Origin of the sequence: Caulobacter radicis (assembly GCF_003094615.1) — a bacterium.
Taxonomy (GTDB): domain Bacteria; phylum Pseudomonadota; class Alphaproteobacteria; order Caulobacterales; family Caulobacteraceae; genus Caulobacter; species Caulobacter radicis.
The window spans coordinates 55829-111669 of record NZ_QDKO01000021.1; the positions used below are offsets into that span (position 1 = coordinate 55829).

The 55841-nt window shown below is 68.6% G+C and carries 55 protein-coding genes (1 of these 55 cut by a window edge); 45 read left to right on the forward strand and 10 right to left on the reverse strand.

The genetic code is table 11. From position 1 onward, the window contains the following. The 13 genes from nuoK to DDF62_RS13400 all read left to right on the forward strand — a co-directional run. Nucleotides 1-46 carry the end of an NADH-quinone oxidoreductase subunit NuoK gene (nuoK, locus tag DDF62_RS13340; protein WP_101719841.1) on the forward strand. It extends 260 nt beyond the left edge of the window, so only the last 46 of its 306 coding nucleotides appear in the window; the start codon falls outside the window, past its left edge; the stop codon is at nucleotides 44-46. Nucleotides 47-50: 4 nt separating this feature from the next. Beyond that, nucleotides 51-2114 (forward strand): NADH-quinone oxidoreductase subunit L, encoded by a 2064-nt coding sequence (nuoL, locus tag DDF62_RS13345; RefSeq protein ID WP_116489559.1) that lies wholly within the window; start codon nucleotides 51-53, stop codon nucleotides 2112-2114. 10 nt (nucleotides 2115-2124) lie between these two features. Then, the gene (locus DDF62_RS13350) at nucleotides 2125-3609 is read left to right on the forward strand and encodes an NADH-quinone oxidoreductase subunit M (RefSeq protein ID WP_116489560.1); all 1485 of its coding nucleotides are present in this window, start codon (nucleotides 2125-2127) and stop codon (nucleotides 3607-3609) included. Between the two features lie 8 nt (nucleotides 3610-3617). Then, complete coding sequence (gene nuoN / locus DDF62_RS13355) at nucleotides 3618-5057, forward strand: NADH-quinone oxidoreductase subunit NuoN (RefSeq protein WP_116489561.1); 1440 nt, start codon at nucleotides 3618-3620, stop codon at nucleotides 5055-5057. 1 nt (nucleotide 5058) lies between these two features. Further along, complete coding sequence (locus DDF62_RS13360; RefSeq protein ID WP_116489562.1) at nucleotides 5059-5829, forward strand: biotin--[acetyl-CoA-carboxylase] ligase; 771 nt, start codon at nucleotides 5059-5061, stop codon at nucleotides 5827-5829. Then, entirely contained in the window at nucleotides 5826-6614 is a 789-nt protein-coding gene (locus DDF62_RS13365) for a type III pantothenate kinase (RefSeq protein WP_116489563.1), read from the forward strand. The genes DDF62_RS13360 and DDF62_RS13365 overlap by 4 nt, the downstream gene beginning before the upstream one ends. Then, the gene (locus tag DDF62_RS13370) at nucleotides 6611-8290 is read left to right on the forward strand and encodes a ribonuclease J (RefSeq protein ID WP_116489564.1); all 1680 of its coding nucleotides are present in this window, start codon (nucleotides 6611-6613) and stop codon (nucleotides 8288-8290) included. Before DDF62_RS13365 ends, DDF62_RS13370 begins: the two co-directional genes overlap by 4 nt. Before the next feature lie 7 nt (nucleotides 8291-8297). Then, nucleotides 8298-9032: a rhomboid family intramembrane serine protease gene (locus DDF62_RS13375; RefSeq protein WP_116489565.1), complete on the forward strand. Its 735-nt coding sequence runs from the start codon at nucleotides 8298-8300 to the stop codon at nucleotides 9030-9032. A gap of 61 nt (nucleotides 9033-9093) precedes the next feature. Further along, complete coding sequence (gene mce / locus DDF62_RS13380) at nucleotides 9094-9513, forward strand: methylmalonyl-CoA epimerase (protein WP_101719833.1); 420 nt, start codon at nucleotides 9094-9096, stop codon at nucleotides 9511-9513. After that, a complete protein-coding gene (locus tag DDF62_RS13385) occupies nucleotides 9513-9773 on the forward strand; it encodes a DUF1467 family protein (RefSeq protein WP_116489566.1) in 261 nt (86 codons plus the stop codon). The genes mce and DDF62_RS13385 overlap by 1 nt, the downstream gene beginning before the upstream one ends. A gap of 413 nt (nucleotides 9774-10186) precedes the next feature. Next, nucleotides 10187-11515 (forward strand): proline--tRNA ligase, encoded by a 1329-nt coding sequence (gene proS, locus DDF62_RS13390; protein WP_116489567.1) that lies wholly within the window; start codon nucleotides 10187-10189, stop codon nucleotides 11513-11515. Further along, nucleotides 11515-12789: a lipoprotein-releasing ABC transporter permease subunit gene (locus DDF62_RS13395; protein ID WP_116489568.1), complete on the forward strand. Its 1275-nt coding sequence runs from the start codon at nucleotides 11515-11517 to the stop codon at nucleotides 12787-12789. Before proS ends, DDF62_RS13395 begins: the two co-directional genes overlap by 1 nt. Continuing rightward, on the forward strand, nucleotides 12782-13468 hold the full coding sequence (locus DDF62_RS13400; protein WP_116489569.1) for an ABC transporter ATP-binding protein: 687 nt from the start codon (nucleotides 12782-12784) through the stop codon (nucleotides 13466-13468). The genes DDF62_RS13395 and DDF62_RS13400 overlap by 8 nt, the downstream gene beginning before the upstream one ends. A gap of 16 nt (nucleotides 13469-13484) precedes the next feature. Here the strand turns inward: DDF62_RS13400 and DDF62_RS13405 are convergent, their stop codons facing one another. Next, complete coding sequence (locus tag DDF62_RS13405) at nucleotides 13485-14441, reverse strand: nucleoside hydrolase (protein WP_116489570.1); 957 nt, start codon at nucleotides 14439-14441, stop codon at nucleotides 13485-13487. 172 nt (nucleotides 14442-14613) lie between these two features. On the opposite strand from DDF62_RS13405, the gene sidA reads away from it, so the two are divergent. The 22 genes from sidA to DDF62_RS13520 all read left to right on the forward strand — a co-directional run bounded on the left by sidA (nucleotide 14614) and on the right by DDF62_RS13520 (nucleotide 37909). Continuing rightward, nucleotides 14614-14703 (forward strand): cell division inhibitor SidA, encoded by a 90-nt coding sequence (gene sidA / locus DDF62_RS13410; protein ID WP_101719827.1) that lies wholly within the window; start codon nucleotides 14614-14616, stop codon nucleotides 14701-14703. Nucleotides 14704-14728: 25 nt separating this feature from the next. Then, nucleotides 14729-18160, forward strand: a complete 3432-nt coding sequence (dnaE, locus tag DDF62_RS13415; RefSeq protein WP_116489571.1) for a DNA polymerase III subunit alpha — start codon at nucleotides 14729-14731, stop codon at nucleotides 18158-18160. A gap of 279 nt (nucleotides 18161-18439) precedes the next feature. Next, entirely contained in the window at nucleotides 18440-18790 is a 351-nt protein-coding gene (locus DDF62_RS13420) for a GFA family protein (RefSeq protein WP_116489572.1), read from the forward strand. Between the two features lie 679 nt (nucleotides 18791-19469). Beyond that, nucleotides 19470-20315: a 30S ribosomal protein S2 gene (gene rpsB / locus DDF62_RS13430; protein ID WP_116489573.1), complete on the forward strand. Its 846-nt coding sequence runs from the start codon at nucleotides 19470-19472 to the stop codon at nucleotides 20313-20315. 109 nt (nucleotides 20316-20424) lie between these two features. Further along, a complete protein-coding gene (gene tsf, locus DDF62_RS13435; RefSeq protein WP_116489574.1) occupies nucleotides 20425-21363 on the forward strand; it encodes a translation elongation factor Ts in 939 nt (312 codons plus the stop codon). Nucleotides 21364-21563: 200 nt separating this feature from the next. Beyond that, the gene (gene pyrH, locus DDF62_RS13440; protein ID WP_101712968.1) at nucleotides 21564-22295 is read left to right on the forward strand and encodes a UMP kinase; all 732 of its coding nucleotides are present in this window, start codon (nucleotides 21564-21566) and stop codon (nucleotides 22293-22295) included. Nucleotides 22296-22322: 27 nt separating this feature from the next. Next, a complete protein-coding gene (gene frr, locus DDF62_RS13445) occupies nucleotides 22323-22889 on the forward strand; it encodes a ribosome recycling factor (RefSeq protein WP_101720275.1) in 567 nt (188 codons plus the stop codon). 65 nt (nucleotides 22890-22954) lie between these two features. Next, complete coding sequence (uppS, locus tag DDF62_RS13450; RefSeq protein WP_116489575.1) at nucleotides 22955-23731, forward strand: polyprenyl diphosphate synthase; 777 nt, start codon at nucleotides 22955-22957, stop codon at nucleotides 23729-23731. After that, entirely contained in the window at nucleotides 23709-24557 is an 849-nt protein-coding gene (locus tag DDF62_RS13455) for a phosphatidate cytidylyltransferase (RefSeq protein ID WP_116489576.1), read from the forward strand. The genes uppS and DDF62_RS13455 overlap by 23 nt, the downstream gene beginning before the upstream one ends. Next, nucleotides 24545-25735: a 1-deoxy-D-xylulose-5-phosphate reductoisomerase gene (dxr, locus tag DDF62_RS13460; RefSeq protein WP_116489577.1), complete on the forward strand. Its 1191-nt coding sequence runs from the start codon at nucleotides 24545-24547 to the stop codon at nucleotides 25733-25735. Before DDF62_RS13455 ends, dxr begins: the two co-directional genes overlap by 13 nt. A gap of 32 nt (nucleotides 25736-25767) precedes the next feature. Then, complete coding sequence (locus DDF62_RS13465; protein WP_116489578.1) at nucleotides 25768-26964, forward strand: M50 family metallopeptidase; 1197 nt, start codon at nucleotides 25768-25770, stop codon at nucleotides 26962-26964. 17 nt (nucleotides 26965-26981) lie between these two features. Continuing rightward, a complete protein-coding gene (bamA, locus tag DDF62_RS13470; RefSeq protein ID WP_116489579.1) occupies nucleotides 26982-29342 on the forward strand; it encodes an outer membrane protein assembly factor BamA in 2361 nt (786 codons plus the stop codon). Between the two features lie 22 nt (nucleotides 29343-29364). Further along, entirely contained in the window at nucleotides 29365-30033 is a 669-nt protein-coding gene (locus DDF62_RS13475) for an OmpH family outer membrane protein (RefSeq protein ID WP_116489580.1), read from the forward strand. 136 nt (nucleotides 30034-30169) lie between these two features. After that, nucleotides 30170-31195: a UDP-3-O-(3-hydroxymyristoyl)glucosamine N-acyltransferase gene (gene lpxD / locus DDF62_RS13480; RefSeq protein WP_116489581.1), complete on the forward strand. Its 1026-nt coding sequence runs from the start codon at nucleotides 30170-30172 to the stop codon at nucleotides 31193-31195. Beyond that, complete coding sequence (fabZ, locus tag DDF62_RS13485; protein WP_109101924.1) at nucleotides 31192-31668, forward strand: 3-hydroxyacyl-ACP dehydratase FabZ; 477 nt, start codon at nucleotides 31192-31194, stop codon at nucleotides 31666-31668. The genes lpxD and fabZ overlap by 4 nt, the downstream gene beginning before the upstream one ends. Then, nucleotides 31665-32459 (forward strand): acyl-ACP--UDP-N-acetylglucosamine O-acyltransferase, encoded by a 795-nt coding sequence (gene lpxA / locus DDF62_RS13490; protein ID WP_116489582.1) that lies wholly within the window; start codon nucleotides 31665-31667, stop codon nucleotides 32457-32459. The genes fabZ and lpxA overlap by 4 nt, the downstream gene beginning before the upstream one ends. Nucleotides 32460-32461: 2 nt before the next feature. Further along, a complete protein-coding gene (lpxI, locus tag DDF62_RS13495; protein ID WP_116489583.1) occupies nucleotides 32462-33295 on the forward strand; it encodes a UDP-2,3-diacylglucosamine diphosphatase in 834 nt (277 codons plus the stop codon). Further along, nucleotides 33295-34479 (forward strand): lipid-A-disaccharide synthase, encoded by a 1185-nt coding sequence (lpxB, locus tag DDF62_RS13500; RefSeq protein WP_116489584.1) that lies wholly within the window; start codon nucleotides 33295-33297, stop codon nucleotides 34477-34479. Before lpxI ends, lpxB begins: the two co-directional genes overlap by 1 nt. Nucleotides 34480-34550: 71 nt before the next feature. Then, the gene (fliK, locus tag DDF62_RS13505) at nucleotides 34551-36215 is read left to right on the forward strand and encodes a flagellar hook-length control protein FliK (protein WP_116489585.1); all 1665 of its coding nucleotides are present in this window, start codon (nucleotides 34551-34553) and stop codon (nucleotides 36213-36215) included. Beyond that, a complete protein-coding gene (locus tag DDF62_RS13510; protein WP_101720286.1) occupies nucleotides 36212-36475 on the forward strand; it encodes an EscU/YscU/HrcU family type III secretion system export apparatus switch protein in 264 nt (87 codons plus the stop codon). The genes fliK and DDF62_RS13510 overlap by 4 nt, the downstream gene beginning before the upstream one ends. An 80-nt stretch (nucleotides 36476-36555) precedes the next feature. Continuing rightward, a complete protein-coding gene (locus DDF62_RS13515) occupies nucleotides 36556-37260 on the forward strand; it encodes a glutathione S-transferase N-terminal domain-containing protein (protein ID WP_116489586.1) in 705 nt (234 codons plus the stop codon). A gap of 79 nt (nucleotides 37261-37339) precedes the next feature. After that, the gene (locus DDF62_RS13520) at nucleotides 37340-37909 is read left to right on the forward strand and encodes a 2'-5' RNA ligase family protein (protein ID WP_116489587.1); all 570 of its coding nucleotides are present in this window, start codon (nucleotides 37340-37342) and stop codon (nucleotides 37907-37909) included. A gap of 10 nt (nucleotides 37910-37919) precedes the next feature. On the opposite strand, the gene DDF62_RS13525 is transcribed toward DDF62_RS13520, so the two are convergent. The 3 genes from DDF62_RS13525 to DDF62_RS13535 all read right to left on the reverse strand — a co-directional run bounded on the left by DDF62_RS13525 (nucleotide 37920) and on the right by DDF62_RS13535 (nucleotide 39210). After that, nucleotides 37920-38114 (reverse strand): hypothetical protein, encoded by a 195-nt coding sequence (locus DDF62_RS13525; RefSeq protein WP_058346397.1) that lies wholly within the window; start codon nucleotides 38112-38114, stop codon nucleotides 37920-37922. A 72-nt stretch (nucleotides 38115-38186) separates the two neighbouring features. Beyond that, nucleotides 38187-38633, reverse strand: coding sequence for a YbaN family protein (locus DDF62_RS13530; RefSeq protein ID WP_116489588.1), 447 nt, complete (start codon nucleotides 38631-38633; stop codon nucleotides 38187-38189). Further along, nucleotides 38611-39210 carry a biliverdin-producing heme oxygenase gene (locus DDF62_RS13535; RefSeq protein ID WP_116489589.1) on the reverse strand — a complete coding sequence of 200 codons (600 nt, stop codon included), beginning with the start codon at nucleotides 39208-39210 and terminating at the stop codon, nucleotides 38611-38613. The genes DDF62_RS13530 and DDF62_RS13535 overlap by 23 nt, the downstream gene beginning before the upstream one ends. 128 nt (nucleotides 39211-39338) lie before the next feature. Between DDF62_RS13535 and DDF62_RS13540 the strand changes: the two genes are divergently transcribed. The 9 genes from DDF62_RS13540 (at nucleotide 39339) to der (ending at nucleotide 47266) form a co-directional block, all read left to right on the forward strand. Further along, nucleotides 39339-39686, forward strand: coding sequence for an ArsC family reductase (locus DDF62_RS13540; protein WP_116489590.1), 348 nt, complete (start codon nucleotides 39339-39341; stop codon nucleotides 39684-39686). A 123-nt stretch (nucleotides 39687-39809) separates the two neighbouring features. Continuing rightward, nucleotides 39810-40481 carry an HAD hydrolase-like protein gene (locus DDF62_RS13545; protein ID WP_244286811.1) on the forward strand — a complete coding sequence of 224 codons (672 nt, stop codon included), beginning with the start codon at nucleotides 39810-39812 and terminating at the stop codon, nucleotides 40479-40481. A 117-nt stretch (nucleotides 40482-40598) separates the two neighbouring features. Beyond that, entirely contained in the window at nucleotides 40599-40997 is a 399-nt protein-coding gene (locus DDF62_RS13550; RefSeq protein WP_116489591.1) for a DUF6249 domain-containing protein, read from the forward strand. A 33-nt stretch (nucleotides 40998-41030) separates the two neighbouring features. Then, a complete protein-coding gene (locus tag DDF62_RS13555; protein ID WP_116489592.1) occupies nucleotides 41031-41606 on the forward strand; it encodes an RNA polymerase sigma factor in 576 nt (191 codons plus the stop codon). Continuing rightward, a complete protein-coding gene (locus DDF62_RS13560; RefSeq protein WP_116489593.1) occupies nucleotides 41599-41979 on the forward strand; it encodes a hypothetical protein in 381 nt (126 codons plus the stop codon). The genes DDF62_RS13555 and DDF62_RS13560 overlap by 8 nt, the downstream gene beginning before the upstream one ends. 54 nt (nucleotides 41980-42033) lie before the next feature. After that, nucleotides 42034-42861 (forward strand): 3-methyl-2-oxobutanoate hydroxymethyltransferase, encoded by an 828-nt coding sequence (gene panB / locus DDF62_RS13565; RefSeq protein ID WP_116489594.1) that lies wholly within the window; start codon nucleotides 42034-42036, stop codon nucleotides 42859-42861. Between the two features lie 323 nt (nucleotides 42862-43184). Next, entirely contained in the window at nucleotides 43185-43934 is a 750-nt protein-coding gene (locus DDF62_RS13570; protein ID WP_116489595.1) for a tetratricopeptide repeat protein, read from the forward strand. A gap of 11 nt (nucleotides 43935-43945) precedes the next feature. Further along, the gene (locus DDF62_RS13575; RefSeq protein ID WP_244286812.1) at nucleotides 43946-45358 is read left to right on the forward strand and encodes a PQQ-like beta-propeller repeat protein; all 1413 of its coding nucleotides are present in this window, start codon (nucleotides 43946-43948) and stop codon (nucleotides 45356-45358) included. A gap of 120 nt (nucleotides 45359-45478) precedes the next feature. Continuing rightward, nucleotides 45479-47266: a ribosome biogenesis GTPase Der gene (der, locus tag DDF62_RS13580; protein WP_116489597.1), complete on the forward strand. Its 1788-nt coding sequence runs from the start codon at nucleotides 45479-45481 to the stop codon at nucleotides 47264-47266. 18 nt (nucleotides 47267-47284) lie between these two features. On the opposite strand, the gene DDF62_RS13585 is transcribed toward der, so the two are convergent. From DDF62_RS13585 to radA, 6 genes are all read right to left on the reverse strand, one after another. Continuing rightward, complete coding sequence (locus DDF62_RS13585; RefSeq protein WP_116489598.1) at nucleotides 47285-48781, reverse strand: methyl-accepting chemotaxis protein; 1497 nt, start codon at nucleotides 48779-48781, stop codon at nucleotides 47285-47287. A 267-nt stretch (nucleotides 48782-49048) separates the two neighbouring features. Continuing rightward, complete coding sequence (locus DDF62_RS13590) at nucleotides 49049-49801, reverse strand: SDR family NAD(P)-dependent oxidoreductase (RefSeq protein ID WP_116489599.1); 753 nt, start codon at nucleotides 49799-49801, stop codon at nucleotides 49049-49051. A gap of 44 nt (nucleotides 49802-49845) precedes the next feature. After that, the gene (locus tag DDF62_RS13595; protein WP_116489600.1) at nucleotides 49846-50832 is read right to left on the reverse strand and encodes a bile acid:sodium symporter family protein; all 987 of its coding nucleotides are present in this window, start codon (nucleotides 50830-50832) and stop codon (nucleotides 49846-49848) included. Between the two features lie 139 nt (nucleotides 50833-50971). Next, nucleotides 50972-52474 carry an amidophosphoribosyltransferase gene (gene purF, locus DDF62_RS13600; protein ID WP_116489601.1) on the reverse strand — a complete coding sequence of 501 codons (1503 nt, stop codon included), beginning with the start codon at nucleotides 52472-52474 and terminating at the stop codon, nucleotides 50972-50974. Then, on the reverse strand, nucleotides 52471-53094 hold the full coding sequence (locus DDF62_RS13605; RefSeq protein ID WP_116489602.1) for a CvpA family protein: 624 nt from the start codon (nucleotides 53092-53094) through the stop codon (nucleotides 52471-52473). Before DDF62_RS13605 ends, purF begins: the two co-directional genes overlap by 4 nt. Then, on the reverse strand, nucleotides 53091-54473 hold the full coding sequence (gene radA, locus DDF62_RS13610; protein WP_116489603.1) for a DNA repair protein RadA: 1383 nt from the start codon (nucleotides 54471-54473) through the stop codon (nucleotides 53091-53093). The genes DDF62_RS13605 and radA overlap by 4 nt, the downstream gene beginning before the upstream one ends. Before the next feature lie 172 nt (nucleotides 54474-54645). Here radA and DDF62_RS13615 point away from each other — a divergent pair, with 172 nt between their 5' ends. Next, nucleotides 54646-55839 (forward strand): Yip1 family protein, encoded by a 1194-nt coding sequence (locus tag DDF62_RS13615; RefSeq protein WP_116489604.1) that lies wholly within the window; start codon nucleotides 54646-54648, stop codon nucleotides 55837-55839. Nucleotides 55840-55841: the final 2 nt, after the last annotated feature.

Below are 55841 nucleotides of genomic sequence, written 5' to 3' on the forward strand. Positions count from 1 at the left end.
CCGCGGCGACATCGCGGTCGACGACGCCAGCATGATGAAGGGCTGACCCAGTGCAATCGCTCGTCACCATTCTCGTCTTCGCCCCGCTGGTGGGCGCGATCATCGCTGGCCTGTTCGGCCGGCGGATCGGCAACGTCGCTTCGCAAGCCGTCACCACGGGCCTGCTGATCCTGGCCTGCGCGCTGTCGTGGGTCACCTTCAGCCAGTGGACCTGGGGTCACATGGAGGCCTTCACGGTCTCGCTGCTGCCCTTCATCCACGTGGGCGATTTCATCGCCAACTGGTCGATCCGCATCGACGCCCTGTCGGCGACCATGCTGATCGTGGTCACGACCGTCTCGGCGCTCGTGCACATCTATTCCTGGGGCTACATGGCCGAGGACGACAGCAAGCCGCGCTTCTTCGCGTACCTGTCGCTCTTCACCTTCGCCATGCTGTCGCTGGTCACCGCCGCCGACTTCATGCAGCTGTTCTTCGGCTGGGAAGGCGTGGGTCTGGCCTCGTACCTGCTGATCGGCTTCTGGTTCAAGAAGCCGTCGGCCAGCGCGGCCGCCATCAAGGCCTTCGTCGTCAACCGCGTCGGCGACTTCGGCTTCGCGCTCGGCATCATGACCGTCTACTGGGCGTTCGGCACGATCAACTTCGCCGAGCTGTTCCCGATGATCCAGTCGGGCGCCGCCCGCAGCTGGCAGTTCGCCGGCCATAGCTGGCCGCTGGTCGACATCGCCTGCTTCCTGCTGTTCATCGGCGCGATGGGCAAGTCGGCCCAGTTCTTCCTTCACACCTGGCTTCCGGACGCCATGGAAGGCCCGACCCCGGTGTCGGCGCTGATCCACGCGGCCACCATGGTGACCGCCGGCGTCTACATGCTGTGCCTGCTGTCGCCGATGTTCGAGTACGCCCCGGTGGCCAAGAACATCGTCACGGTCATCGGCGCGGTGACGGCCCTGTTCGCCGCCACGGTCGGTCTGACCCAGAACGACATCAAGCGCGTGATCGCCTACTCGACCTGTTCGCAGCTGGGCTACATGTTCTTCGCGGCCGGCGTGGGCGCCTACCAGGCGGCCATGTTCCACCTGTTCACGCACGCCTTCTTCAAGGCCCTGCTGTTCCTGGGCGCCGGTTCGGTGATCCACGGCATGCACCACGAGCAGGACATGCGCCGCTACGGCGCCCTGGCCAAGATGCTGCCGGTGACCTTCATCGCCATGACGATCGGCACGATCGCCATCACGGGCCTCGGCTTCCCGCCGCTGCACCTGGGCTTCGCCGGCTTCTACTCGAAGGACACCATCATCGAAGCCGCGTTCGCCGCGGGCGGCCACAACCAGATCGCCATGTTCGCATGGGTGATCGGCGTCCTCGTCGCGGGCCTGACCTCGTTCTACTCGTGGCGCCTGGCGTTCTTCACCTTCAACGGCAAGGCCCGCTGGGGTCATGACGACCACGGCCATGACGCGCACGCCGCTCACGGCCATGACGACCACGCCCACGGCGCGCACGACGATCACGGTCATGACGACCATGGCCACGGCCATGATCACAAGCCGCACGAGAGCCCGTGGGTGATGTTGTTCCCGCTGATCGTGCTGTCGATCGGCGCGGTCGCCGCCGGCTTCGTCTTCACCGGCTACTTCGTGGGTCACCACGAGGCCGAGTTCTGGCGCGGCGCGATCTACAACGCCCCGACCAACCACGTGCTGCACGACGCGCACAACGTTGCGACCTGGGTGAAGTGGAGCCCGCTGGTCGCCTCGCTGCTCGGCCTGGCCATCGCCGTCTACGTCTACCTGATCAAGGGCAACGAGCGGCTGGGTCTCAAGCTCGCCGAGCGCAAGGGTCCGCTGTACGTGTTCTTCTACAACAAGTGGTTCTTCGACGAGCTGTACGACGCCACCTTCGTGCGCGCCGCCAAGTTCCTCGGCGACCTGTTCTGGAAGGGCGGGGACCAGAAGATCATCGATCGCCTGGGTCCCGACGGCGTCAGCGCCGTCTCCTACGCCGTCGGCCGCAAGACGGGCAAAGCCCAGACCGGCTACGTCTACCACTACGCTTTCGTCATGCTGCTCGGCGTCGCCGGCCTGCTGACGTTCGCCCTTTACGCATTCCGTTGAGGACGGATCGATGACTGGTCTGCTCAGCCTTACGACCTTCGCTCCGCTCGTCGGCGTGGCCCTGATCCTGGCGGCTCGCGCCGCCAAGGGCGCGGGCGCCGCCACCGACACCCTGGCCAAGTGGATCGCGCTCGCGACCACTCTGGTGACCTTCGCCCTGGCGCTGGTGCTGACGCTCCAGTTCGACGCCAAGAACCCGGGCTTCCAGTTCGTGGAAGACTTCGCCTGGTTCGCCGGCCTGCATTACCGCATGGGCATCGACGGCATTTCGGTGCTGCTGGTCCTGCTCACCGCCTTCCTGCTGCCGATCTGTATCGTGGCCAGCTGGAAGTCGGTCGAGAAGCGCGTCGTCGAGTACCTGATCGCCTTCCTGGTCCTCGAGACCCTGGTGATCGGCGTGTTCTGCGCGCTGGATCTCGTGCTGTTCTACCTCTTCTTCGAAGGGGGCCTGGTGCCGATGTTCCTGATCATCGGCATCTGGGGCGGCAAGCGCCGGATCTACGCGGCCTACAAGTTCTTCCTCTACACGCTGCTCGGCTCGGTGCTGATGCTGGCGGCCATCCTGGCCATGATCTCGATCGCCGGCACCTCGTCGATCCCCGAACTCATGACCTACAAGTTCGCGCCGTGGCTCCAGACCTGGCTGTGGCTGGCCTTCTTCGCCTCGTTCGCGGTGAAGATGCCGATGTGGCCGGTGCACACCTGGCTGCCTGACGCCCACGTGGAAGCCCCGACGGCGGGTTCGGTCATCCTGGCCGGCATTCTGCTGAAGATGGGCGGCTACGGCTTCATGCGCTTCAGCATCCCGATGTTCCCGAACGCCTCGGAGATGTTCCAGCCGCTGGTGTTCGCGATGTCGGGCATCGCCATCGTCTACACCTCGCTGGTCGCCTTCCGTCAGACCGACATCAAGAAGCTGATCGCCTATTCGTCGGTCGCCCACATGGGCTTCGTGACCATGGGCATCTTCTCGGGCAACGCCGCCGGCGAGCAGGGCGCCCTGTTCCAGATGATCAGCCACGGGGTGATCTCCGGCGCGCTCTTCCTCTGCGTCGGCGTCGTCTACGACCGCATGCACACCCGCGAGATCGCCTTCTACGGCGGCCTGACCAACCGCATGCCGCACTACGCCTTCGTGTTCCTGCTGTTCACGATGGGCAATGTCGGCCTGCCGGGCACCTCGGGCTTCGTCGGCGAAATCCTGACGATGACCGGCGTCTACCAGGCCTCGACCTGGACGGCGATCGTGTCGGCGACCGGCGTGATCCTGTCGGCGATGTACGCCCTGACGCTGTACCGCCGCGTCATGTACGGCGAGATCGTCAACCCGGAACTGAAGACGATCACCGACCTCGACGCGCGCGAGATCCTGCTGTTCGTGCCGCTGATCATCATGACCCTGGTGCTCGGCATCTATCCTAATCTTGTGTTCAACCTGACCGCGTCGTCCGTCGACGGGCTCGTCGGCGCCTGGCGCGCCGCCGTGGGCGGGTGAGGGATCCCATGACGTTCTCCGCCAACATCTCCCTCGTCCTTCCCGAGCTGGTCCTGGGCGTCTCGGCCCTGGTCCTGCTGGTCTGGGGCGCCTTCTCCAAGAAGACCACGCCGGTCTTCACGGGCGCTTCGGTGCTGGCGCTGCTGGCCGCCGCCGTCCTGGCGGCGATCGGCCCGCACGGCCACGCCTTCAACGGCGTCTACTCGGCCGACGCCGCGGCCAGCTACGCCAAGGTCGCGATCTTCGTGTTCAGCGCCCTGGCCGTCGTGCTCGGCGACCGCTGGCTCGCCGCCCGCGGCGACCAGAAGTTCGAGTTCCCGGTCCTGGTGGTGCTGTCGGCCGTCGGCATGGGCATCACCGCCTCGGCGGGCGACCTGATCAGCCTCTATATCGGCGTCGAGCTGCAATCGCTGGCCCTGTACGTCCTGGCGGCCTTCCGCCGCGACGACGCCAAGGCCTCGGAAGCGGGTCTGAAGTATTTCGTGCTGGGCGCGCTGTCGTCGGGCATCCTGCTGTACGGCGCCTCGCTGATCTACGGCTTCGCCGGCTCGACCCGCTTCGCCGACATCGCCGCCGCCTCGCACGGCGCTCACGGCCTGGGTCTGCTGTTCGGCCTGATCTTCGTGATCTGCGGTCTGGCGTTCAAGGTTTCGGCCGCGCCGTTCCACATGTGGACCCCGGACGTCTACGAAGGCGCCCCGACCCCGGTCGTCGGCTTCTTCGCCGCCGCGCCGAAGCTGGCGGCCATGATGATGTTCGCCCGCGTGCTGGGCGACGCCTTCCCCGACGCCGTGTCGCAATGGCGCCAGGTGCTGATCATCGCGGCCCTGCTGTCGGTGTTCGTCGGCGCCTTCGCCGGCCTGGCCCAGACCAACCTCAAGCGCCTTTGGGCCTATTCCTCGATCGCCAACGTCGGTTACGCCCTGCTGGGCGTCGCCACCGGCGGCGAGATCGGCCTGCACTCGATGCTGGTCTTCATGGTGCTCTACATGGTGGACGTCACCGGCTTCTTCGCCTGCCTGCAGGCGCTGAGCCGCGACGGCAAGCCGATGGAGACCATCGAGGACATGGCCGGCCTGGTGAAGGAACGTCCCGGCATCGCCCTGGCCATGACCGCGTTCTCGCTGTCGGCCCTCGGCCTGCCGCCGTTCTCGGGCTTCTGGGCCAAGTTCTACGTCTTCAAGGCCGCCATGGGCTCGGGCGACGTGCCGCTGCAGTGGGCCGCCGTGCTCGGCCTGGTGGGCAGCGTCGTGGCCGCGTTCTACTACCTGCGCCTGATCAAGGCGATGTGGTTCGACGCGCCCGCGGGCTCGGTGGACAAGCCGCAACCGACCGCTCGCGCGATCGGCTTCGCCGCGGCCCTGTTCTCGTTCCCGATCGTCCTGGCCGCCCTGGTCTGGCTCGACCCCGCCGCCAAGGCGGCGGCGGCCGCCTTCGGCCACCTCTGACGTGACGGGCGGCCCCCCGTTCGATAACGGGGCGGGCAAGGGGCCGCCCGTCGTCGTTCTCGACGAGATCGACTCGACCAATGCCGAGGTCCGCCGCCGCGCAGAAGCGGGGCGGACCGAGCCCGTCTGGATCGTCGGCCTGCGCCAGACCGCGGGTCGAGGCCGCCGGGGTCGCGCCTGGGAAACCGGCGACGGCAACCTGGCCGCCACGCTTCTGCTGACCCTCGACAAGCCGCCCGCCGAAGCCGCCCAGGTTTCCTTCGTCGCCGCCCTGGCGGTGGCCGACCTGCTGGCGGCCTACGTGCCCGAGCGCCTGGTCAGCCTGAAATGGCCCAACGACCCGATGGTCGGCGGCCTCAAGATCAGCGGCATTCTCATCGAGTCCGGCAAGTCGCCGGACGGCGGCCTGTGGCTGGCCGTGGGCATCGGGGTGAACCTGGCCCGCAAGCCCATCGACAGCGAACGCCCGACCACGGCCTTGCCGACCTGGCGCGCCGAGCCGCCGCCGACGCCGGTCGAGGCGATCGGCGTGCTGGCCGCCTCGTTCGACCGCTGGCTGGATGTCTGGCTGCGCCTGGGCTTTCCCGCCATCGCCGACGCCTGGACCGCCAAGGCCCACGGCCTGGGCGAGCCCTGCGTCGCCCGCCTGGGGACCGAGACGGTCGAGGGCATAGCCGAGGGCCTCGACGGCGATGGGGCCTTGCGCCTGCGCCTGGCCGACGGCCAACTGCGCCGGATCACCGCCGGCGACGTCTTCTTCGGAGCTTCGTGATGCTGCTGGCCATCGAACAGGGCAACACCAACACCATGTTCGCCATCCACGACGGCCAGTCGTGGATCGCCCAGTGGCGGGCCGCCACCGAGAGCACCCGCACCGCCGACGAATACGTCGTCTGGCTGTCGCAGCTGATGTCGATGCAGGGGCTGGGCTTCCGCTCGCTGGACGCCTGCATCATCTCCAGCGTCGTGCCCCAATCGCTGTTCAACCTGCGCAACCTGTCGCGCCGCTACCTGAACGTCGAGCCGCTGGTGATCGGCGAGAACGCCAAGCTGGGCGTCGATATCCGCATCGACAAGCCGTCGGAGGCCGGCGCCGACCGCCTGGTCAACGCCGTGGGCGCCAGCATGCTCTACAAAGGGCCGCTGATCGTCATCGACAGCGGCACGGCCACCACCTTCGACGTCGTGGCCGCCGACGGCGCCTTCGAGGGCGGCATCATCGCCCCCGGCATCAACCTCTCCATGCAGGCGCTGCACGAAGCGGCCGCCAAGCTGCCCCGCATCGCCATCCAGCGTCCCGCGCGCAACCGCGTCGTCGGCACCGACACCGTCAGCGCCATGCAGTCGGGCGTGTTCTGGGGCTACATCTCACTCATCGAAGGACTGGTCGCGCGCATCAAGAAAGAGCGCGGCGAGGCCCTGACCGTGGTCGCCACCGGCGGCGTCGCCTCGCTGTTCGAGGGCGCCACCGACAGCATCGACCACTTCGACCCTGATCTGACCATCCGTGGTCTCCTCGAAATTCACCGCCGCAATACCCATCTAGGGACCGAATGAAAAAGCAAACCAACGACGAGCTCGTCTTCCTGCCGCTGGGCGGGTCGAACGAGATCGGCATGAACTTCAATCTGTACGGCTACGGGCCCGCCGACGACCGCAAGTGGATCGTCGTCGACCTCGGCGTCACCTTCGGCGACCAGACGACGCCGGGCGTCGAGATCATCCTGCCCGACCCCGAATATATCGTCCCCTATGCCGACGATATCCTCGGCATCGTCCTGACCCACGCGCACGAAGACCACCTGGGCGCCGTCGCCTGGCTGTGGCCGCAGCTGAAGGCGCCGGTCTACGCCACGCCCTTCACCGCCTTCCTGCTGCGCGAGAAGCTGCGGGACGCCAATCTGCTGGACGAGGTCGAGATCATCGAGGTGCCGCTGAGCGGCAGCTTCGACCTGGGCCCGTTCCACCTGGAAATGGTCACGCTCACGCACTCGATCCCCGAGCCGAACGGCCTGGCGATCAAGACGCCGCTGGGCACCATCCTGCACACCGGCGACTGGAAGATCGATCCCGATCCCCAGCTGGGCGCGGCCACCGACGTCGACGCCCTGCGCCGACTGGGCGACGAGGGCGTGCTGGCCATGGTCTGCGACAGCACCAACGTCTTCGTCGAGGGCGAGTCGGGCTCGGAAGCCGACGTCCGCGTCGAGATGAACAAGCTGATCGCAGGCCTGACGGGCAAGATCGCCGTGGCCTGCTTCGCCTCGAACGTGGCGCGCATGGACACCGTGATCCGCGCCGCCCAGGCCGCCGGCCGCAAGGTCTGCCTCGCCGGCCGCTCGATGCACCGCATGGCCGCCGCCGCCCGCTCGGTCGGACTGCTGGACGGGCTGGAGCCGTTCCTCACCGACGATCAGGCCAAGCACATGCCGGAGAACGAGATCCTCTATCTCTGCACCGGCAGCCAGGGCGAGGCGAGGGCGGCTCTCGCCCGCATCGCCGAGGGCAACCACCCGCACGTCAAGCTTTCGCAGGGCGACCACGTGGTGTTCAGCTCGCGCGTGATCCCGGGCAACGAGATTCCGATCCGCAACCTGCAGAACAAGCTGGCCGATCGCGGCGTGCGCCTGCACACCGAGCGCGACACCCCCGGCATTCACGTCAGCGGCCACCCGTGCCGTGACGAGCTTAAGCAGATGTACCAGTGGGCCCGTCCGCAGATCGCGGTGCCGACCCACGGTGAGCGCCGCCACCTGCTCGAGCACGCCGCCTTCGCCAAGGACCTGCAGGTTCCGCACGCCGTCAGCCCGCGCAACGGCGACATGGTGCGTCTGGCGCCTGGTCATCCGGAGATCATCGACGAGGTTCCGGCCGGTCGCCTGTACGTCGACGGCGGCGTCGTGACGCCCGAGAACGGCGAGGCCCTGCGCGAGCGTCGCCACGCGGCGTTCAACGGCGTGCTGGCCGTGTCGATCGTGCTGGACGGCCGCAACAAGGTCGTTTCGGGCCCGCAGGTCCGGGGCCTGGGCCTGGCCGGCGACGAGGAATACCCGCTCGACGAGGCCCTGGACGACCTGGCCGAAGAGGCCGAAGAGGCCTTCAAGCGCCTGTCGGGCGACGACCGCGAGATCGACGAAACGATCGAGAACGCCATCTCGCGCGCGGTGAAGAAGGCCGCCTTCCGCATCTGGGAACGCAAGCCGGTCGTCGAGACGACCGTCCTGCGCCTCTGACGCCCGCATGAGCATCGACGACCAGGTCCCGACCGAGCCCCCCGAGCCGCCGCCTGCGCGGCGCGAGGGGATCTTCGGCCAGGGGCCTGCCGTCATCTGGTTCGAGGCCTGGCCGGTCCTGGTGACCCTGGGCTTGATCTGGATCGTCTTCGCCGCCCAGTTGGCCAGCGCGCCGCTGGGGCTGGAGGAGCGGATGCTCAGCTACGGCGCCTTCCATCCCGGCAACTTCCGGGACGGTCTGTGGTGGACGCCGCTGACCTCGATGTTCCTGCATGCCGGCTGGCTGCACGTGGTCATGAACTCGGCGGCCTTGGTCGCCCTGGGGCCGGGCATCGCCCAGCGCCTGGGGCGCGACGCGTTCGGCGGCCTGCTGTTCGGCGGTCTCTATGTCGGCTGCGGCCTGGCCGGCGTGGCGCTGGCCGGGCTGCTGATGCCCGACGCCTGGCTGCTGGGCGCGTCCGGCGCCATCTGCGGCCTGTGGGGCGCGGGCGCGCGCCTGGTCGGGCCGGGCAGGGAAGAGCTGCATCCGATCTTCTCCAAGGCCGTCGGCCGTTCGGCGCTGTCGTTCCTGGTCATGAACCTCGTCGTCGTGGTCGCCGCCGGCGCCTACGGCCTGGCCAGTCAGCAGGACCTGATCCTCGTCTCGTGGCAGGCGCACTTGGGCGGCTTCGTGCTCGGCCTGCTGCTGGTCGGCGTGCTGCCGGTGCGCTTCCACTGGCTGAAGGGCCTTCGCGGCGCTTGACTGCCGTGACCGGAGGCGCGGTTAGTTGGTCTCCAACTCCGCACCAACCGGGACAGGATCAATGATCGGCAGGCTCAACCACATCGGCGTCGCCACGCCCTCCATCGACGAGTCGGTGAAGATGTACCGCGAGCTGCTGGGCGCCACCTCGGTCACCGAAAAGTGGGCCATGCCCGAGCAGGGCGTCTGGGTCTGCTTCGTCAACCTGCCCAACAGCCAGATCGAACTGATCGAGCCCTACGGCGAGAAATCCCCGATCCACGCCTTCCTGGCCAAGAACCCCAAGGGCGGCCAGCATCACGTCTGCTTCGAGGTCGAGAACATCTACGAGGCCCGCGACGCTCTGGTCGCAAAGGGCGCGACCGTGCTAGGCGAACCCAGGATCGGCGCCCATGGAACGCTGATCATCTTCGTTCACCCCAAGGACATGGGCGGCATGCTCGTGGAATTGATGGAAAGCCCCAAGGACGCGCATCACTGATGGGACCGATCACCAGCGTCGCGATCTTCCTGACCATCTGGTGGACGGTGCTGTTCGCCGTGCTGCCGCTGGGCGTGCGCAGCTATCACGAGATGGGAATCGAGCCGCCGCCGGGCGCCGATCCCGGCGCGCCGGTGAACCCGAACCTGAAGCGCAAGTTCCTCACCACCACCTGGGTGACCGCGGTGCTGTTCACGATTCTCTGGCTGGTGGTGAAGTTTCAGCTGGTGACCCTGCCGGACCTGCCCTCGACCTACTGAAAACTTTTGCAGCCCGGGGCTGGGCGCCCAAGACATGGGCGACCTGCGATCTCCTGCCCGTCAAACGCCCATGTCTTGGGCGAAACGCGCGGACCTCGCATCTGGGCGGCAATCGCATGCCCCAACAGCCGTTCGACGGTCGTAGATTGTCATGACGAGGCCGGGTTCGGCCTTGCTCTGTGGCGTCTTCCCCGACGATGAACTTGAACGGCCGCGCGATTGAACCGCGCGGCCTTCTTTTCGTTATGGCTCCGCTCGGGGTGTCGGGTCGAAGAGAGCGCGGCCTCGCCCAACTCTTTCGACAGTCAGGCGCCCTCGACACTCAAAACGTCATCTTTTCGCCGCGCGCGTTGCCAAGCTGAACGGCGACCGGCTATCTCAACGCCTCGAATACTCCCGGAGACGTCTCGTCCATGCGCCTGTCGCGCTACTTCCTGCCCGTCCTGAAAGAAGCTCCCTCCGACGCCCAGATCGTGTCGCACCAGCTGATGCTGCGCGCGGGCATGATCCGCCAGGAGGCGGCCGGCATCTACGCCTGGCTGCCACTGGGCCTGCGGGTGCTCAACAAGGTCGAGCAGATCGTCCGTGAGGAAATGGATCGCGCCGGCGCCGTCGAGCTCCTGATGCCGACCCTGCAACTGGCCGACCTGTGGCGCGAGTCGGGCCGTTACGACGCCTACGGCCCGGAGATGCTGCGCATCACCGACCGCCACGAGCGCGAGCTGCTCTACGGGCCCACCAACGAGGAGATGGTCACCGAGATCTTCCGCGCCTCTGTGCGGAGCTACAAGGACCTGCCCAAGAACCTCTACCACGTGCAGTGGAAGTTCCGCGACGAGCGCCGCCCGCGCTTCGGCGTGATGCGCGGCCGCGAGTTCCTGATGAAGGACGCCTACAGCTTCGACCTCGACGCCGAGGGCGCGCGCAAGTCGTACAACCGCATGTTCGTGGCCTACCTGAACCTCTATGCCCGCATGGGCCTGAAGGCCGTGCCGATGCGCGCCGACACCGGCCCGATCGGCGGCGACCTCTCCCACGAGTTCATCGTCCTGGCCGAGACGGGCGAAAGCGCCGTCTTCTGCCACAAGGACCTGGTCGAGATGGATCCGCCCGGCGCCGACGTCGACTGGTACGGCGACCTGCAGCCGCTGGTCGACCAGCGCACGGCGCTGTACGCCGCGACCGAGGAGATGCACGACGAAGCCGCCTTCGACGCGATCCCCGAGGGCGACCGCCTGTCGGCCCGCGGCATCGAGGTCGGGCACATCTTCTCGTTCGGCACCAAGTATTCCGAGCCGATGAAGGCCTATGTCATGGGTCCGGACGGCAAGGAAGTACCGGCCCAGATGGGCAGCTACGGCGTCGGCGTCTCGCGCCTGCTGGGCGCGATCATCGAGGCCAGCCACGACGAAGGCGGCATCATCTGGCCGGAAAGCGTCGCGCCCTTCCACGTCGGCATCGTCAACATGCGCCAGGGCGACGGCGCCTGCGACGCGGCTTGCGACAGCGCCTACAAGGCCCTGCAGGCCGCCGGCGTCGACGTGCTCTATGACGACACCGATGCTCGCGGCGGCGCCAAGTTCGCCACCATGGACCTGATCGGCCTGCCCTGGCAGCTGATCGTCGGTCCCAAGGGCATCGCCGACGGCGTGGTCGAGCTGAAGAACCGCAAGACCGGCGAGCGCGTGTCCGAGCCGCTCGACGCGGTCATCGCCCGCCTGACCGGCAAGGCCGCCGCCTGATGGCGTTCGGCGCGGGGCCCTTCGGGATCTGGGAACGGACGGTCGCCTGGCGTTACCTGCGCACCAAGCGCAAGAACGGCGGCGTCGCCCTGATCTCGGTGATCTCGTTCAGCGCGGTTATGCTGGCGGTGTTCGCCCTCATCACCGTGATGAGCGTCATGAACGGCTTCCGCGCCGAACTCCTCGGCCGGCTGCTCGGCTTCAACGGCCACATCTACGCGCAGGGGCCGCTGGTCAACGGCCCGGACCGCGAGGGCGTCATCGCCCGCATCAAGGCCACCCCCGGCGTGATCCAGGCCGCGCCGCTGGTCGAGGCCCAGGCCATGGTCATCGGTCCCAACCAGGTGACCGGCGCCATCGTGCGGGGCGTGAACCCCGCCGACCTGCGCGGCATGAAGCTGATCTCCGGCAACATCAAGCAGGGCTCGCTCGACGGCTATGGCGAGGGCGAGTACGGCGGCGACATGGTGCTGATCGGCGACCGCATGGCCCGCAACCTGGGGCTTTCGGTCGGCGATCCGATCACGCTGATCTCGCCGTCCGGCCCGGCAACGGCCTTCGGGACCTCCACCCGCGAGAAGGACTATGTCGTCGGCGGCGTGTTCAGCGTCGGCATGAGCCAGTTCGACGAGAGCTACGTGATGATGCCGCTGGCCCAGGCGCAGCTGTTCTTCGGGCGCGACACGGCCATCGACTATGTCGAGGTCAAGCTGACCGATCCCGACAACGCCAAGCAGGCCAAGGCCGCCATCGAGCAGGCCGTCGGCCCCGGCGCCTTCATCACCGACTGGATGGACAAGAACAGCAGCTACTTCAACGCGCTGCAGGTCGAGCGCAAGGTCATGCGCCTGATCCTGTTCTTCATCGTCGCCATCGCCACCCTCAACATCATCTCCGGCCTCGTCATGCTGGTGAAGAACAAGGGCCGCGACATCGCCATCCTGCGCACCATGGGCGCCAGCCAGTCGTCGATCCTGCGCATCTTCATCATGGCCGGCGCCTCGATCGGCCTGGCCGGCACCCTGATGGGCCTGCTGCTGGGCGTCTTGTTCTGCGCCAACATCACCGCCATCCAGAACTTCGTCGAATGGGCCACCGGCACGGCGGTGTTCAGCGCCGACATCTATTTCCTGGCCCATATCCCGGCCAAGATCGACTGGGTCGAGGTGGGCGGCGTCGTCTCGATCTCCACCCTGATGAGCGTGCTGGCGACCTTGCCGCCGGCGCTGCGGGCCTCGCGCCTCGATCCCGTAGAGGCCCTTCGCTATGAGTAGCCCCGTCCTGTCGCTGCGCGGCGTCGAGCGCACCTACGTCACCGAGGCCGGCAAGCTGACGGTACTGCGCGGCGCCGATCTCGACGTCTATCCGGGCGAGGTCGTGGGCCTGATCGGCCCGTCGGGCTCGGGCAAGTCGTCGCTACTGCATGCGGCGGGCCTGCTGGAGCGCCCCGACGCCGGCATCATCGCTGTCGACGGCAAGGACTGCTCCAAGCTCTCCGAGCGCCAGCGCACCAAGGTGCGGCTGTCGACCGTGGGCTTCGTCTATCAGTTCCATCACCTGCTGCCGGAGTTCACGGCCGCCGAGAACGTGGAGCTGCCGCAGATGATCGCCGGCCGTCGCCGGGCCGAGGCCCGCGAGCGGGCCGTGGGGCTTCTGAGCCAACTGGGTCTTGCCGCCCGCGTGGATCACCAGCCCGGCCAGATGTCGGGCGGCGAGCAGCAGCGCGTGGCCATCGCCCGCGCCCTGGCCAATTCGCCCAAGCTCCTGCTGGCCGACGAGCCGACCGGCAACCTCGATCCGGCGACCTCGGCCGCCACCTTCCAGGCGCTGTACGACCTGGCGCGCGGGCAGGGCGTCGCCGCCCTGATCGCCACCCACAACATGGAACTGGCCCGCTACATGGACCGGGTCTTCGCCCTGCGCGACGGCCACCTGGAGCCGCAGACGTTCTAGGACGTCGAGGCGCTTCCTAGAGAAGCGCCTGCCGCATCGCCGCGAAGAACCCGGCCTGGTCGATCTTCTTGATGACCCGGGCGTTGGGCTCGCGGCGCTTCAGGGCCGGGTCGGCGATCTCGATGTCCGGCAGGATCGAGTGCGAGACGCTGAGATAGCCGCGCGTCAGCTCGCCCATGGTCTCGACGTCGATCACGCAGCGCTCGGCTTCCAGCACGAGGGTCTCGTCGAGCATGGCCGCGCAGGTCAGGGCGTCGGGGTGCAGGCTGCCGTCCAGGCCCTCGGTGTCGCGGGCGAAGGCCAGCGAGGCCTCGTTGACCTTGGTGAAGAACTTGGCGCGCGGGGTGCCCAGGGCGTCGAGCTCGCCCAGTTGCGCGGTCGTCAGCAGGCCGTCGCGCAGGGTTTCGGTCCAGGTCACCACGTGCAGGTCGAAGCCGGCGTTGACGACGATCTTGGCCGCCTCGGGATCGACATAGAAGTTGTATTCGGCCGCCGGCGTGACGTTGCCCACGCCGTTGTCGGCGCCGCCCATGACCCACAGGGCCTTGGCGGCCTTGGCGATCGCCGGCTCGCGCAGCACGGCCAGGGCGATGTTGGTCAGCGGCGCCTGGGCCAGCAGGGTGATCTCGCCCGGCGCTTCCATCACCCGCCGCACGATCTCGTCGGCCGCGTGGCCGGGGGAGGGGCGCTGGGCGGTCTTGGGAAAGCCCGCGTCGCTCATGCCGTCCTCGCCGAACACGTAGGCGGCGTCCAGCGGGACACGGCTGAATGGCTTGCCCGCGCCCAGATAGACCGGAACGCCGGCAGCCTCGCAGGCCTCCAGCGTCACCAGGGCGTTCTCTGCGTGCTGCGTAAAGCCGACATTGCCGTGGCTGATGGTGATGGCCTCGACGCTGACGCCCGGGCGGCGCAGGGCGAGCATCAGGGAGAAGACGTCGTCTCCGGCGGTGTCGGTGTCGATGATCAGGCGCATGGCGGGCTTCTGCCGCGTTCCGCGCGGGAAGGCCAGAGCCGCCCGGTTGATCCGCGGCGATCGGCCCCGCGCGACAAAAAAGCTCGCAACGTGCCTGTGGACTATTGTGGTAAGAACGAAAGGGGAATATAGAACAAAACGGCAACTGGCCAACGAGCTGTGGAGGGATGTTATGGTCCGGATCGCGCGTGAGTCTTTGGCGCTTGTATCTGTCGCCGGCTTCGTCTGGATGATGTGTTCGGTCGCCCAGTTGGTGACCTGAGTCGAATAGCAGCGAGGGTCTGGTCATGTCGGGTGTGGAAGGTCAGGGTTTTGTCCACCTCCGCGTCCGGTCGGCCTATTCGCTGCTGGAGGGGGCTATCAAGGCCGACAAGATCCCGGGCATGGCCGCCGCCGGCGGCATGCCCGCCGCGGGGATCACCGACCGGGCCAACCTGTTCGGCGCCCTGGAGTTCTCCGTCTATTCCAAGGACAACGGCGTCCAGCCGATCATCGGCTGCGCCCTGCCGGTGAAGGGCATCGGCGCCAAGCCGGCCGAGCGCTGGGCGCGCGAACCGACGATCACCCTGCTGGTGCAGAACGAGCGGGGCTATCTGAACCTCTCTGAGCTGTCGTCGCTGGCCTATCTGGAAAGCGGCGAACTGGCCGAGCCGGTCGTGCCCTGGGCCAAGGTGGTCGAGTATTCCGAAGGCCTGATCCTGCTGTCGGGCGGAACCGACGGTCCTGTCGACAGTCTGTTCGCCGCCGGCAAGACCGCCGAGGGCAATGCGGCCCTGGCCGAGATGCAGAGGGTGTTCGGCGACCGCTTCTATGTGGAGCTGCAGCGCCATGGCCTGCCGCAGCAGGCGGCGGCCGAGCCGGGTCTGGTCGACTGGGCCTACGACCACGACGCGCCGCTGGTCGCCACCAACGACTGCTACTACGCCAAGCCCAATCTCTACGACGCCCACGATGCGCTGCTGTGCATCGCCGACGGCTCGTTCGTCGGCCAGGACGAGCGTCGCCGGGTGACGCCCGAGCACTGGTTCAAGCCGGCCGAGGACATGCGCAAGCTGTTCGCCGACCTGCCGGAGGCCTGCGACAACACCCTCGACATCGCCCGCCGCTGCGCCTTCATGGTCAAGAAGCGCGATCCCATTCTGCCCAGCTTCCCCACCGGCGACGGCCGCAACGAGGCCGAGGAGCTGGCTCACCAGGCCCGTGAAGGCCTGCGGATGCGCCTCGAGGGCCTGACCCTGGCGATGGAGGAGCACGTCTACTGGGAGCGGCTCGACTTCGAGCTGGGCATCATCGTCAAGATGGGCTTCCCCGGCTACTTCCTGATCGTTTCCGACTTCATCAAGTGGGGCAAGGATCACGGCATCCCGGTCGGGCCCGGGCGGGGTTCGGGCGCCGGTTCTCTGGTCGCCTGGGTGCTGACCATCACCGACCTCGACCCGCTGCGCTTTGGCCTGCTGTTCGAGCGTTTCCTCAATCCCGAGCGGGTCTCCATGCCCGACTTCGACGTCGACTTCTGCCAGGAGCGACGCGAAGAGGTGATCGCCTACGTGCAGGACAAGTATGGGCGCGACCGCGTAGCCCAGATCATCACCTTCGGTTCGTTGCAGGCCCGCGCCGTGCTGCGCGACGTCGGCCGGGTGATGCAGCTGCCGCTGGGCCTGGTCGACCGTCTCTGCAAGATGGTGCCCAACAATCCGGCCGCCCCGGTGACCCTGGCCCAGGCCATCGACATCGAGCCGCGCCTGAAACAGGCCAAGAACGAGGACGCCAACGTCTCCAACTGCCTGGACGTGGCCCTGCAGCTGGAAGGCCTGTTCCGCAACGCCTCGACCCACGCCGCCGGCGTGGTGATCGGCGATCGGCCGCTGACCCAGCTGACCCCGCTCTACAAGGATCCGCGCTCGGATTTCCCGGCCACCCAGTTCAACATGAAGTGGGTCGAGAGCGCGGGGCTTGTGAAGTTCGACTTCCTGGGCCTGAAGACCCTGACCGTGCTCGACCGCGCGGTGAAGCACCTGCGCAAGCGCGGCATGGAAGTGGACCTGGGCCGCCTGCCGTTCGACGACACCAAGAGCTACGAACTGCTGGCCTCGGGTCAGACGGTCGGCGTGTTCCAGCTCGAAAGCCAGGGCATGCGCGACACCCTGCGCAAGATGCGCTGCGGTTCGATCGAGGAGATCACGGCGCTGATCTCGCTCTATCGCCCGGGCCCGATGGACAACATCGACACCTTCGTCGACTGCAAGTTCGGCCGAAAGCCCGTCGACACCCTGCACCCGTCGCTTGAGGGCGTGCTGCGCGAGACCTATGGGGTCATCGTCTACCAGGAGCAGGTGATGCAGATCGCCCAGATCCTGGCCGGCTACAGCCTGGGCGAGGCCGACCTGCTGCGTCGCGCCATGGGTAAGAAGAAGAAGGAGGAGATGGATCTCCAGAAGATCCGTTTCGTCTCCGGCGCCAAGGAGAAGGGCGTACCCGAGGAGCAGTCGGGCTCGATCTTCGAACTGGTGGCCAAGTTCGCCGGTTACGGCTTCAACAAGAGCCACGCGGCCGCCTACGCCCTGATCGCCTACCAGACGGCCTGGCTGAAGGCCAATACGCCAGTCGAGTTCCTCGCCGCGTCGATGAGCCTGGATATCTCCAACACCGACAAGCTGGCGGTCTTCCACCAGGACGCGCGCCGCTTCAACATCACGGTGCGGGCGCCTGACGTGAACCGGTCGGGCGCCGACTTCGAGGTCGAGAACGGCGAGGTTCTCTACGCGCTGGGCGCGGTGCGCAACGTCGGCCTGGAAGCCATGAAGCACCTCGTGGCCGTGCGCGACGAGGGCGGTCCGTTCCGCGACATCTTCGACTTCGTCGAGCGTGTGGACCCCAAGCAGGTCAACAAGCGCGCCATCGAAAACCTGGCGCGGGCCGGGGCCTTCGACTCGTTCAACAAGAACCGCGCCCAGGTGTTCGCCAACGCCGACGTGCTGATCGCCCACGGCCAGAGCGTCGCGGCCGACCGCCAGGGCGGCCAGCATGCGCTGTTCGGCGGCGACGCGGCCGCCAGCCGCCCGCGCCTGAAGAAGGTCGAGCCCTGGACGCAGGTCGATCTTCTGGACGAGGAACTGTCGGCCGTCGGCTTCTACCTGACCGGCCACCCGCTGGAGGACATGGTCGGCATGCTGCGCCGCCGGCGCACCGTGATGCTGACCGAGGCCATGGCCCAGGCCGAGGCCGGGGCGGAAGCCCTGCGCATGTGCGGCATCGTCCGCCGCCGCCAGGAACGCGCCTCGCAGAGCGGCGAGCGCTTCGCCTTCGTGTCGCTGTCGGATCCGTCCGGCGAGTACGAGGTGCTGTTCCCGCCGGAATCCCTGCGCAAGTGCCGCGACGTGCTCGAGCCGGGCAAGGGCGTGGTCATCAAGGTCCGTTCCAAGGCCCGTGACGGCGAGGTGCGGTTCTTCGGCGACGACGCCGAGCCGATCGAGAAGGCCATCGAGAACGTCGTGGCCGGCCTGCGGGTGCACCTGTCGCCGGCGGCCACCGAGATCGAGGCCCTCAAGCGCCGCATCGAGCCGGCGGCGACCCAGAAAGGCGGGGAGATCAGCTTCGTCGCGGCCCTGGGCGGCGGGCGCGAGATCGAGCTGAAGCTGCCGGGCCGCTATACGTTGGACGCCTCGTTGCGCGGGGCGCTGAAGACCGCGCCGGGCGTGGCGCTGCTGGAAGATATCTAACGGCCTCGCACCTTGAGGCCTCGCGGTTGGCTTTCGCGGGTCTTGGGCCCGGCGATCAGGCGAGGCGGCTGGGAGAAGCCGGGGCCGAGTCGTCCGGCGCGGTGCGTCCGCTCAGGGGCGTGGCGCTGCTGATCGACCGTAAGTTCGTCTGGGTGGCGCTGGCGTCCCGGCAGGCTCGCGGTCGGTGCATTGGATGCGGCGGGGAGGGGCGTTCGACCCCTTCCGGTCGGTATGGTCGAAGGCGCCTGCCTCCTTGGCCGGCGCCCTTGGGAGGAAACCATGAGCAAGCACACTGGCGGCTGCCAATGCGGCAGGGTCCGCTTCGAGGTCGAGGCCGACCTGTCGCAGACCATCACCTGCAACTGCTCGCGTTGCGGCAAGCTGGGCTCGGTCCTGGCCTTCGCGCCGATCGATGATTTCACCCTGCTGTCGGGCGAGGACGCCCTGACCGAGTACCGGTTCAACACCGGCAAGATCCAGCATCTGTTCTGCGCCGATTGCGGTATCGAATCCTTCGCTCGGGGCGAGGCCCCGAACGGCGCGAAGATGGCGGCGATCAATGTCCGCTGCATCGACGGCGTCGACGTCTTCGGGCTCGAACCGCAGCAGGTCGATGGCAAGTCGTTCTGACGGCTGGTTCTGACGGCTGGAAGGCGGAGGCCTCGCCAGGCCCTTCGCTCAAAGGGGGCGACGCCGGCCATGAGCTGGACGGGCGGTCTGGCGGTCCCGCGGGGCCTCCTGTCTCCCGCTTCCGCGGCGGCGAGGTGACGGGGCGGCCTGTCGGACCAGCGTCCGACTTCGCGCCAGCATTCTGGCCGCCTGTAGGTAGATCCATGGATGGACGGGGGGAGGCTGCGGCGGGCTGGTCGAATTAAGGACCGCTTCGGGCTGGGGTGGGCGGAGTTCGAAGAGGGGGCGTCATTCCGGGCTAAGCGCATCGGCGCGCCAGGATCTCGAATGGCTGTCGGGGTTTTCCGCGACACCGGGCCGATGGGCGTTGGGCGCCCTCGCGGGTGTCCTCGCCGGGCTCCAACCCCGGCTCGCTGCCTCGGTCCGGCCTCTCGCGCGGGCGCCGGGGCCAGGACGTGCGCCGGGCCGTGAATGTTCGGGAAGGACGGCCCTCGCGACCGGTCCGCGTCGGGAAAGGCTTGCATTCTCCGCGTTTCACGACTATCTGCGCGCCATTCCACACGTGGACGTTCGGCAGCGCCGGGGAGACATCCCGTCGTCGCCGTTCCGGTCCCGTCTCCAGAATGGTCTGGAGCGGGGGTGTCCACGGAGGTTCAACCGGAAAAAGGATAAAGGCCCGATGGCTCTTCCCGAATTCTCCATGCGTCAGCTCCTGGAAGCCGGCGCCCACTTCGGTCACCAGACGCACCGCTGGAACCCGAAGATGGACCGCTACATCTTCGGTTCGCGCTCGAACATCCACATCATCGACCTGTCGCAGACCATCCCGCTGCTGCACCAGGCCCTGGTGAAGGTCCGTGAAGTCGCCGCCGCCGGCGGCCGCGTGCTGTTCGTCGGCACCAAGCGCCAGGCTTCGGATCCGGTCGCCACGGCCGCCAAGCGCTGCGCCCAATACTACGTCAACCACCGCTGGCTCGGCGGCACCCTGACCAACTGGCGCACCGTCTCGGGCTCGATCGCTCGCCTGCGTGAGCTGGAAGGCATCATGGGCGGCGAAGGCGCCGGCCGTTCCAAGAAGGAACTGCTGCAGCTGACCCGCGAGCGCGACAAGCTGGAACTGTCGCTGGGCGGCATCAAGGACATGGGCGGCATCCCCGACATCATGTTCGTGATCGACACCAACAAGGAAGCGATCGCGATCCTCGAAGCCCGCAAGCTGAACATCCCAGTCGTCGCCATCCTCGACACCAACTGCGATCCGGACGGCATCACCTACCCGATCCCGGGTAACGACGACGCCGCCCGCGCCCTGCAGCTGTACTGCGACCTGGTCGCCGACGCCGTCCTGGACGGCCTGGCCGCCGGTCAAGCCGCCTCGGGCGTCGACCTGGGCGCTTCGGTCGCTCCGATCGAGCCGGCCCTGGCCCGCGAACTGACCCCGGAAGTCGCTCCCGAAGCGGCCGCCCCGGAAGCTGCTGCTGAAGAAGTCGCTGCTCCCGCCGCCGACGAATCGGCCGCCGGCTGATTTCTCTTCGACTGCCGGCTCTCCCTGAGGGGCTGGCGGTCGTCGCGCTACCGACACGCGACCGGGCTATCAAGCCCGGTCGCTAAACGTTTGAATCTGGAGATTTTCCATGGCTGAGATCACGGCTGCGCTGGTCAAGGAACTGCGCGAGAAGTCCGGCGTCGGCATGATGGACTGCAAGAAGGCCCTGGCCGAGAACAACGGCGACATCGAGGCCTCCATCGACTGGCTGCGCGCCAAGGGCCTGTCCAAGGCCGCCAAGAAGGCCGATCGCGCCGCCGCCGAAGGCCTGGTGGCCATCGCCGTGTCGGAAAACGGCGCTGGTGAAACCGCGACCGCCGTCGAAGTGAACGCCGAAACCGACTTCGTGTCGCGCAACGACCTGTTCCAGGTCGCCGCCCGTCAGATCGCCGGCGCCGCCCTGGGCACCGACGGCTCGATCGACGCCATCACCGGCGCCAAGCTGGCCGGCGGCGAGACCGTGCAGGACCACCTGACCAACCTGATCGCCACGATCGGCGAGAACATGATGGTCCGTCGCGCCGCCAAGCACAGCGTCGAGAACGGCGTCGTCGCCTCGTACGTCCACAACGCCACCGCGCCGGACCTCGGCCGCATCGGCGTGCTGGTCGCGCTCGAGTCGACCGGCGACAAGGCCGCCCTGCGCGAGCTGGGCCGCAAGATCGCCATGCACGTGGCCGCGACCGCCCCGCTGTCGCTGTCGCCGGACGATCTGGACCCGGCCGCCATCGAGCGTGAAAAGGCCGTGTTCACCGAGCAAGCTCTGGAGTCGGGCAAGCCGGCTTCGGTCATCGAGAAGATGATCGAAGGCCGCATCCGCAAGTTCCTGGAAGAAGTCGTGCTGCTGAAGCAAGCCTTCGTCATGAACCCGGACCAGACCGTCGAGCAGCTGGTGGCCGAAGCCGGCAAGACCCTCGGCGCGCCGATCACCGTGAAGGGCTTCACCCGTCTCGCCCTGGGCGAAGGCGTGGAAAAGAAGCAGGACGACTTCGCCGCCGAAGTCGCCTCGATGACCGGCCAGGCCTAAGGCCAGCTAAGACAATGAAGGCGACGGGCCTCCGGTCCGTCGTCTGCAAGGTCGACAAAGCAAGGGCGCGGCGCGTTTGACGCGCGCCGCGCCCTTTTTTTGCGCTTGAACGGCGACGCGCCGGTATGGCGCAAAACCGATCCCACTTTTGTGTAACGCGCACTATGGTGCGTGCCGACGACTCAGGAAGAGCCCGGTTCATGTCCGATCCCACCCCCGCCAAGCCGTATCGTCGCCTTCTGCTCAAGGTTTCCGGCGAAGTGCTGATGGGCGACACGCCCTACGGGATCGACACCAACACCGTCCAATCCGTCGCCCTGGACATCGCCGAGATCGTCAAGTCCGGCGTCGAGCTGTGCCTGGTGATCGGCGGCGGCAACATCTTCCGCGGCATGGCCGGCGCGGCCAAGGGCATGGAGCGCTCCAGCGCCGACTACATGGGCATGCTGGCCACCGTCATGAACGCCCTGGCCATGCAGGACGCCCTCGAGCGCATCGGCGTCGAGACGCGCGTGCAGTCGGCCATTCCGATGGCCACGGTCTGCGAGCCCTACATCCGTCGCCGAGCCCAGCGCCACCTGGAGAAGGGCCGCGTGGTGATCTTCGCCGCCGGCACCGGCAACCCGTTCTTCACCACCGACACCGCCGCCGCCCTGCGCGCCGCCGAAATGCAGTGCGACGCCCTGTTCAAGGGCACCAGCGTCGACGGCGTCTACACCGCCGATCCCAAGAAGGATCCGACCGCTCAGCGCTATGACCGCCTGACCTACATGGACGTGCTGGCCAAGGACCTGCGCGTCATGGACGCCTCGGCGGTCGCGTTGATGCGCGACAGCAACATCCCGATCGTGGTGTTCTCGATCAAGGGGCGGGGCAACCTGCTCAGCGTGCTGCGTGGCGAAGGCACGCACACCGTCGTCGCGAACGCCTGATCATTCAAAGCGAAGAGAGCCCAAGCCATGGCCGCCGCCGAAAAGCCCGTCCTTTCCCGCTATAAAGACCGCATGGACAAAGCCGTGCTCGCCCTCAAGGACGAGTTCGGTTCCCTGCGCACCGGCCGCGCCTCGGCCAGCCTGCTCGACCAGGTGATGGTCGAAGCCTACGGTTCGAGCACGCCGCTGAACGCCGTGGCTTCGGTCAGCGTGCCCGAGCCGCGCCAGATCAACGTCAGCGTCTGGGATCGGGGCGTTGTCGTCTCGGTCGAGAAGGCCATCCGCGCTTCGGGCCTGGGCCTGAACCCGGTCGTTGAAGGCCAGAACCTGCGTATTCCGATCCCGCCGCTGACCGAGGAGCGCCGCAAGGATCTCTCCAAGATCGCCGGCAAGTACGCCGAGCAGCAGAAGATCGCCGTGCGCAACATTCGCCGCGACGCCAACGACGACCTGAAGAAGGCCGAGAAGGACAACGCGGTCAACGAGGATGAGCGCAAGAAGATGGAGGCCGAGGTCCAGAAGCTGACCGACGAAGCCATCAAGCGCATCGACGAGGCCTTGAAAACCAAGGAACAAGAGATCATGCAGGTCTGACCGTCCTCTCTGGTCAGACCCGATTAGCGGGCTCCTGGGGGATGAGAAGGGAAGGCTAAGAGCGCATGTCGCCGAAGACCGGCCTGCAGACCAAGACCGCGCGCCCCGGGGGCGAGGCCGGCGCGGGACTGCATGCGGCCATCATCATGGACGGCAACGGCCGGTGGGCGAAGCGTCGCGGCATGCCGCGCGCGCTGGGTCACCGGGCCGGCGTCAATGCGCTGAAGCGCACGGTCGAGGGTGCGCCCGCGGCCGGCGTCGGCGTGCTGACGGTGTTCGGCTTCTCGACCGAGAACTGGCGTCGTCCGGCCCAGGAGGTCTCCGAACTGATGGGCCTGCTCAAGGCCTATGTCGAATCGGACCTCGACCGGCTGAGCCGCGAAGGCGTCCGCGTGCGGATCATCGGCCGGCGCACGGGCCTGTCGCCCGACGTGCTGGAAGTGATCGAGCGCGCCGAGCGTCGCACCGCCCATAACGACAGCTTCCTGCTGCAGGTGGCCTTCAACTATGGCGGCCAGGCCGACATCGCCGACGCCGCGCGCCGGTTCGCCGAGCGCGTCGAGCGAGGCGAGGCGAGGGCGGCCGACCTGGACGAGGCGATGTTCGGCTCGTTGCTGTCGACCTCTGCCGCGCCTGCGCCGGACCTGATCGTTCGCACCAGCGGCGAGCACCGGATCTCGAACTTCCTGCTTTGGGAATGCGCCTACGCCGAACTGGTGTTCCAGGACGTGCTGTGGCCCGACTACGGCCCCGAGCACCTGGCCGCCGCCGTCGCGGAATATCGTAGCCGTGACCGGCGCTATGGAGGCATTGCGGCCGATGACGTCGCCGTCGCCGGCTAAGCGCTTCAACTGGAGCAATCTGGGTACGCGCGTGGCATCGGCCACGGTGCTCGTGCCCACGGTCGTGGCCGCCGTCTGGTTCGGCGGCGTGTGGTTCCTGCTGCTGCTGGCTGTCTGCACCGCGCTGCTGGCGCGCGAATGGGGCATGATGAGCGCTCCCAAGGCCCCGGTCGGCGTCGCCGTCGCCGTCGGCGTGGCGGTGCTGATCTCGCTGGTGGCGGCCTTCCGCGGCCACTACATCCTCACTTGGCCGCTGGCCGCCGCCGGCGCGGTCGCCGCTGCCCTGCTGGCCCGCGGCGCGGTGGAGCGCCGGGCCGACGCGGCCTATGGCGTGATCTACATCGCGCCGGCCTGCATCACGCTGCTGTGGCTGCGCCTCAGCCCCGCGGGCCTGTCGTGGACGCTGCTGCTGTTCGCGGTGACCTGGTTCGCCGACATCTTCGCCTACGTCACCGGCAGCATCTTCAAGGGGCCCAAGCTGTGGCCCCGGTTCTCGCCCAACAAGACCTGGTCGGGCTTCTTCGGCGGCCTGGCGGCCGCGGCCCTGGCGGCGATCGGCGTCGACCTGCTGGCCGAGGCCCTGCCGCGCCTGCCCGACATGGACCTGACCTGGCCGGTCGCGGCCGTCATCGGCTTCCTCGGCGGCCTGGCGACCATGACCGGCGACCTCTGGGAATCGATGCTCAAGCGCCGTTTCGGCGTGAAGGATTCGGGCGACCTGATCCCCGGCCATGGCGGCCTGCTCGACCGGGTCGACGGCCTGATGTTCGCCGCCATCGTCGTCGCCGCCGTGCGCCTGTTCGACCAGTGGGGATGGCTGCCTTGACCATGCGTAAGGTGGTGGTGCTCGGCTCGACCGGCTCCATCGGCGTTTCCACCCTCGATCTCTTCGAGCAGTCCAAGGTCCCGGTCGAGATCCTGGCCCTGGCGGCCGGTCGCAACGTCGAGCGCCTGGCGCAGCAGGCGCTGCGCTGGCGTCCGAAGCTGGCGGTGATCGAGGACGAGGCCCTGCTGGGCGACCTGCGCGAGCGGCTGGCCGGTTCCGGCGTCGAGGCCGCGGCCGGTTCGGCCGCCGTCGCGGAGGCCGCGGCCATGGGCGCCGACTGGGTGATGTCGGCGATCGTCGGGGCGGCGGGCCTGGCGCCCACCCTGGCGGCCGCCCGCACCGGCGCCGTGGTCGCCCTGGCCAACAAGGAAAGCCTGGTCTGCGCCGGCCCCGAACTGTTGCGCATCGCGCGCGAGGCGGGCGGGACGGTGATTCCGGTCGACTCCGAGCACTCGGCGATCTTCCAGGTGTTGCAGCCGGCGTGTCTGGATCGCGTCGCGCGCCTGATCCTGACGGCCTCGGGCGGTCCGTTCCGCACCTGGAGCCGCGAGCAGATGGCCCTGGCCACGCCCGAGCAGGCCATCGCCCATCCCAACTGGTCGATGGGCGCCAAGATCTCGGTCGATTCCGCGTCGATGATGAACAAGGGGCTCGAGATGATCGAGGCCTCCTACCTGTTCGACACGCCGGAAGACCGCATCGGCGTCGTCATCCACCCGCAGTCGGTGATTCACAGCCTGGTGGAATACACCGACGGCTCGACCCTGGCGCAGCTGGGCCCGCCCGACATGCGCAGCCCGATCTCCTACGCCTATTCCTGGCCCGAGCGCCTGTCCTGGCCGGCCAAGCCCCTGGATCTGGGCGCTTACGGCCAGCTGACCTTCGAGGATCCGGACCTTGCCCGCTTCCCGCTGCTGGGCGTCGCGCGCGAGGCCCTGCGCCTGGGCGGCGGCGCGCCGACGGCGATGAACGCGGCGAATGAAGTCGCGGTCGCGGCTTTCCTTGACCGACAGATCGGCTTTCTCGATATTGCCGCGTCGGTTGAGGGGACGCTGGAACGCATGAACGGGGTAGGGGACCTCGCCGTAACGGCAGGTGACGTTCTTGATACAGCCGTCATGATCGACGGTTCCGCTCGCCGTATTGCGGCCGAGGTTGTCGCTCACAAGCGGCATTAGGAAAGTGACCGGGGAGCTCTGATTCCAAGCCGATGATCGGTCTTCTGATCGCGATCGTGTCCATGGTCATCGTGCTGTCCGTCGTCGTGACGGTGCACGAGCTGGGGCACTATTGGGCCGCGCGGGCCTGCGGGGTGGCGATCGATCGCTTCTCCATCGGCTTTGGCGCGCCCCTGGTTTCCTGGCGCGACAAGCGCGGCGTGGAGTGGCGGATCGCCTCGATCCCGCTCGGCGGCTACGTGCGCTTCGCCGGCGACGAGAACGCCGCCAGCGTGCCCGACCAGAGCGACCTGGACGCGATGAAGCGCGAGATCGCCGATCGCGAGGGCGCCGCGGCGCTGAAGCAGTATTTCCATTTCAAGCCGGTCTGGCAGCGTGCGATCATCGCCGCCGCCGGTCCGATCGCCAATTTCATCCTGGCCATCCTGGTCTTCGCCGTGATGCAGGTAGCCATCGGCGACCTGAAGACCCAGGTCATCGTGCAGGGCGTCGAGGCCAATAGCGCCGCGGCGGCCGCCGGCTTCAAGCCCGCCGACGTGATCGTGAAGATGGACGGCAAGGCGGTCGAAAGCTATCGCGACGTCGCCGCCTATGTGAGCCTGCGCGCCAAGCTGCCGGTGCAGTTCACCGTGCAGCGCGCCCAGCAGACGCTCGAGCTCACCGCCACGCCGACCCTGGTCGAGCAGAAGGACGAGATCGCCGGCCGCGTGAAGGTCGGCCGTCTGGGTGTTTCGCTCGGCGGCCGCGGCTATTTCGAACGGTCCTCGGTCTGGATGGCGATCCCCCGCGCCACGGTGCAGGTCTGGGACATGCTCAAGACCATCGGCTTCTATCTCGGGCGCCTGGTGACCGGCCAGCTGCCGGCCGACCAGATCAGCGGCATCATCGGCATCGGCAAGACCGCCGGCGCGGTGACCCAGACCAGCGTCGAGGGCGCGCCCGACCTGAAGACCATGATCGTCCGCACGGTCGCCAGCCAGGCGATCCTGATCGCCAGCCTGTCGGTCAGCATCGGCTTCATGAACCTGCTGCCGATCCCGGTTCTGGATGGCGGGCATCTGCTGCTCTACGCCTACGAGGCCGTCTTCCGGCGTCCTCTGCGGGCCGACTTCCAGGCCGCCGGGTTCCGCGCCGGCCTTGCCTTGATCCTCTGTTTCATGCTGTTCGCGGCCTGGAACGATCTCAACCGCTACGACGTGTTCAAATTCATCGGCGGCCTGTTCACGTGAACGACCGCCGCCCGTCCATGATTGGTCCCATGAGCAAAATTCGCGCCCATAGCGCCGCGTTCGCCACCGGCGTTGCGCTTCTCTTCGGCTCCACCGCCCTGATCGCGCCCCAGGTGGCGTTCGCCCAGGCCCAGACCTCGGGCGTGGTGCAGCGCATCGTGGTGCAGGGCAACGAGCGGATCGAAGCGGGCACGGTGCTCTCGTACCTGCCGATCCAGCCGGGCGAGACGGTCGATCCCGCGCGCCTCGACCTGGCGCTGAAGACCCTGGCTCGCACCGACCTGTTCGCCGACGTCTCGATCGAGCTGGTCGGCGGCGACCTGGTGGTCAAGGTCGTCGAGAACCCGATCATCAACCAGGTGGTCTTCGAAGGGAATTCGGCCCTCAAGGAAGACAAGCTGAAGGACGAGGTGCAGATCCGTCCGCGCGGCATCTTCACCCGCGCCAAGGTGCAGGCCGACGTCCAGCGCATCATCGAACTCTACCGTCGCTCGGGCCGCATCTCGGCGACCGTGACGCCCAAGGTGGTCGAGCTGCCGCAGAAGCGCGTCGACCTGGTGTTCGAGATCAACGAAGGCCCCAAGAGCGGCGTCCTGGGCGTCAACTTCCTGGGCAACAAGGAGTTCTCGGACAACGAGCTCTCCGACGTCATCGTCACCAAGGAGTCGCACTGGTACAAGTTCCTGACCAGCAACGACAACTACGACCCTGACCGGATCGAGTACGACCGCGAGCAACTGCGCAAATATTACCGCAACCGCGGCTTCTTCGACTTCCGCGTCGTGGCCACCACGGCCGAACTGGCCACCGACAAGAACGGCTTCGCGGTCACCTACACGATCGACGAAGGCCCCAAGTACAAGTTCGGCAAGGTCACCGTCGAAACCGAACTGAAGAAGCTGGACGGCAACCTGCTGGCCCAGATCCTGCCGATCAAGACCGGCCAGATCTACGAAGACGAGCGCATCGAGCAGGCCACCGACGCCCTGACCTTCGCGGCCGGCGCGGCCGGCTTCGCCTTCGTCGACGTGCGTCCGCGCTACGTGCCCAACCGCGAGACCCAGACGGTCGACGTCGTGTTCTCGGTGCGTGAAGGCCCGCGCGTCTACGTCGACCGCATCGACATCGTCGGCAACACCGCCACGCTCGACTACGTCCTGCGCCGCGAAATGGAAGTCGCCGAGGGCGACGCCTACAACCGCGTGCTGGTCGACCGTTCGCGCAACAACATGCGCCGCCTGGGCTTCTTCAAGGACGTGACCATCGAGGAAGTGCCCGGCGCCGCGCCGGACCGCACCAACCTGCGGGTCAAGGTCGAGGAACAGCCGACGGGCGAACTGTCGTTCAGCGCCGGCTACAGCTCGGTCGACCAGCTGGTGCTGGACGTCGGCGTCACCCAGCGCAACTTCCGCGGCCGCGGCCAGAACCTGCGCGCCCGCGTGTCGGTGGGCTCGCTGCGGCAGCAGGTCGACTTCGCGTTTACCGAGCCGCGCTTCCTGGGCCGTAATTTGGCCGCGGGCGTGAACCTCTATTCGTACCGATATGACCTCAGCGAGTTCGCGGCCTACGACACCAAGTCGATCGGCGGCGGCTTCACCATGGGCTTCGGCTTGACGCAAAACACCTCGATGAGCCTGCGGTACACCCTGCGCCAGGACGAGGTGGACGTGGCCGACAGCTACTGCGCCAACGGCAGCGTCTCGACGATCCTCTGCCTGCAGCGCGGCGCCTACATGACCTCGCTGGTCGGCTACGGCCTGCGCCTGGACAAGCGGAACGACCCGCTGCGTCCGACCCGCGGCTTCTTCGCCGACCTGAACCAGGACCTCGCCGGTTTCGGCGGCGACGTGAACTACCTCAAGACCGAGGTCGACGGCGGCTGGTACTGGGGCTTCAACAAGGACTTCGTGTTCAGCGCCACCGGTTCGGCGGGCTACATCGAAGGCTGGGGCGGCGACAGCGTCCGCATCAACGACCGCTTCTACAAGGGCGGCCAGACGTTCCGCGGCTTCGAGACGGCCGGTATCGGCCCGCGCGACACCGCCAGCGACAACAGCGCCCTGGGCGCCAAGCTGTACGCCATCGGTTCGCTGGAACTGACCGTCCCGACCTTCCTGCCCGAGCAGTACGGCATCAAGGCCGCGCTGTTCTCCGACTTCGGCACCGCCGGCCAGTTGGACGACGTTGACCGCCAGGTTTCGCCGGGCAAGTTCAGCGAGACGATCAGGGACAACCTTGGTCTGCGCGCTTCGGCCGGCGTCAGCATCGACTGGAAGTCGCCGATGGGACCGATCCGGTTCGACATCAGCCGCATCCTGGCGAAGGAAGACTACGACCGGACGGAAACCTTCCGTTTCTCCACCTCCACTCGTTTCTAATCTCCACAAGGCTTTAGACGACATGTCCTCCAAGTTCTTCGCCGCCGCCGCTTCGGGTCTGGCCGCGTTCGCCGTGGCCTCGGGCGCCTTCGCTCAAGCCGCCGCCCCGCTCGCCAAGGCTCCGGCCGCCCCGGCCGCCCCGGCGATCACTCATGGCGCGCCGATCGCCAGCCTGTGCGTGTTCTCGGCCGGCGGCGTGCGCGGCACGTCGCAGACCGGCAAGGCCATGGACGCCCGCATCAAGGCCCTGCAGACCACCGCCGAGCAGCCGCTGTCGGCCCGCGAGAAGGCCCTGCAGACCAAGATCGACGCCTTCAACGCCGCCGCCAAGACGCCGGCCCCGGACATCAACGCCCGCGAAAAGCAGAAGGCCGACCTGGAGCTGGAGCAAAGCGCCCTTCAGCGTGACGTCGCCCACATGCAGATGGAGTTGTTCGCCACGAACGAAAGCGCCCAGCAGGCCTACTCGACCGAGCTGCAGCCGGCCGTGATCTCGGCCTATCAGTCCAAGCAGTGCGGCGTGCTCCTCGAGCGCAGCGCCGTGGCCATCTTCAACCCGGCCATGGACATCACCCCGCAGATCGTCGCCGCCCTGGACGCCCGCGGCAAGGCCGGCACGTTCCAGGCCCTGGAGCGCACCAAGCTGACGCCGCAGCAAGCCGCCCAGCTGGCCGCCCAACTGCAGCGCTAAGCACTGGGAGCGCCCGCTCGGCCTTTGCGGCTGGGCGGGCGCTTTCCGTTACGGCATTGACTCGGGGCGGCTTTCGGCCGCCTACACTTCGTCCGTATCGGGCGATTCCCGGGACGGCCGTCGTCGAGAGGTTTGCATGCCGGACCCCCGTTTTTTCGAGACCCTGGGTCCGGTTTCCGTGTCCGTCCTGGCCAAGGCCGGAGACGCGGAACTGGCTGATCCCGGCCTGGGCGAATGCCTGATCGCCACTGTCGCGCCGCTGGACGGCGCGGGACCGGACGCCGTCTCCTTCCTTTCCGATCCACGCAGGGCCAAGGGCCTGTCGGCCTGCAAGGCCGGCGCGATCTTCATGCGTCCGCAGCATCGCGAGTTCGCGCCGGAAGGCTGCGCCGTGCTGTTGACGCCGCATCCGCAGGCCGCCTGGGCCGCCGCGACGGCGCTGCTTTACGCGCCGCGTCGCCACGACGCCGACGCGCCCGCCATTCATCCTTCCGCCGTGCTGGAAGAGGGCGTGCGCCTGTCGCCCGGGGTGGTCATCGGCCAGGACGCCCGCATCGGCCGCGGCACCACGATCAGTCCCGGCGCCGTCATCGGTCCGGGCGTCGCCATCGGCCGAGACTGCTTCGTCGGCGCCAACGCCGTGGTCGGGTTCGCCCTGATCGGCGACCGCGTCAGCCTGCACGCCGGTTCGGCGGTCGGCGAGGCCGGCTTCGGCGCTGCGCCCGGCGCCAGGGGCGTTGTCGACCTTCCGCAGCTGGGCCGCGTGGTCCTGCAGGACGGGGTTACGCTCGGCGCCAACAGCTGCATCGATCGCGGCGCCTTCGACGACACCACGGTGGGCGAGAACACCAAGATCGACAATCTGGTCCATGTTGCGCACAACGTGCAGCTGGGCCGCAACTGCGTGCTGGCGGCCTATACCGGGCTGTCGGGCACCACCGTCGTCGGCGACGGAGTCGCCTTCGGCGGCAAGGCCGGCGTCGCCGACCACTTGACGATCGGCCCCGGCGCCAGCATCGGGGCGTCCGCCTCGGTGTTCAAGGACGTGCCGGCGGGCGAGACATGGACAGGGTTTCCCGCGCGACCGATCAAACGGTGGCTGCGAGAAACCGCATGGCTGTCGCGCAGCGCGCGCAGCCGGGGGATGAAAGACGAGGCATGAGCCAGACCGAAACCGCGGCCCCGCAGACCGACATCGACATCGCCGAGATCCTGAACCGGATCCCGCACCGCTACCCGTTCCTGCTGGTCGACCGGGCCGAAGCCTACGAGCCGCACAAGTCGATCGTCGGCATCAAGTGCGTGACGGTCAACGAGCCGTTCTTCCAGGGCCACTTCCCGGGCAACCCGGTGATGCCGGGCGTGCTGATCATCGAGGCCCTGGCCCAGACGGGCGCGGTGCTGATGAGCAAGTCGCTGGAAGTCGACACCGCCGGCAAGACGATCTTCTTCATGTCGGTCGACAACGCCCGCTTCCGCAACCCCGTGCGCCCGGGCGACGTCCTGCGCATGGAGGTCGAGGTCCTGCGCGCGCGTTCCAGCATCTTCAAGTTCAAGGGCGTGGCCAAGATCGGCGACAAGGTCGCCGCCGAGGTCGAGTTCGCCGCCATGGTCGTGGAGACCCCGACGAAATGACCAAAGTCCATCCGACCGCCATCGTCGACGCCGGCGCCAAGCTTGGTGACGACGTCGAGATCGGGCCGTTCTGCATCGTCGGCCCGGACGTGACCTTGCAGGCCCGCGTGCGCCTGCTGTCGCACGTGGTGGTCGATGGCGTCACCACCATCGGCGAGGACACCGTGGTCCACGCCTTCTCGGCGCTCGGCGGTCCGCCCCAGCACCTGGGCTACAAGGGCGAGCGCACGCAGCTGGTCATCGGCCCGCGCAACACGATCCGCGAGCAGGTGACGATGAACACCGGCACGGCCTCGGGCCGCGGCGTGACCACGATCGGCGCCGACGGCTTCTTCATGGCCGAGGCCCACGTCGCCCACGACTGCGCGGTCGGCGACAACGTCGTGCTGGCCAAGGGCGCGACCCTGGGCGGCCACGTCGACGTCGGCAACTTCGTGTTCGTCGGCGGCCTGGCCGCCATCCACCAGTTCTCGCGCGTGGGCCGCTACAGCTTCATCGGCGGCCTGGCGGCGGTGACCAAGGACGTCATCCCCTACGGTTCGGTGTGGGGCAACCACGCCCACCTCGAGGGCCTGAACCTTGTCGGCCTCAAGCGCCGGGGTTTCTCGCGCGAGACGATCAATGCGCTGCGGGCGGCCTATCGCCTGATGTTCGCCGACGAAGGCACCTTCCAGGAGCGCCTGGACGACGTGGTCGAGACCTATTCGGCCACGCCCGAGGTGATGGAGATCGTCGACTTCATCCGCGCCGACGGCAACCGTCCGCTGTGCCTGCCCGAGCGCGAGGTCTGATCTTGCGCAAGCTTGGACTGATCGCCGGCGGCGGGGCCCTGCCGATCGAACTGGCCGCCCACTGCGAGCGCGCCGGCCGGCCGTTCTCGGTGATGCGGGTGCGAGGGTTCGCCGATCCGTCGCTGGAGCAGTATCCCGGCGCGGAAGTCGGCATCGCCGAGTTTGGCAAGGCCTTCAAGGCGCTGAAGGAAGAGGGCTGCGAGGCCGTCTGCTTCGCCGGCGTCGTCGATCGCCCGGACTTCTCGGCCCTGATCCCCGACTTCCGGGGCGTGAAGGTGCTGCCGGGCCTGATCAAGGCCGCGCGCGAGGGTGACGACGCCCTGCTGCGCCGCGTGCTGACCGAGTTCGAGAAGGAAGGCTTCGTCGTCGAGGGCGCCCACGAGGTGCGCGGCGAGATGACCCTGCCGGTCGGCCCGCTGGGCCGCTACGCCCCGCGCGAGCAGCACGGCGCCGACATCGACCGCGCCCTGACCGTGGCCCGCGCCATCGGCGGGCTGGACGTGGGGCAGGGGGCCGTCGTCTGCGACGGCCTGGTTCTGGCGGTCGAGGCCCAGGAAGGCACCGACGCCATGCTGCGCCGGGTCGCCGACCTGCCTCAGGCCGTCCGCGGCTGTCCCGAGGCGCCCAAGGGCGTGCTGGCCAAGGCGCCCAAGCCGATCCAGGAGACCAAGGTCGACCTGCCCACCATCGGCGTGGCCACCATCCAGCGCGCCGCGCGCGCCGGCCTGGCCGGCGTGGTCGGCGAGGCCGGCCGCCTGCTGATCGTCGACCGCGACCAGGTGATCGCCTGCGCCGACGACCTGGGCCTCTTCGTCTACGGCGTCGAGCCACGCTGATGTCTTCCCACCGGCCGCTGACGGTCATGCTGATCGCGGCCGAGGCCTCGGGTGACAATCTTGGCGCGGGCCTGGCCAAGGTCTTGCGGGCGCGTTTGGGAACCGGGGTGCGCTTCGTCGGCCTCGGCGGGGCGCGGATGGCGGCCGAGGGGGTGCAAAGCCCCTTCGACATCGCCGAGCTGTCCATCCTGGGCCTGTTCGAGGGCCTGAAGGCCTATCCGCGCGTCCTGCGCCGGCTCAAGGACATCGAGGCCCTGGCGAAGCGCGAGAAGCCCGACGTCGCCGTGCTGATCGATTCCTGGGGCTTCAACATCCGCCTGGCCAAGCGCCTGCGGGCGCTGGATCCGTCGATGACGCTGGTCAAGTACGTCGCGCCCCAGGTCTGGGCCTCGCGTCCGGGGCGGGCCAAGGTCCTGGCCCAGGCGGTCGACCTGCTGCTGGCCACCCAGCCGATGGACAAGCCGTTCTTCGACGCGGTGGGCTTGCCCAGCGTCTTCGTCGGCAATCCGGCTCTGGCGCGCGACTTCGGCGGCGCCGACGCGGCCCGGGCCCGGGCCGCGATCGGGGCGGGACCCGACGATCCTGTCCTCGCCGTGCTGCCGGGCAGCCGGCCGTCCGAGATCGAGCGCGTGCTGCCGGCCTTCGAGGACGCCGTGCGCATCCTCAAGGCCGACCGCCCCGGCCTGCACGTCGTCGTGCCCGCGGCCCAGACGGTGGCGACGGCGGTCAAGGCGCGCGTGGCCGGCTGGCCGTTCCGCGCCCACGTCATCGAGGACGACCAGGCCAAGGACGACGCCATGAAGGCCGCGACGGTCGGGCTGGCCTGCAGCGGCACGGTGACTCTCGAGCTGGCCCTGGCGGGTGTTCCCATGGTGGTCGGCTACAAGATCGGCGCGATCACCTATGCGTTGCTCAAGCGCCTGATGACCCCGCGCTGGGTGACGCTGTTCAACATCGCCGCCGACAAGGAAGTGGCGCCTGAACTGCTGCAGCACGACTGCACGGGCGAACGCCTGGCCGCGGCGCTGGCCGAGCGGCTCGACGATCCGGCCCTGCGCGAGCGGCAGGTGGCCGAGCAGTATGCGGCGCTAGAGCGCCTGGGGCGTGGCATGCCCGATCCCGCCGAGGCGGCGGCCGACGCCATGCTCTCGTTCCTGGAAAAGCGAAGCGCCAAAACCGCTTAAGACCCGCTTCACGCCTGTGGATTAATCTTGCGGCAACCTTGCGCGTCCTCGCGCCGCCGTGGAGCCCGCCTGTGTCGGTCCTGCCGATTGGAGCCGTCGTCCCGAACCTCGCCTCGGTGCAGCCGACGGCGACGATCGCGCCGGCCGGTCCACAGGGGGGCCAGACGGGGCAGACGGGCCTGCCGCCGCCGGCCATGCTGGCGCAGATGGCCCTGGCCGAGGCGACCGAGGCGCTGGGCAAGATCGTCGCCCAGCCCGGCGCCGCGCCAGAAGCCCCCGACACGGTGGAAAGCCTGCTGAAGGGGGGAGCCACGGGACAGGCGCGCGAGATCTTGCTCGCCAGCTCAACCGTCCAGGCCAAGGTGGTTTCCGACATGGTCGGCCGCGCCGCGCCGGCCCAGGGCGGCATGGCGCCGCTGCTGGCCGATCTGGAGCGCGTCTCGACCTCGTCCCAGGCGCCGGTCCTGGTGCGCCAGGCCGCCGCCAACATGTTGGCCCTGCGTTCGCCGATCGACGGGGCGGTGACCGCCGGCGAGATCCGCCAGGCCTTCGGGCGCTCGGGCCTGTTCATGGAAAGCCGGCTGGCCGAGGAGGCGCCCGGGCCGGGCGCCGCGCCCCTGGCCGCCAAGGACCTCAAGGCCGCCATGCTGGTGCTGCGCGCCGCCGTGGCCAGTTGGAGCGCCCAGACGGGCCCCGCGCCGTCGACGGCCGCATCGACGCCTTCGACGCCTTCGCAAGCCGTCGGGGCCGCCCCGCAGCAGGTGCCGACGCCTCAGGGGATAGCCGCGAACCCGCTCGCTCTGCCCACTTCGCCTCAACTCCCCGCGTCGACCGCGGCTCCGCTCCAGACCACGACCCAGGCGCAGGCCCAGAGCTCGTCGCCGGCCGCCGCCGCTCCTGAAGCCAAAACGCCGCCGCCGGCCATGCCGGGGCCGGGGCCGGGGCCGTCTGACGCCGCCGCCGAGTCGCCCGTCGCCCGTTTCCTGGCCGCGGTGGCGCCGCCGCCGGCGCCGCGACAGGCGGCCCAGCCCGCCGCCGCGCTGCTGGTGCTGGCGCAGGAGGCCGCCGCCGGCTTCGAGGACGCCCCCGTCGTTCGCCAGCCGCCTTCGGCCCTGGTTCCGCTCGCCCCGCCGCCCGGCAAGGGACCGCCGCCGCCGTTCGCGGGCGGGCCCGTGGTCGCCCAGCCGGCGACGTCCTCCACCCTGGCGCCGAACGCCCATCCGGCCCTGGTCGCCCAGCAGCTCACCAAGGGCGTCGACGCGGCGCTGGCTCGCCAGGAGCTGCTGCAGGCCGCCTCGCTGCCCGAGCGCGTCGACGTCGCGCGTCCCGTCGACGGCCGCGCGGTCGAGGACAAGGCGGGGCCGCGCTGGGTGTTCGACGTGCCCTTCGCCACGCCGCAGGGCTCGGCCGTCGCCCAGTTCGAGATCAGCCGCGACGGCGGCGGGGGCGGGGCCGCCGGCGGCGTCGCCGAGGCCCGCACCTGGAAGGTCCGGTTCTCGCTCGACGTCGAGCCCATGGGCCGAATCGACGCGCAGCTGGCCCTGACCGGCGAGCGGGCCCGCGTCTCGCTGTGGGCCGAGCGTCCCGAAGCCATGGCCCGCCTGCGCGGCGGCGAAGAGATGCTGAACGCCGCTCTGCGCGAGGCCGCTCTTGAGCCGGAGGTGGCGTTCTACGCCGCCGCGCCGCCGCCTGCGCCGCCGGCCGCGCCCGGCCGTTTCCTGGACCAGGCCACATGACCCGCGTCTCCGGTCCTCGCATCGCCGTCGCCCTGCGCTACGACGAGCCGAACGCCCCGCGCGTGGTCGCCAGCGGTCGCGGCTGGGTGGGCGACAAGATCGTCGAGACCGCCCGCGAGCACGGCGTGCCGCTGGAGGAGAACCCGGCCCTGGCCCAGGCCCTGTCGACCATTCCGATGGAGGAGGAGATCCCCGAGGCGCTCTATGTCGCCGTCGCCGAGATCCTGGGCTTCATCCTGCGATCGGCCAATCGTAACTGACACCAAGAAAGTTACGGTAGGGGGCTGGGCCTTCTTTCGGCGGCGCCTATATCGGCTGGGATCCCCTTCGAGGAACTCCCATGACCGACCTCTCGGCCTTCCCGATCGCCAGCCGCTGGCCCGCCGCCCATCCCGACCGCATCCAGCTCTATTCGTTGCCCACGCCCAACGGCGTGAAGGTGTCGATCATGCTGGAAGAGGTGGGCCTGCCGTACGAGCCGCACCTGATCGACATCGGCAAGAACGAGACCTGGACCCCGGAATTCCTCAGCCTCAATCCCAACGGCAAGATCCCGGCGATCATCGATCCCGACGGCCCGGGCGGCAAACCCTTCGGCCTGTTCGAGAGCGGCGCGATCCTGGTCTATCTGGCCGAGAAGACCGGCAAGCTGCTGCCGACCGATCCGGCGGCGCGCTACGAGACCCTGCAGTGGGTGTTCTTCCAGATGGCCGCCGTCGGCCCGATGTTCGGCCAGCTGGGCTTCTTCCACAAGTTCGCCGGCCGCGAGTACGAGGACAAGCGCCCGCTGGAGCGCTATCGCGCCGAGAGCCAGCGCCTGCTGGGCGTGCTGGAGACCCGCCTGGAAGGGCGCGACTGGCTGATGGGCGACGAATACACCATCGCAGACGTCGCCACCCTGGGCTGGGTGCGCAACCTGGTCGGCTTCTACGAGGCGGCCGAACTGGTCGACTTCAAGAGCCTGAAGAACGTGCCGGCCTGGCTGGAGCGGGGTCTGGCCCGTCCGGCCGTGCAGCGTGGCCTGAACATCCCGGCGCGTCCCTGATCGATCAGGAGCGGGCGGCGACAGCCGTCCGCTCCGGCGCCATAAGCGGTCCATCCTGCAACGGCCGCCGATTCTGATCATGTCGCTGTTTCCCGAACTCGACGGCCCGCCGTCCGATCGCCTGTTCTTCGGGATCTTCCCGGAGGCGCCGGTCGCCGAGACCATCGCCGGCCGCGCCCGCGACCTGAAGGGGCGCCTTGGCCTGTCGGGCGCGCCTCTGACGCCCGAGCGCTTCCACGTCACCCTGCATCACATCGGCGACTATGCCGGCCTGCCGCGCGGAATCGTCGCCCAGGCGCTGGAAGCCGGCGAGGCCGCGGCCTCGACCGCGGCGTTCGAGGTGAGGTTCGACAAGGCCGCCAGCTTCAACAACCGCGGCAACAACCCGTTCGTCCTGCAGGGCGGGGAGGGGCTGGCCGACCTGGATGCCTTCCAGAAGGCGCTCGGCCTTTCGATGGCCCATGCCGGCCTCAGCAAACAGGTCGCCAGGCAGTTCAATCCGCACGTGACGCTGCTCTACGACCGGGCCCTGGCGCCCGAGACGCCGGTGGAGCCGGTGTCGTGGCGTGTCTCCGAGTTCGTGCTGATCCACAGCCTGCTGGGCCAGACCCGGCACATCGTGCTCGGGCGCTGGGCGCTGAAGGGGTAGGGCGCCAACCTCAACGATCCTGCACGTTGCCTGAATGGGTCGTGTTCTGGCGCAGGTTCCCGTGCCGGCCCTGTTCGGACAGGTTGACGTCCGCGTTGCCGGGATCGGGCGACTGCAGGCCCTCGCGGCTGGCGTGGCCCTCGATGTCAGGCTTCTGGCCCTTGAAGGCGCGCTGTTCCGGCGGAATGGGCGGGGCCTTGGACATGGCTTCCTCCTTTTTGTCTGTCGGAAGAAAACCGTCGGGACGGCGGGGCCGTTCCCAGCGCCAAGCTTGCTGTCAGGCCGCCGGCGGCGTCGGTCGCGAGACCACGAAGGCCGCGCAACCCGCCATGATCGCGCCGACCAGCAGGCCCAGCCACGGCTTGGGCCGCGCCGCGAGCAGGAAGACGGCCATGCCGCCGGCCATGCCCAGGCACGCGAAGACCTTGGCCTTGCGCGGGATCGCGCCGTTGGCCCGCCAGGCGCGAACCGAGGGGCCAAAGCGCGGATGGTTCAGCAGCCAGGCCTCGAGCCTGGGCGAAGAGCGCCCGAAGCAGCCCGCGGCCAGGATCAGGAAGATCGTCGTCGGCATCAGCGGCAGGAAGGCGCCGATGATCCCCAGCGCCGTGAAGGCCAGGCCCGCGATCAGGTAGCCGACCCGCACGCCGCGCGAGGCCGGCAGGGTCGGCGCCGCCGGAGCGTCAAGTTCGATGGCCGGCGGTTCAGCCGAAGGCGGCGTCGACATAGGCCTGCACCCGTGAGAAGGCGGCGTCGGCGCCGGCGATGGCGCGCGCTTCGCCCGCTTCGTCCAGTCCGGCCGCGTCGAGGGCGGCGGTGAACTGCCGCCAGTGGGCGGCGCGACCGTCAGGATGGCCCGCAAGGTGGCGCGCGCCGAGGTTTTCGTCGAGCCCCAGCTTGGCCGCGGCCTTGAACAGGAAGGCCGCGCCCAGGTTCGAGCCCTCGGCCACGTAGAGCCAGCCCAGGGCGGTGGCGAGGTCGGGCTCGCTGTCGGCCGCGAACGCCGGCGGCGGCAGCTCGGCCAGGGCGGGGAGGGCAAGGTCCGCCCGGTCGGCGGTGATCTGCGCCAGGCGTCGGCGGCCGTCGAGGTCGGGCAGGCGCTGGGCCAGTTCCGGACGCTGGTAGAGGCCGTCGATGTCGCGATGGAACCGGTACTGCACCTCGAGGAACCGTCCATAGCGCTCGCGGTCGGCGAACGGGCGGCCGGCCATGATGCTCTTGTCGAGCCGGTCGTGTGTCGCCTCCGTGCCGGCCTTCAGCCGCTTGGCGAGGGACGGGGCCTGGGCGAGAGCGAGATCGGTCATGGGGTCAATGTTGGCATGTCGCGAGTGAGACGCAACTGCTCCAGGTCAAATCCGACCGCGGCCGGTGCGAAAATGCTAATCGGGTGGGGAAGGGCCGACTCGCGGCCGCAAGTTCTGGAGCGCGCCCGGTGACGGTGACGATCTACGGCATCAAGGCCTGCGACACGATGAAGAAGGCCCGCACCTGGCTCGACGAGCACGGCGTGGCCTATGCCTTCCACGACTACAAGGCCTCGGGCGCGGTTCGCGCCGACGTCGAGCGCTGGGTCGAGGCGCTGGGTTGGGAAACCGTCCTGAACCGCGCCGGCACGACCTTCCGCAAGCTGCCCGACGCCGACAAGGCCGGCATCGACGCCAGGAAGGCCGTCGAGCTGATGCTGGCCCAGCCCTCGATGATCAAGCGGCCGATGCTGGACGTCGACGGCAAGCTGCTGGCGGGCTTCAAACCCGATCAGTATACGGCCATTCTCGCCTGACGAGCGAAACGCCGCTTGCGCGATTGACGCGAGTTGGCGAACTTTGGGGCGACAAGGGCCGCGTCCAGCGGCTAAGTCTAGGGGAAACAGCCGGTTCGTCCGGCGGCAGGGCATTGAGTGGGCGTGACTTCGGGGCTTCCCTACGATCTGGCGATCTTTGATTTCGACGGCACGCTGGCCGACAGCGGCGCCGTGGTGCTGAAGCTCGTCAATCCGATGGCCAGGATGTACGGCTTCAAGAGCGTCACCGACGAGGAAGTCGAGATGCTGCGCGGCCGTCCCAATCGCGAGATCATCAAGTACCTGGGCGTCTCGGCCTGGAAGATCCCGATCATCGCCGCCCACGGCAAGAAGCTGATGGCCGCCGAGATCGGCTCGATCGGGCTGTTCCCGGGCGTTCCGGACATGCTCAAGGCCCTTTCGGCCGGCGGCGTGCGCCTGGCCGTGGTCAGCTCCAACAGCGAAGCCACGATCCGCACCGTGCTGGGACCCGACCTTGCCAGGCTGATCGACCACTACGGTTGCGGCGCCTCGCTGTTCGGCAAGGCCAAGAAGTTCACCAAGGTCATCAAGACCGCCCGGGTGAAGCCGGGCCGGGTGATCTCGATCGGCGACGAGACCCGCGACATCGACGCGGCCAACGCGCTGGGCCTGGCGTCCGGCGCCGTCACCTGGGGCTACGCCACCCGCCAGCTGCTGGTCGACCATGCGCCGACCGTGCTGCTCGACGCCGTCGACGACATCGTCGCGCGCCTGACCCTGCGGGCCGAAGCCCCGGCCGTCGCCACGGCCTGATCCGCCTTACGAAAGTTTCATCTCGTCCGGCGCCTCCAAACGGCGCCGTCAAAGCCTCTTCCCTGTACGAGACGAAAGCGACAGGCTCTCGTCGACACAATTCGAGGGGAACAGGTCATGGACCTTGGAATCCTGGTGCCGCTGGCGCCGTTCATCATGGTCGTCTGCATCGTCGTCATCCCGATGTGGCTCAAGAGCCGCGATCGCCGGGAGATGCAGGCCACCGTCCGCGCCGCCATCGAAAAGGGCCAGGCGCTGCCGCCCGAACTGATCGAGGCGATGACCAAGGAGGTCAAGCCGGCCAAGGTCTCGTCGGCCCTGCGCGACATGCGCACCGGCGTCATCCTGATCTCCGTCGGCGCGGGCCTGGCGGTGCTGGGCTTCATGCTGGGCCAGATCGCGGACGAGGCTCTGCACCCCGTCATGGGCGCGGCCGCCATCCCGGCCCTGATCGGCGTGGCCTATGTCATTCTGAGCTTCTTCAACCCCAACAAGGGCCACCAGCCGGACGTCTGACGCAGGCGCTTGGGGGAAGAGGGGACTTTCATCATGGGCAGCGAACGCCCACCCACTACCGGTCACGACGTCGAGCTGGCGGCCCTGGCCGCCACCGGCGACCGCCGGGCCTACGGGGAGCTGGTGCGCAGGCACGGCTCGTCCGTGAGAGGCCTGCTGCGTCGCCTGGGCGCGGATCCGGCCACCGCCGACGACGTCGCCCAGGACGCCTTCCTGGTCGGCTTCGAGCAGATCGCCGACTATCGCGGCGAGGGCGCTTTCGGCGGCTGGATCAAGAAGACCGCCGCGCGGCTCTATCTGCGCAAGGTCAAGCGCGACGCGCGCCTGATCTTCTCGGACGCCGCGCCCGAAGAGCCGCAACCGCCCGTTCAGGGCGATGCGTCCGGCGACCGGCTGGATCTCGACGAGGCGCTCAAGGGCCTGTCGCGCGGCGAACGGCTATGCGTCTCGCTGTGCTACGGCGCGGACTGGTCTCATGCGGAGGCTGCGGAAGCCTTGAATATCCCGATCGGGACGGTCAAATCCCATGTCAAACGTGGTCTGGATAAACTCAGGGCCAGGCTGGCCCCGCCCACGGACACCTCGGCGCGGAGGGAAGGTCATGGTTGATCGCGACTTCGATGCGCAGCTCTCGCGGCTGTTCGCCGAGCCGCCGGCGTTTTCCGACGCGGAGGCCTTCCGTGGTCGGGTGGAAAACCGACTCGACCGGGGCTGGGCGATACGGCGTCTGGCGATCGGCGCCGCCGGCGGCGTGGCCGGGCTTTTCGCGGTGGGACAGCTGATCACCAGCCGGTTCGCCGGCGACCTGCGCCACGCGTCCAGCGAGGGCGTTTCGGGCGTGGATGTGGGCGTCGACAAGCTGATGGCCCAGGTGAATCAGTTCATCGCCACCCCGGCCAGCGTAGAAACCCTTTGGCTCGGCGCCGCGCTTGCGGCTATCGCTCTGACCTTCGCCGTCACCCGACTGGTCGAAGAGTTCTAATCCGGAGGCGGCCGCGCCGCGCTCCGGGCGTCCGCAATAGAGCCGGAGCGAATCTTGTCCGCCCATCGTCAGGAGACGGTCCGCCGTCTCGCCGCCCCCGATATCGCCGCTCGCAAGGGCGGCGTTCCCATTGTCTGCCTCACCGCCTACACCGCCCCGGTGGCCGCCGCCCTCGACGACGCCTGCGACGTCCTGCTGGTCGGCGACTCGCTGGGCATGGTCGTTCACGGCCTGCCCAATACGGTCGGCGTGACCATGGAGATGATGATCCTGCACGGCCAGGCGGTGATGCGCGGCTCCCGCAAGGCCATGGTCGTGGTCGACATGCCCTTCGGCTCCTACGAGGGCGCGCCGGAGGAGGCCTACGCCAACGCCGTCCGCATCATGAAGGAGACGGGCGCCCAGGCCGTGAAGGTCGAGAGCGGCCCGACCGTGCCAGAAACCATCCGCTATCTGGTCGACCGCGGCGTGCCGGTCATGGGCCATGTGGGCCTGCGCCCGCAGGCCGTGCTGGTCGACGGCGGCTTCAAGGCCAAGGGCCGCGACGAGGAAGGTCGCCAGAAGATCCTGGCCGAGGCCCGCGCCACCGCCGACGCCGGCGCCTTCGCCGTGGTCATCGAGGGCGTGGCCGAAGCCCTGGCCCGCGAGATCACGCAAGCCATCGCCCCGCCGACCATCGGCATCGGCGCCTCGGCCGGCTGCGACGGCCAGGTGCTGGTCAGCGACGACATGCTGGGCCTGTTCGACTGGACCCCCAAGTTCGTCCGTCGCTACGCCGACCTGAAGGGCGCGATCGAGAAGGCCGCCGCCGACTACGCCCGCGACGTCCAGGACCGCAGCTTCCCCGGCCCGGCCGAGACGTACTACGCCAAGAAGGATTGAGGAGGCGCTTGAAGCCCTTCCCCCTTGATGGGGGAAGCGTTGGGATGGGGGTGGCGCCGTGCGTTCCGTCGCATGGGTGCTCCAAGACTGGCCGCCGCGATCACCCCCCAACCCCGGCCCTTCCCCCATCAAGGGGGAAGGGGGAGGATGATAGCCTTCCAAACCAGGGTTCCACGCCGTTGCGGCGGCGGCGGACACGCTATAGGTTCGCCGCCTGCGTCGCGGCCAGCGCCTCGACTCCTGCTGTTTCAACCTTGCGTCGTCCGGAACCGTCCGGGCAGCGACGCCCCGGCGCCGTCGGCGCCCGTACTGGAGCCTCGTTCGTGGTCGATGTGTTTGACGAGGTCGAAGAGCAGCTTCGCTCCGACCGCTACAAGACCTTCGCGCTGAAGTCGCTGCCCCTCCTGGGCGCGGTCGCCGCGATCGCGGTACTGGGCGTGGGCGGCTGGTGGGGCTGGACCGCCTACGAGAGCAACCGCGCCAACAAGGCCTCCGAAGCCGTGCAGGCGACCCTCGAATCCTACGAGAAGGAAGGGCCCGCCAAGGCCTTCACCGAGTTCGAGAAGCTGTCCAAGGAAGGCAACGCCGGCTACCGCGCGCTGGCCTTCATGCAGATGGGCGGCATCCGCCTGGACGAGGGCAAGACCAAGGAAGCCGTCGGTTATTTCGACGAAGCGGCCAAGATTGCTCCCGATCCTGTCATGGGTGACATAGCGCGCCTCAAATCCGCCTTCGCGCTCATGGACACGGCTCCTTATCAGGAGATCGAGTCGAGGCTGACCCCGTTGACCGGCGAGAAGAGCCCTTATCGCGTGCAGGCCAAGGAAGCCCTGGCGTTCGCCAAGCTCCAGGCCGGCAAGACGGCCGAGGCGCGCGGCGATTTCGTCGTGCTCTCGCTGCTGTCGGACGGTTCGGACGACACCCGCCAGCGCGCGCAGGCGGCGATCCAGATGATCGACTCCGGCTCGGCCAAGGCCCTGCCGGCCGCCGTCAAGGCCGCGGCCGCGCTGCCGCCGCCGATCCAACTCGCGCCCGGCCAGCTGCCGCCGGGCCTGCAACCCCAAGCTCAATGAGCCGCCGACCCATGACTCTGAAGCGTTCCCTGCTGCTCGCCGCGATGATGTCGGCCGCGGTGTCGGTGACCGGTTGCTCGACGGTGTCGAAGCTCAACCCCTTCGGCAAGGACGACAAGAACAAGGCCACCGCCAGCCAAGGCCAGCGGATCTCGGTCATCGCCTTCGACCAGAAGGTCGAGGCGGCCGACGGCCTGAAGGGCGTCGACTTCTTCCTGCCCGAACCGCAAGCCCAGGCCGACTGGCGCCTGCCGGGCGGCAGCCCAGAGCAATCGGTCGAGCATGTCGCCGCCGGCAAGGACTTCGAGATCGCCTGGCGCAAGGGCTTCGGCCAGAAGGCCAACCGCACCTTCCACATCACCGCCAACCCCGTTTCGGCCGAGGGCAAGATCTTCGTGCTCGACGGCGAAGCCAAGGTCTCGGCGCTGGACGCCGTCACCGGCGAGACGCTGTGGCGCAAGGACCTGCGTCCGGCTCGCCAGCCGGGCAAGCGCGGGTTCCTGGGTATCGGCGGCCGCAAGGACGACACCAAGGGCTTCGGCGGCGGCGTGGCCTATGCCGACGGCAAGCTCTACGTCTCGTCGGGCTTCCGCTTCGTGGCTCAGCTCGACGCGGCCACGGGCAAGGAAAACTGGCGCCAGGCGACCAGCACGCCGGTCCACGCCGCGCCGACCGTGGCCGACGGCCGCGTCTTCGTGGTCTCGACCGACAACGAACTGCTGACCTACTCGGCCGCCGACGGCACGCCGGGCTGGACTTACCAGGCCCTGATCGAGCCGGCCCGCATCCTGGGCGGCTCGAGCCCGGCCATCAGCGGCGACACCGTCGTCGCCGGTTTCGCCTCCGGCGAACTGGTGGCCCTGCGCACCGGCAACGGCAACGACCTGTGGAGCGAGGCCCTCAGCCGCGCCAGCCGCACCAACGCCCTGTCGGAACTGCGCGACATCGCCGGCCGTCCGGTGATCTACAAGGGCGATGTCTACGCCGTCAGCCACTCGGGCGTGTTCTCCGCCACCGACCTGCGCACCGGCCAGGCCCGCTGGACCCTGCCGGTCACCGCGATCACCACGCCCTGGCCCGTCGGCGACGTGGTCTACGTGGTCGACAAGGCCGGCCAGGTGATCTGCGCCTCGCGCGACGGCGGCCAGGTCCACTGGATCCGCGACCTCAACGAAACCGACAAGCTCTCCAAGAAGCAGAAGAAGAAGCTGGCCAAGCGTCCGCGCATCTGGTCCAGCCCGATCCTGGCTTCGGGCCGCCTGATCACGGTGTCCAGCTACGGCGAGGCCGTGGCCCTGAACCCCAAGACCGGCGCCACGGAAAAGACCCTGAAGATCGGCGCGCCGGTGCTGCTGGCTCCGATCGCCGTGGGCGACAAGATCTACGTCACCACCGACGACGCCGACCTGATCGCCATCCGCTGATCCGATCCGGGGCCTTCGGGCCTCGGCTGCACTCGTAACCTGTCCCGGGCCCGGGCCGGCGAATCGCCGGCCCGGGCTTGTTGCTTTGCCGGGACCCGAAAAATCGACTACTGACCGCCTATGCCTTTGAAACTCGCCATCGTCGGCCGCCCCAATGTGGGCAAGTCCACGCTGTTCAACCGCCTCGCCGGCAAGAAGCTGGCCCTGGTCGACGACCAGCCGGGGGTCACCCGTGACCGCCGGTTCGCGCACGGCCGCCTCGGCGACCTCGATCTGGAGCTGATCGACACCGCCGGCTTCGAGGACGTCACCGACGAAAGCCTGGAGTCGCGCATGCGCGCCCAGACCGAGTTGGCGATCGACGAGGCCGATGTCGCGCTGTTCGTCTTCGACGCCCGCGAGGGCCTGACGCCGCTCGACAGGATTTTCGCCGAGATGCTGCGCCGCCGGAACAAGCCGGTCGTGGTCGCGGCCAACAAGTCCGAAGGCAAGCAGGCCGAGATCGGCGCCGCCGAAGCCCACCAGCTGGGCCTGGGCGAGCCGATCCCGATCAGCGGCGAGCACGGCGAGGGCATGGCCGACCTCTACGCTGCGCTCCTGGCGGTGACGCCGGAGGAGCTGCAGGAAGAGTTCGAGGACTACGACGACGACACCAAGCCGATCAAGATCGCCATCATCGGCCGTCCGAACGCCGGCAAGTCGACCCTGGTCAACCGCCTGATCGGCGAGCAGCGCCTGCTGACCGGCCCCGAGGCCGGCATCACCCGCGACTCGATCTCGGTCGACTGGACCTGGGACGGCCGCAAGATCCGCCTCGTCGACACCGCCGGCCTGCGCAAGAAGGCCAAGGTCAACGAGAAGCTCGAGAAGCTCTCGACCCAGGACACCATCCGCTCGATGACCTTCGCCGAGGTCGTGCTGCTGGTGATGGACGCCACCCATCCGTTCGAGACCCAGGACCTGCAGATCGCCGACCTGGCCGAGCGGGAAGGGCGCTGCGTCGTCTTCGTGCTGGCCAAGTGGGACCTGATCGAGGACCCCGGCCAGATCCTCAAGGAATTCAACGAGCACGCCGAGCGCATGCTGCCCCAGCTGCGCGGCGCGCCGGTCGTGGCTCTGTCGGGCGAGACCGGCCGCGGCGTCGAGCGCCTGATGCCGGCCGTCATCAAGACGCACCGCGACTGGTCGACCAAGGTCAAGACCCGCGACCTGAACGACTGGCTGCAGCTGGCGATGCAGCGCCATCCGCCGCCCTCGGTCGGCGGCAAGCGCGTGAAGCCGAAGTATATGGCCCAGACCAAGGCCCGCCCGCCGACCTTCGTGCTGTTCTCCAGCCGCGCCGACCAGATGCCCGACCACTACCGCCGCTATCTGGTCAACAGCCTGCGCGAGAGCTTCGACCTGCCGGGGGTGCCGCTGCGCATCACCATCAAGTCGGGCGCCAACCCCTATGCCGACGCCGACCAGGGGTATGTTGTTAAGGGCAAGCGCGCCTTCGAGAAGAAGGAAGCCGAGAAAGCCCGCCTGAAGGCCTCGCGCAATACGGTCAAGAAGTCGGCCCAGAGGGCCGCGATCCTGGCCGAGGCTTCGGCGGACGCCGGCGCTGCCGCCGCGGGCAAGCCCGCTCCGATCAAGGCTGTCTCGGCCAAGGCCGTCTCCGGTAAGGCCGGGGCGGTCAAGGCCGATGCCGCCAAGGGCGAGGCGGTCAAGTCCGACCCCGGCAAGGCGGCCGTCAAGTCGGTGAAGCCGCAGGGGCCCAAGGCCCAGAAGAAGGTCTCGACCACCCCGAGCTACAAGGTCGGGACCAAGACGGCCGGCGGCAAGGCCGGTGGTCCGCGCCGTCCGGTGGCCGGCTCGCGCGTGGTGCGGGGCAACAAGACGCCCGGCGGCAAGCCCAAGGGACGCTAGTTCAAGGCGGGGAGGAGGCTAGAACTCCTCCCAGTCCTGGCCGACGGTGACGCCCGGGCGGAACGACTGGGCGATGCGGCTCTGGGCGGCGGCCACCGGGTTCTCGGTCGCCGGACGCTGGGCCGGCGGCGCCGGTCGAGCGACCGCCTGGGCGGGCGCCGCACCGGTCTCGAAGCGCGAGACCAGTTCGGCCAGCGACGAGGCCTCATTGCGCAGGCAGGCGGCCGCGGCCGTGGCCTCCTCGACCATGGCGGCGTTGCGCTGGGTCACCTGGTCCATCTGGTTGATGGCGGTGTTGACCTGGTTGAGGCCCGTGGCCTGTTCGTGGGCCGACTGGGCGATTTCGGAAATCAGGGTGTCGATCTCGGCGATGCGGCCGACGATGCCGGTCAGCGACTGGCCGGTGTCGCTCACCAGCTTGGCGCCGCGATCGACCTGGCTGCTGCTGTTGGCGATCAGGGTCTTGATCTCCTTGGCCGCCTCGGCCGAGCGCTGGGCCAGGGCCCGCACCTCCTGGGCGACGACCGCGAAGCCGCGACCGGCCTCGCCGGCGCGCGCCGCCTCGACGCCCGCGTTGAGAGCCAGGAGGTTGGTCTGGAAGGCGATCTCGTCGATCACCCCGATGATCTGGCCGATCTTGCCCGAGCTCTGCTCGATCTCGCCCATGGCGGCGATGGCGTCGCGCATGATCTCGCCAGAGCGGGTGACTTCCTGGCGGGTGCTGGAGGCGGCGGTGGAGGCCGCGCGGGCCCCCTCGGCGCTGCGGCGCACCGTGGCGGTGATCTCGTCCAGCGCCGCTGCGGTCTCCTCCAGCGCGGCCGCCTGCTGCTCGGTGCGCTTGGAGAGGTCTTCCGAGGCTCCGGTGATCTCGTTGGAGCCGTTGTGCACGCCCTGGGTCGACTGGCCGATCTCGGTCATCGCCTGGCGCAGCGACTGCAGGGCGGCGTTGTAGTCGCTCTTGATCGAGGCGAAGCGGCCGTCGAAGGCGGCGGTGATGTCGGCCGTCAGGTCGCCGCCGGCCAGGCGCTTGAGGTTGTCGGCCAGGGTCAGCACCACGGCGCCCTGTTCGGCCTCGGTGCGGCGCAGGGCCTCGTTGGCCAGCCGCTCGTGCTCGGCCTGGGTGATGTCGGTGCAGAACTTGATGACCTTGCAGGGCTTGCCCGCGGCGTCGAACACCGGGTTGTAGGCGCCCTGGATCCAGATCTCGACGCCGCCCTTGCCCTGGCGCTGGAACTTGCCGGCGAAGAACTCGCCGCGCCCCAGGTTAAGCCAGAACTGCTTGTATTCGTCGCTGCGGGCGAAGTCGGGATCGGCGAACATGCTGTGGTGGCGTCCGCGGATCTCGTCCAGCGAATAGCCCACCGTCTTCAGGAAGTTGGTGTTGGCCGTGAGGATGGTGCCGTCGAGCTGGAACTCGATGACGGCTTGAGAGCGATGGATGGCCGCGACGGTGGCCTCCAGCTCGGCGAGACGCTCGTCGGTCGCGGCGCGACCACGCTTGAACGAAAACGGCATTTGTCCAAACCCCGAGGACCGCGCCGGATTAGCGCTGCATCCTTAGGGTGAGACCTCGAGTCTTATTCCATGCTTAACGAGCGCCGGTTTCCGAAAACGTCATCTGCGTCAGGTTGTCGCAGTTTAGTGTTTTTGGGCTATGTGTCGTGGAGTCGACCACCAGCTTGACCGCAGAAAATCCGCAATTTCCGTCAGGTACGAATGTTTCTCGGTTTATCTGTATTTCACGTGTGAAAACTGAACCTGCGAATGTTTACGAGGGTTCAGTTATGCGTTGACGCTTGCTGACTCTTGACCTCGTTCCTTGAAGCGAACGACGCCCTTGGGCGGCTCGCGGTCAGGGCGAGCAAGGTCGACGACGAAGGGGGCGATCTCGGCCGGATCCTGCACGGTCATCGGATCCTCGCCCGGGAAGGCGCCGGCCCGCATCTTGGTGCGCATGGCGCCGGGGTCGATGGAGAAGGCGCGGACCTTGGTGTTCTCCATCTCGTCGGCATAGCAGTCGACGATGGCTTCCAGGCCCGCCTTGGAGGCGGCGTAGGCGCCCCAGAAGGCCCGGTGGCTCTTGGCGACGCTGCTGGTCAGGAAGATGGCCCGGCCGGCGTCCGAGGCGCGCAGCAGCGGGTCCATGGCCCGGATCAGCCGCCAGTTGGCCGTCAGGTTGGTCGACAGGATCATGTCCCAGCCCTTGGGGTCCAGGTGGCCCACGGGCGTCAGCGCGCCCAGCACGCCGGCCGCGCCGACCATGATGTCCAGCTTGCCGAACCGCTGGTGCAGGGCCGCGCCCAGGTGATCCAGGCCGTCGGCCTCGCGCAGGTCCAGCGGCACGAGGGTGGCGTGCTCGCCGGTGGCGGCGAAGATCGCGTCATCCAGGGCCTCGAGCGCGCCCTGGGTGCGTCCGATGGCGATGACGTGGGCGCCGGCCTTGGCCAGGCCCAGGGCGATGGCTTGCCCGATGCCGCGCGTGGCGCCGGTGACGAGGGCGATGCGGCCGGCCAGCGGCGTGTCGGTGGTGGTCATGAGCGTTTCCTGCGCCTCTCGCGGGCGTTTGCTTGTCGGGGTGATCAGGCTTCGTCGTCGGCCGGGCGCGCGGCGTAGCGCTGGGCCAGGACCGAACAGGCCATCAGCTGGATCTGGTGGAAGATCATCAGGGGCAGCACCAGCACGCCGGCCGTGGCCCCGGGGAACAGGATGCCGGCCATCGGCACGCCGGTCGCCAGGCTCTTCTTGGAGCCGCAGAACACGATCGCCACCTCGTCGGCCTTGGAAAAGCCCAGCAGGCGCGCGCCCCACATGGTGGCCAGCATGACCAGCGTCAGCAGCACGCCGCAGACCAGCAGCAGCACGATCAGCTCCAGCGGCGAGACCTTGCGCCACAGGCCCTCGACCACGGCGGCGCTGAAGGCCGAATAGACCACCAGCAGGATCGAGCCGCGATCGACGCGGCCGACCAGGGTCTTGTGCTTCTCGATCCACTTGCCGACCAGCGGCCGGGCGATCTGGCCGGCGATGAACGGGACCAGCAGCTGGATGACGATCGACTTGATCGAGTCCCAGCCGCCGACGTCGCCGTGGGCGTTCATCAGCAAGCCGACCAGCACCGGCGTCAGGAAGATGCCGAACAGGTTCGAGGCCGAGGCCGCGCAGACGGCGGCGGCGACGTTGCCGCGACCGATCGAGGTGAAGGCGATCGACGACTGCACGGTCGAGGGCAGGCAGGCCAGGAACACCATGCCCGCCGCCATGGTCGGCGTCAGCACCCCGACCTTGCTGATCGCCAGGCCCAGGATCGGGAACAGCACGAAGGTGAAGGCCAGGATCGTCAGGTGCAGCCGCCAGTGGGTGATCCCGGCGATCACGGCCTCGCGTGACAGCTTGGCGCCGTGCAGGAAGAACAGCAGGGCGATGGCGATCTTGACCACCCAGCCGGTGATCTCGGCCGCCTGGCCCCGTACCGGCAGGAACGAGGCCAGCACCACCATGCCGAACAGGGCGATGATGTAGGCGTCGATCTTCAGCTTGGAGAGGACGGCGGAGACGGGATTGGCCAAGAAGCGACTCTCAAATGGATCGTCGCCCGGTCCGTCCGGGCGATCCGAGCGGCCGAAGATCAGCGTGGGCGGGCCGCATACCGGGGGTAGCGCAGCTTGGGTCCTCCGAACAAGTCGGAGGACCCTGGAAAGGCGCTGATTAGGCGCTGACCAGCAGCGACAGCTGCTTTTCGGCCTGGTCGTTGCGGCCTTCGGCGATCTCGCGATCGGTCAGGCGGGTGGGGTAGTCGCCGGTGAAGTAGTGGTCGGTGAACTGCGGGGCGGCCGGATCGCGCGGCGCGCAGTCCAGGGCCTCGTACAGGCCTTCCACCGACAGGAAGCCAAGCGAGTCCACTTCCAGGAACTTGGCCATCTCTTCCAGCGACTTGGTGGCGGCCAGCAGCTGTTCGCGCTCGGGCATGTCGATGCCGTAGAAGTCGGGCCACTTGATCGGCGGGCTGGCCGAACGCAGGTGCACTTCCTTGGCGCCGGCCTCGCGGACCATGCGGACGATCTTCAGCGAAGTGGTGCCGCGCACGATCGAGTCGTCGATCAGGATGACGCGCTTGCCTTCCAGCACGGCGCGGTTGGGGCTGTGCTTCATGCGCACGCCTAGCTCGCGAACCCCTTGCGTCGGCTGGATGAAGGTGCGGCCCACATAGTGGTTGCGGATGATGCCCAGGTCGAAGGGCAGGCCGCTTTCGGCCGCGTAGCCGATCGCCGCCGGCACGCCCGAATCCGGCACCGGCACGACGACGTCGGCCTCGACGCCGGTCTCGATCGCCAGGCGTCGGCCCATGCGCTTGCGCACCTCATAGACCGAGCGGCCGTTCACGACGCTGTCGGGACGGGCGAAGTAGACGTATTCGAACACGCAGGGGCGGGCGGCCGGGGCCGCGAACGGGCGCAGAGACTTCACGCCAGTGTCGCTGATCACGACCATCTCGCCGTGCTCGACGTCGCGCACGAAGCGGGCGCCGATCATGTCGAGGGCGCAGGTTTCCGAGGCCAGGACCGGCTTGCCGTCCAGGTCGCCCAGCACCAGCGGGCGGATGCCCAGCGGGTCGCGGATGCCGATCATCTTCTTGTTGGTGATGGCCACCAGGGCGTAGCCGCCTTCGATCTGGCCCAGGGCGTCGATGAAGCGGTCGACGATCTTGGCTTTGCGCGAGCGGGCGATCAGGTGGAGGATCACCTCGCTGTCGCTGGTCGACTGGAAGATCGCGCCTTCCTGCACCAGGCGCTCGCGCAGGGTCAGGAAGTTGGTCAGGTTGCCGTTGTGGGCCAGGGCCAGGCCCCCGGTCTCGAGATCGGCGAACATCGGCTGGACGTTGCGGATGAAGCTGCCGCCGGCCGTGGAGTAGCGGGTGTGGCCGATGGCCATGTTGCCCGGCAGGCGCTGGACGAGGTCGGCGCCGGTGAAGGCGTCGCCGACGTGGCCCATGTGGCGTTCGGTGTGGAAGCGGGCGCCGTCGAAGGCGGCGATGCCGCAGGCTTCCTGGCCGCGGTGCTGCAGGGCGTGCAGGCCCAGCGCCGCGATGGCGGCGGCGTCACGGGCGCCGAACACGCCGAACACGCCGCATTCCAGGCGCAGCGTGTCGTCCTCGGGATCGCGCCAGGGCGCGGACGAGAAGCGGTCGGTCGACTGGCCGATAGACGTCATTGCGATTTCTCCACCAGGTCGTCGAGCTTCCGACGCTGGTCCTTATCATAGCCTTCTTCGCCGCGCTCGGCGTCGGACGGTTTGTCGCTGGCCCCGTCGCGGACGGCGTCCTCGATGGCGGGGGCCAGCTTGCCGGCCAGGCCCGCGCCCTTGGGGGCGAACACTTTCAGCACCTGGGCGCTGGCGTTGGACAGCGGATAGAACATCGACTCCGACACCCAGGCCGGCACGCGGTCGCGCGGCGTGGCCATGTGGAAGACGAGGTTGAAGACGCCCAGCACCACCAGCGCCCGCAGCAGGCCGAAACCCAGGCCGACCAGGCGGTCCAGCAGGCCCAGCGCGCCGTCGGCGTGCAGGGTCTTGGTCAGTTGGCCGCCGATCAGGCGCAGGGCGACGAAGGCGATGACGAAGGTGACCAGGATGGCGGCGGCGGTCGCCGCCCAGTCCGGGTCCATGAATTCACGAAAGAGCGGGCCGGTCAGGCGCAGGCCCAGGAGGGCCACCACGGCGGCGACGATGAACGACAGCGCCGAGGTCAGCTCCCGCGAGGCGCCGCGGAAGAAGCCGACGGCGCCGGAAACCAGCAGGATCAGTCCGGCGATGATGTCGAACGGCGTCACGCGTGCGAGCTCCAGATGTCGTTCTCGATTCGACGGACCGCGTCGGCCAGCCGCGCCGCGCCGGCCACCGGCAGGGCGCCGCCGCCTTCGGGCAGGCCCGACAGCGGTCCCAGCGCGCGGCCGAACCCGAGCTTGGCGGCTTCCTTCAAACGCGACTCCATTCGGCTCACGGGCCGGATCTCGCCGGAGAGGCTGACCTCGCCGAACACCACGCAATCCTGCGGCAGGGCGACATCGAGGGCCGAGGAGGCCAAAGCGGCCGCCGCCGCGAGGTCGGCGGCGGGTTCGGTGATCCTCAGCCCGCCGGCGACGTTCAGATAGACGTCCTTGTCGCCAAAACCAAGGCCGCAGCGCGATTCCAACACCGCCAGCACCATGGCCAGGCGTCCGGAATCCCATCCGACCACGGCGCGCCGGGGCGTTCCGTACGCGGAAGGCGCGACCAGGGCCTGGAATTCCACCAGGACGGGCCGCGATCCCTCGATGCCGGCGAACACCGCGGCGCCCGCCGCGCGCTCGCCGCCCTCGTTGAGGAACAGGGCCGAGGGGTTCTTGACCTCGCGCAGGCCGATGTCGCCCATCTCGAATACGCCGATCTCGTCGGTGGCCCCGAAACGGTTCTTGGCGCCGCGCAGGATGCGGAACGGATAGCCGCGCTCGCCCTCGAAGCTCAGCACCGCGTCGACCAGGTGCTCGACCACGCGCGGGCCGGCGATCTGGCCGTCCTTGGTGACGTGGCCGACCAGCAGGATGGCCACGCCCTGTTTCTTGGCCAGGCGCACCAGTTCGGTGGCGCAGGCGCGCACCTGGGTCACCGTGCCGGGGCCGGCCTCGTGGGCGTCGCTCCACATGGTCTGGATCGAGTCGATGACCACCAGGTCGAACTTGTCGCGCTTGAGGCCGTCGAGGATGTCGCGCAGGCTGCTCTCGGCGGCCAGCTTCACAGGCGCGCCGGCCAGGCCCATGCGGTCGGCGCGGCCGCGGATCTGCTCGACGGCCTCCTCGCCCGAGATATAGGCGCAGGAGACGCCCCGGCTCGAGGCGTTGGCGCAGACCTGCAACAGCAGGGTCGACTTGCCCACGCCCGGGTCGCCGCCGATCAGGATCGCCGAACCGGGCACCACGCCGCCGCCGCAGACCCGGTCGAACTCGTCGACGCCGGTCAGGATGCGGGGCGGGGCGGGGGTGTCGCTCTCCAGGCCGGTGAACTGCAGGCCGCGGTTGCGCGTGGCCTTCGTGGTCGACATCGCGCCGGGCGGGCGTACGCCGACCTCTTCGACGAGGGTGTTCCAGCTCTGGCAGGCGGGGCATTGCCCGGCCCACTTGGCTTGGACCGCCCCGCAGGACTGGCAGGCGTAGACGGCGCCGTCGCGGGCCATGAGGTCTCCTGATTCTCGAATGGGTGCAGACTACAGGTTGGCGGCGCCCTGCGCCAAAGCCGGACGCAGGCCGGGATCCAGGATGTCGCCGAACCTTGTTCCCGTTTTTGGTGTGTTCGGTGTAGATAAGTATCGGGGGGCGCAAATTCAGGATCTTGCTGGAGGCGCCTAGATGTCCGTGGTCGAACCCGGAGCCGTTTCTTCCGATCTCGTCGGCCGCGTGAAGCGGCTGCTGCTGACGCCGTCGCCCGAGTGGGAGCGCATCGACACCGAGCCCGCCACGATCAAGGGGCTCTATGTCGGCTACATCTGCATACTGGCGGCGATCCCGGCCGTGGCCGGCCTGGTGGGCAGCCTGGTGTTCGGGCACGGCATTCCTGGCCTGGCGACGATCCGGCCCTCGCCCGTCGGGGCGATCGTCGGCGCCGTGGTCGGCTATGGCCTGTCGCTGCTGTCGGTGTTCGTGCTCGGCCTGATCATCGACGCCCTGGCGCCGTCGTTCGACGGCCAGAAGAACAGGCTGCAGGCCTTCAAGGTGGCGGCCTATTCCGGCACCGCCGGCTGGGTGGCCGGGATCTTCGGCCTGTTCCCGCCGCTGGCGGTCATCGGCGGCCTGTTGGGCCTCTACGGTCTCTACCTGCTCTATACGGGCCTGCCGCGGGTGATGAAGGCGCCCAAGGAGAAGGCGATCGGCTACACGATCGTCACCGTCCTCTGCGCCATCGTGCTCTATGTCATCGTCGGCTTCATCACCGGCGCCGTCGTCGGCGCGGCCGCGATCGGCGGCGGGATTGCGGCCTCCAAGGTGGCGGGCGCCGACAGCGGTTCGGTGACGCTGGGCGGCCAGACCTACGACCTGGGCAAGATGGACGAGGCCAGCAAGAAGATGGAGGCGGCCGCCGCCTCGATCGAAGCCGGCAAGGACATCCCCCTGACCTCGCCGGACGTGCTCAAGGGCCTGCTGCCCGGCGCGGCCGGCGGCTATGCCCGCACCGCCGTCGAATCCAGCTCCGGCGGCGCCGGCGGCATGGGCATGTCGGTGGCGCGCGGCGACTACGAGAAGGACGGCAGGCGCTTCACCCTGGCGGTCACCGACCTGGGCGCGCTGGGCGGCATGACGGCCATGGCCTCGGCGATGAACGCCCAGAGCACCTCGGAAACCGAGACCGGCTACGAGAAGACCAGCACCGCCGGCGGCCAGCTGACCACCGAGAAGTGGGACCGCGAGGCCAAGTCCGGCGGCTACACAGTCGTGATCGGCAACCGGTTCTCGGTGGAGGCCAATGGCGACGCCGAAAGCATCGACGACCTCAAGCGCGCGGTGGCCTCGGTCGACGCCGGCAAGCTGAAGAGCCTGGCGCGCTAGGC

What these genes read in the sequence shown, in the direction of transcription:
- lpxB (WP_116489584.1), top strand. Translation starts at nt 33,295, where the DNA reads ATGTCTTCCCACCGGCCGCTGACGGTCATGCTGATCGCGGCCGAGGCC.
- proS (WP_116489567.1), top strand. Translation starts at nt 10,187, where the DNA reads ATGCGCCTGTCGCGCTACTTCCTGCCCGTCCTGAAAGAAGCTCCCTCC.
- DDF62_RS13455 (WP_116489576.1), top strand. Translation starts at nt 23,709, where the DNA reads ATGACGTCGCCGTCGCCGGCTAAGCGCTTCAACTGGAGCAATCTGGGT.
- DDF62_RS13370 (WP_116489564.1), top strand. Translation starts at nt 6,611, where the DNA reads ATGAAAAAGCAAACCAACGACGAGCTCGTCTTCCTGCCGCTGGGCGGG.
- DDF62_RS13385 (WP_116489566.1), top strand. Translation starts at nt 9,513, where the DNA reads ATGGGACCGATCACCAGCGTCGCGATCTTCCTGACCATCTGGTGGACG.
- DDF62_RS13550 (WP_116489591.1), top strand. Translation starts at nt 40,599, where the DNA reads ATGGACCTTGGAATCCTGGTGCCGCTGGCGCCGTTCATCATGGTCGTC.
- DDF62_RS13420 (WP_116489572.1), top strand. Translation starts at nt 18,440, where the DNA reads ATGAGCAAGCACACTGGCGGCTGCCAATGCGGCAGGGTCCGCTTCGAG.
- DDF62_RS13395 (WP_116489568.1), top strand. Translation starts at nt 11,515, where the DNA reads ATGGCGTTCGGCGCGGGGCCCTTCGGGATCTGGGAACGGACGGTCGCC.
- sidA (WP_101719827.1), top strand. Translation starts at nt 14,614, where the DNA reads ATGGTCCGGATCGCGCGTGAGTCTTTGGCGCTTGTATCTGTCGCCGGC.
- fabZ (WP_109101924.1), top strand. Translation starts at nt 31,192, where the DNA reads ATGAGCCAGACCGAAACCGCGGCCCCGCAGACCGACATCGACATCGCC.
- DDF62_RS13350 (WP_116489560.1), top strand. Translation starts at nt 2,125, where the DNA reads ATGACTGGTCTGCTCAGCCTTACGACCTTCGCTCCGCTCGTCGGCGTG.
- DDF62_RS13525 (WP_058346397.1), bottom strand. Translation starts at nt 38,114, where the DNA reads ATGTCCAAGGCCCCGCCCATTCCGCCGGAACAGCGCGCCTTCAAGGGC.
- der (WP_116489597.1), top strand. Translation starts at nt 45,479, where the DNA reads ATGCCTTTGAAACTCGCCATCGTCGGCCGCCCCAATGTGGGCAAGTCC.
- lpxD (WP_116489581.1), top strand. Translation starts at nt 30,170, where the DNA reads ATGCCGGACCCCCGTTTTTTCGAGACCCTGGGTCCGGTTTCCGTGTCC.
- rpsB (WP_116489573.1), top strand. Translation starts at nt 19,470, where the DNA reads ATGGCTCTTCCCGAATTCTCCATGCGTCAGCTCCTGGAAGCCGGCGCC.
- DDF62_RS13560 (WP_116489593.1), top strand. Translation starts at nt 41,599, where the DNA reads ATGGTTGATCGCGACTTCGATGCGCAGCTCTCGCGGCTGTTCGCCGAG.
- purF (WP_116489601.1), bottom strand. Translation starts at nt 52,474, where the DNA reads ATGACGTCTATCGGCCAGTCGACCGACCGCTTCTCGTCCGCGCCCTGG.
- dxr (WP_116489577.1), top strand. Translation starts at nt 24,545, where the DNA reads ATGGCTGCCTTGACCATGCGTAAGGTGGTGGTGCTCGGCTCGACCGGC.
- lpxA (WP_116489582.1), top strand. Translation starts at nt 31,665, where the DNA reads ATGACCAAAGTCCATCCGACCGCCATCGTCGACGCCGGCGCCAAGCTT.
- pyrH (WP_101712968.1), top strand. Translation starts at nt 21,564, where the DNA reads ATGTCCGATCCCACCCCCGCCAAGCCGTATCGTCGCCTTCTGCTCAAG.
- DDF62_RS13575 (WP_244286812.1), top strand. Translation starts at nt 43,946, where the DNA reads ATGACTCTGAAGCGTTCCCTGCTGCTCGCCGCGATGATGTCGGCCGCG.
- DDF62_RS13510 (WP_101720286.1), top strand. Translation starts at nt 36,212, where the DNA reads ATGACCCGCGTCTCCGGTCCTCGCATCGCCGTCGCCCTGCGCTACGAC.
- DDF62_RS13590 (WP_116489599.1), bottom strand. Translation starts at nt 49,801, where the DNA reads ATGACCACCACCGACACGCCGCTGGCCGGCCGCATCGCCCTCGTCACC.
- DDF62_RS13520 (WP_116489587.1), top strand. Translation starts at nt 37,340, where the DNA reads ATGTCGCTGTTTCCCGAACTCGACGGCCCGCCGTCCGATCGCCTGTTC.
- bamA (WP_116489579.1), top strand. Translation starts at nt 26,982, where the DNA reads ATGATTGGTCCCATGAGCAAAATTCGCGCCCATAGCGCCGCGTTCGCC.
- uppS (WP_116489575.1), top strand. Translation starts at nt 22,955, where the DNA reads ATGTCGCCGAAGACCGGCCTGCAGACCAAGACCGCGCGCCCCGGGGGC.
- DDF62_RS13530 (WP_116489588.1), bottom strand. Translation starts at nt 38,633, where the DNA reads ATGTCGACGCCGCCTTCGGCTGAACCGCCGGCCATCGAACTTGACGCT.
- nuoN (WP_116489561.1), top strand. Translation starts at nt 3,618, where the DNA reads ATGACGTTCTCCGCCAACATCTCCCTCGTCCTTCCCGAGCTGGTCCTG.
- DDF62_RS13615 (WP_116489604.1), top strand. Translation starts at nt 54,646, where the DNA reads ATGTCCGTGGTCGAACCCGGAGCCGTTTCTTCCGATCTCGTCGGCCGC.
- frr (WP_101720275.1), top strand. Translation starts at nt 22,323, where the DNA reads ATGGCCGCCGCCGAAAAGCCCGTCCTTTCCCGCTATAAAGACCGCATG.
- dnaE (WP_116489571.1), top strand. Translation starts at nt 14,729, where the DNA reads ATGTCGGGTGTGGAAGGTCAGGGTTTTGTCCACCTCCGCGTCCGGTCG.
- DDF62_RS13555 (WP_116489592.1), top strand. Translation starts at nt 41,031, where the DNA reads ATGGGCAGCGAACGCCCACCCACTACCGGTCACGACGTCGAGCTGGCG.
- DDF62_RS13405 (WP_116489570.1), bottom strand. Translation starts at nt 14,441, where the DNA reads ATGCGCCTGATCATCGACACCGACACCGCCGGAGACGACGTCTTCTCC.
- DDF62_RS13535 (WP_116489589.1), bottom strand. Translation starts at nt 39,210, where the DNA reads ATGACCGATCTCGCTCTCGCCCAGGCCCCGTCCCTCGCCAAGCGGCTG.
- tsf (WP_116489574.1), top strand. Translation starts at nt 20,425, where the DNA reads ATGGCTGAGATCACGGCTGCGCTGGTCAAGGAACTGCGCGAGAAGTCC.
- DDF62_RS13475 (WP_116489580.1), top strand. Translation starts at nt 29,365, where the DNA reads ATGTCCTCCAAGTTCTTCGCCGCCGCCGCTTCGGGTCTGGCCGCGTTC.
- radA (WP_116489603.1), bottom strand. Translation starts at nt 54,473, where the DNA reads ATGGCCCGCGACGGCGCCGTCTACGCCTGCCAGTCCTGCGGGGCGGTC.
- DDF62_RS13515 (WP_116489586.1), top strand. Translation starts at nt 36,556, where the DNA reads ATGACCGACCTCTCGGCCTTCCCGATCGCCAGCCGCTGGCCCGCCGCC.
- DDF62_RS13375 (WP_116489565.1), top strand. Translation starts at nt 8,298, where the DNA reads ATGAGCATCGACGACCAGGTCCCGACCGAGCCCCCCGAGCCGCCGCCT.
- DDF62_RS13400 (WP_116489569.1), top strand. Translation starts at nt 12,782, where the DNA reads ATGAGTAGCCCCGTCCTGTCGCTGCGCGGCGTCGAGCGCACCTACGTC.
- DDF62_RS13585 (WP_116489598.1), bottom strand. Translation starts at nt 48,781, where the DNA reads ATGCCGTTTTCGTTCAAGCGTGGTCGCGCCGCGACCGACGAGCGTCTC.
- DDF62_RS13465 (WP_116489578.1), top strand. Translation starts at nt 25,768, where the DNA reads ATGATCGGTCTTCTGATCGCGATCGTGTCCATGGTCATCGTGCTGTCC.
- mce (WP_101719833.1), top strand. Translation starts at nt 9,094, where the DNA reads ATGATCGGCAGGCTCAACCACATCGGCGTCGCCACGCCCTCCATCGAC.